Source organism: Marinobacter sp. C7 (genome assembly GCF_022343555.1).
GTDB lineage: Bacteria > Pseudomonadota > Gammaproteobacteria > Pseudomonadales > Oleiphilaceae > Marinobacter.
On the sequence record NZ_JAKQZH010000005.1, the window covers coordinates 115,344 to 156,063 of the forward strand.

Here is a 40,720-nt window from a genome sequence, read left to right on the forward strand (position 1 = left end):
TTCTGGAGCGGGCGGTGATCAACCTGATGACCAACGCCGTGCAGTACAGTCCACCCGGCTCGACCGTCAACGTGCAGGTATTCCGCGCGGGCCACCAGGCCTGCCTGACAGTCTCGGATGAAGGCAGTGGCATTGAACAGCAGGAACTGCCCTACCTGTTCGACCGTTTCATGCGCCAGAAGAGCAGCGAACTGGCCGGTGTGCACGGCGCAGGGCTGGGGCTGTCATTCGTAAAAACCGTTGTGGAAAAACACCGGGGGGAGATTTCGGTCGCTTCGGTCCCCGGAGAAGGGACTTCGTTCACCATGAAGCTTCCGATGGCCGATCCGCTGGCCTGAGACTGCACACTTCAGGCACGGTCGGTACGATTGGATCAGGACTGGATGGATTTGCTGACCACTTCGGAGGGCGGGCTTGTCAGGCCACTGCTGTCCTGCACCTGAATGGAGAAATACCAGGTGCCCTGCCCCAGCCCACCAACGGTGTAAGACATGGTGGCATCCTCGGCGGCATCACCAATCACTACCTGTTCGGTCAGATTATCGGCATCCTGACCATACCGAATGATGTACCGGTCCAGCTCACCCATAGAGAGACCATCACCGTTTACACGGGTAGACGGCGCAGTCCAGCTCAGCAGAGCCTTGCTGCCATCGACCGTCTTGCTGCCATTATCCCCGAATGCACCCTGGGAAGAAGTTTCAGAAGAGGAAGAACCCCCACCACAGCCCGTGAGCACTGCGCCCAAAAAAGCTGCGGCCAATACTGACCCTGACGTTTTAATGACGCTTTTCATAAATTTCTCACACCACTTTCTCGACGATTTGACAAAATTTCACAAAACGCCGGCATTATGGTGATTGGAAATGGCACTCCGCCAGTTACGAAATTGTCAATTTTTGGACAGGTTCAGGTAAGTAGAACGCGCAAGGTTGCGGGGTGGCAGGAAGTTACGGCTGAAAGTTGGAGGGATTTGCCAAGGAAAAGCGGGCAATTTATTGCCAAATCGTAAGGTTCATGAGGAATTTTCACCGGCAACAGATCCGTTGTACGATCTGACGCCATCCTGCCCTCTCCGGCGTCAATTACAGGCACTTCGGACAGGTCAGTCCCGGGTAAGGAAGTTTTTGCTTTCGATCGTCGAGTCTATGACGACTTCTTCCGTCCGGTCCTTGAGCGCCACTCCGGAGAGCTTTCTCCGGAAGGACTCACGAATGAGATAGAGAAGTCGCTGGCTGGCGTTGGCATAATCGAGTCCCGCGGGACGGATGTTCGAGACGCAGTTGCGATCAGCGTCCTTGCGGCCTATACAGGGTTTCCAGGTCAGATAGGCACCGAGGCTGTCCGGTGAGCTCAGGCCGGGCCGCTCGCCGATCAACACAAGGACCGCCCGTGCCCGCAACCGGGCCCCGATGTCATCGCCGATAGCGACACGCCCCTGCTCAACAACCGTCAATGGCGCCAGGCGCCACTCGCCATGCTCCGCATCCAGATCTGTTATCAGCCGGGCCACCATCGGAGCTGCATTGGACTGTACCGCCCGGGATGACAATCCATCGACAATCACAATGGCAAGGTCCGGCCCTTCGCCCACCGCCGGCGCATGGACCGAGAGCCGTTCTCCGGAGGATGGAGACAACGCCCGCCCCAGGTCGGGCCGTTGCAGATAAGTCGCACGGTCCGGGGCCGCGCTCGCTAAAGACAGGACATCCTCCGGCCGAGCGACCACGCCGGCGGCGGCGAGGTCCGCCTGCAGTTGCCCGACGTCCAGAGGGCAATGCACGGCATCAATTGCCTGCGCGTGAGCCAACTGGAACTTTAAAAGCTCCTGCGTCGGCAGGCTGATCCCGGCACGGCCCAGCCCGATACGGGCGTCCGTGAACTGCCTGAGTTTGCGCCAGGGGTTCTGGTGCACGATTGGACGTTTTTCAGTCATGGCCCGTCCTCCCGGGAATGCCTCTCAATGCCAGACCGAAGGCATCGGGCAACGCTGTATTGGGCTCGAACCGCTCTGCATCGTCAAAGATGCGCATGCGGGTCAGCCACTGCTCGAACTCCGGCGCCGGCCGGAGCCCCAGCACCCGGCGCGCGTAAAGGGCATCGTGGAAGGAGGTGGTCTGGTAGTTCAGCATGATGTCATCCGAGCCCGGAATGCCCATGATGAAGGTGCAGCCCGCCACGCCCAGAAGCGTCAGCAGGTTGTCCATGTCGTTCTGGTCCGCCTCGGCGTGGTTGGTGTAGCAGATGTCACAGCCCATGGGCAGGCCAAGCAACTTGCCGCAGAAGTGGTCCTCCAGGCCGGCACGGATGATTTCCTTGCCGTCGAACAGATATTCCGGCCCGATGAACCCGACAACCGTATTCACCAGCAGCGGAGCGAACGTGCGGGCCACCGCATACGCCCGGGCCTCGCACGTTTGCTGGTCAATCCCGTGGTGAGCATTGGCAGACAACGCACTGCCCTGCCCGGTCTCGAAATACATGACGTTATTGCCGACCGTGCGCCGGTTGAGAGACAACGCCGCCTCCCGGGCCTCGCTGAGGGTTGCCAGATCAAAGCCAAAGCTCCGGTTGGTGGCCTCGGTGCCGCCAATGGACTGGAACACCAGATCCACCGGCGCCCCCTGCTCGATGGCTTCCAGGGTGTTGGTAACGTGAGTGAGAACGCAGGACTGGGTGGGGATCTCGTATTTCCGGATGACCTCGTCCATCATCCGCAGCAGTTTGATGGTCTGGCTGACGTTGTCCGTGGCGGGATTGATTCCGATGACCGCATCGCCATTGCCATACAGCAGACCGTCGAGAATACTGGCCGCGATGCCGGCTACATCGTCAGTAGGATGATTCGGCTGCAGGCGGGTGGAGAGACGCCCCGGCAAGCCAATGGTGTTCCTGAAGCCCGTCACCACCTCGCACTTGCGGGCGACCAGGATCAGGTCCTGATTGCGCATCAGCTTTGATACCGCTGCCACCATCTCCGGTGTCAGTCCGGGGCGCAGTGCCTTGAGGACAGCCGGCGTGGCGTGGTCGCTCAACAACCAGTTCCGGAAACCGCCGACGGTCAGGTGAGAGACCGGCGCGAAGGCCTGAGCATCGTGCCCGTCCAGAATCAGACGGGTAACCTCATCGGACTCGTACGGCACGAGCGCTTCGTTCAAAAACCGTTTTAAGGGGATGTCGGCCAGACACATCTGGGCCACCACGCGCTCTTCAGCACTGGAGGCGGCCACGCCCGCTAGCCGATCACCGGATCGGGCGGGGGTCGCCTTGGCCAGAACGTCACCCAGGTTCCTGAACGACCAGGTCCGGGTCCCCAGCTGATAGCGGTATGGATGCGACATAGACTTCCCTGCCTCCTTCTTATCTCCCTAATGTACGGATGCAGGCGCGGTATGTCTCGTAAAAGTGGCAGCCACACTCCGGGCGGAGTGTGGCCGTGACTGGTTTCATCACTGGGTAGGCAGGGCAACCGTTTTATCGGCGGTTACGGCCGGATCCGACAGGGCACCTGTCAGGCCCGCGTCCAGGAACGGAGTGCCGGCGGCATCACAGGTCTCGTAGTACTCGACGGTGCTGTCATTCAGAATCACTTCCATCGCCGGGCCCGGTTGCAGCGTGCTGGCACCGTAGCGGACGTCAATCTTGCCATCACCGGCAACCCTCATATGGCCGGAGCTCGGGCAGGTCTCATACATGTTCGCGGTGATCTTCGTCGGGGTGGTGATGCTGAGGTAGCCGTCAATCGCCGATCCGACGAGCTGGCTGTTCATCGTCAGGGTCAGAACATCGCCCTTGATCACCATATTGATCTGGGAGTTCCGCAAGGCCACGTACTGATTGCCGTAAAGGTACTCCAGCGCAGGCGTGGTGATCGTTGCGTTCAGATCGGACTCACTGGTGCCGGAGACTGAGATGCTCTGGCGACCGACGATGCCCACGGGTATCTCATCAACGCCCAGTTTGCCCGAGATGTCGTAGGACTCGGTGAGCGTGATGCCGTTACCGCCATCGGTATACCTGGCTTCCGCCGACATGGTTCCGTCCAGCAGCAGGTACTCACCGTAATTGGGCACCACACAGTTATCAAACTGGTACTCGGAATAGTCGCGAGTAGCGGTGAACTCCTCGGTAATCGTCAGGTTACCGTTGGCCTCCGAGCAGTACTGATCCGCAGCAACGGCCATCGCGGTCATGCCCGTGGTGCCCAGTGCAAACTCAACGTCGGACATGAAACTCTCGATGGCGGCAACGTCGTCGTACATGACCGCTGCAGCATCCAGATCGCTCAACGTGCGGATGGATGCAGTTTGGTCACCGTAGCCGGAGGGATCCAGTTGCAACGTCGCGGTTGCGGAACCGCCGCCATCTCCTCCGCCGCCCCCACAGCCGGCCAGAACACCTGTGGCGGCAAAGGCCACGCCGGTCAAAACCCTGGAATTCATTTTCATTACTCGCTCCCTTTTGGTTTTTTTCGCAATATCCGTTAGACAGGAATGCCGGCTTTTCCGAGCGCCACGCTGAAAAACCACATTCAGTCTATGGGTATAATAATGCGTCAGTCTGATGCGCCACTGAAGCAGGAGTTTGTAACAGTTGGTATGTATTTTCTGTGTCCGAAGTCTGACAAAGCGACTTCGCCCGGTGCACTGGTCATCTGCGCCAATGGAGCGAGCCCCGAAAACCGGATAGCCTTCTGCCAGCCAAAATAAAAAAGGAGCGGAGAATGCGACGTAACATCCTGATTACCGGAGCCAGCAGCGGACTGGGCATGGGCATGGCCCGAGCGTGGGCGGCCAAAGGCTGCAACCTGGCGCTGTGCGCCCGGCGGGTTGAAAACCTGGAAGCGCTCCAGCACGAGCTGACCACGACCTACCCGAACATCCGCGTGGTCATCCAGGCGCTGGACGTGTGCGATTACGAGCAGGTGCCCAAGGTGTTTCAAAGCTTCAAAGAGGAACTGGGCGGTCTCGACCGTATCGTGGTCAACGCCGGCATGGCCAGCAGCCACGGCATCGGCCAGGGGCACTTCGCCTCCAACCGCCAGGCGGCGGAGACCAACTTCGTGGCCGCGATTGCCCAGTGCGAGGCGGCCATGGAGATCTTCCGGGCACAGAGCTCGGGCCACCTGGTGCTGATGTCCTCGGTCAGTGGCGTGCGGGGCTTCCGGGGCGCCATGAACGTCTATGCCGCCACCAAGGCCGCCGTGGCCTCCCTGGCCGAAGGCCTGCAACTGGACACCGAAGGCACGGCCATCCGGGTGACCAACATCATGCCCGGCTACATCCTCACCGACATCAACCGCAGCACCAAGAATGCGCCCTTCCGGGTGGACCTGGAGACTGGCGTGGCGGCCCTGGTGAGCGCCATCGATAAAGAGAAACGCCGCGCCTACGTGCCCTGGTGGCCGTGGACGCCGCTGAGCTACGTGCTCAAGGCACTGCCGTTCAAGGTCTTTGCGCGCGCTATGTAATAAGAGTAATCAGGTGCTGCGACGCCGGCGGGCCTTCTTCACCCGCCGGGCCCGACTGAGTTCATCTTTCAGATAGGCACCCACAGCCGTGAGCAGGCCCAGATCCGGATCGGCCTGCTCGTTGTCCGCCAGCCGGAAAATCTGCTGGTAATACCAGGCCTGACCGCCCAGTACGTTAATCACCTTGAACGGCATCAGCGGACTGGCCGGCGAGAAGACGCCGCTCTGGGCGAGCTTGAGGTGATCCTCGTGGCAGACCGTCTTGTCGATACGCCCCTCGAGCAGGTCTTTGGGCGTATCCGGATCGGTGCAGAGCGGACGGCCCAGGCCGATCACATCGGTCTCGCCGTTGGCGACCACCTCTTCCATAAACGCCCGAGTCCGGAAACCACCGGTCACCATCAGCGGGCAATCGCAGACTTCGCGAATCTTCTGGGCGTAATCCAGGAAATAGGCCTCCCGCTTGCGGGTACTCTCCCGCATGGCCGGCCCCTCGCTCGCGGTGTCCGCATCACCGCTGTAGCCAAGCAATCGCGGCTGCTCATAGGTGCCACCGGACACCTCCAGCAGATCGATCCCCTCCTCATTGAGCCAGCGCACCACGTTCACGCACTCGTCCAGGGTAAACCCGCCCTTGCGGAAATCGTCGGAATTGAGTTTGACCGCCACCGGGAAATCCGGCCCCACCGCCGCACGCGTCGCCCGAACCACTTCCAGCAGGAAACGGGCACGGTTCTCCAGTGACCCACCCCAACGGTCGGTCCGCTGGTTGGTGACCGGAGAGAGGAAGGACGATAGCAAATACCCGTGAGCCCCATGCACCTGAACACCGGTAAATCCAGCATCCTTGGCAATCTGGGCAACGTTGGCAAAACGCTGGATAAAATCGAGGATCTCCGGCTCCGTCAACGCCCGCGGGCGGGCATAGTTGCCCATCAGGGACAGCTGAACCGCCGAAGGCCCCATCGGCTGGGAGGTGACATAGCGTGGCGACTGCCGACCGGCATGGGAGATCTGCATCCACAGATGGTTGCCATTGCGGGTGCCGGCTTCGGCCCAGGCCCGCAATTGCGCCATACCCTCCGGCTCACCCTCCGCCGGCGCCGGATCGATGGCCACATTACCCGGCCGCTCCAGCACCCGGTGGTCGATCATTACGTTGCCGGTGATCTGCAACCCCGCACCGCCATCGGACCAGCGTCCGTAGAGAGTTCCGTGGCGGTGGGTGGCGTGTAAGTGGTCGTCTGACAGCCCCTCAGTCATGGCGGCCTTGGCGATTCGGTTGGGTAAGACTGCTCCGCAGGGGAGTTTCAGGGGTTGGGCCAGGGGGGATTGGGGCATAACATCTTCCTGATGCTTGTTGATTTTTAGGTTCCTGGATCATGTGTCACGCAAAAGAAGCAAACCATGGCCCGCCGGGCCTTTCGTGGGTGTTAGATCGATATTCATCATTAACATGAGAGTTCATCGATGATGCGAGGGTTTTACGATTAAATGATCTCCATGGCATCGTCGATCATGCGTGGCCCGACTACGTCCGAAGAGAACTATAGCAGCTGAACGACGAGAGGAGCCGTTGCTGAAAGGAAGTGAGATTTGAGGAGTAGATTGAAACGAAAAAAGCCGGTCAAAGACCGGCTTTTTTCTAATTGGTAGCGGGGGCTGGATTCGAACCAACGACCTTCGGGTTATGAGCCCGACGAGCTACCAGACTGCTCCACCCCGCATCAAAACTGGTTGTCTTTCGGGGCTGCCCCCGATCAACGTGGCGCGTATATTAAGGACCGGGAGCGGGCCTGTCAATTGTTAATTTTCAAACAAGTCCGTCGGGAAGTGAAGTTCCTCGGCGGGCGCTTCACTTGGGGCTTTAAAGAAACCCACCGTATCGATCACTTCCTGTACCGGACGGAACGAACGCCGGTGTTCCGGAGTGGCGCCGAGTCGTCTCAGGGCTTCGAGGTGCACGGGTGTGGGATAGCCTTTGTGCTTGCCCAGCTCGTAACCGGGGTACTGCTCTTCCAGTGTTTCCATCTCCCGGTCACGGGTGACCTTGGCGAGGATGGAGGCAGCGCTGATTTCGGCGACGCGGCTGTCACCCTTGATCACCGGCTCCGACGGCCAGTGCCACTTCGGGCAACGGTTGCCGTCCACCAGGACGTACTCGGGCGCGATGGCGAGGCCCGCGACGGCCCGTTCCATCGCTAGCATGGTGGCCTGATAGATGTTGAGCTCGTCGATCTCGCTGGCCTCGCAGCGGCCGAGGCTCCAGGCCGCGGCTTTTTCGATGATTTCATCGTACAGGGCCAGGCGCTTTTTCTCGGTGAGCTTTTTCGAATCCGCCAGGCCGGCAATGGGTTTTTCCGGATCGAGGATGACGGCAGCCGTGACCACCGCACCGATCAGGGGGCCGCGCCCGACTTCATCGACACCGGCCAGCAAGCGGCCCTCATACCGGCATTCGAACGGGGGCAAGGGTGCTTTGGCCATCAGGCTCTCTCCTCCAGCAGCCCGGAGACGGCCTCTGCCGCCTTTTCATCGGCATTCTGCCGCAGCGTCAGGTGCAACTCGGTAAATGCTCTCTGCAGGCGCTCCCGCTCTTCCAGGTTCTCCATTCGTTCAAGCACTGCCGCACCAAGGGACTCCGCGGTGGCATCATCCTGCAGTAGCTCCGGTACCAGCGCTTCCTTCGCGAGAAGGTTCGGCAGAGCCACATGGGGCACCTTCACCAGTCGGGAGAGCAGCGCATAGCTCATGTTGCTCAGGCGATAGCCCACCACCATGGGTTTCTTGAGCAGCATGGCTTCGAGCGTGGCAGTGCCGGAGGCCAGCAGGACCGCATCGGAGGCGGCCATCACTTCCCGGGACTGGCCGCGCACGATGGTGACCGGCAGTTTTACGTCGAGGGATTCCACTAGGGCCTGCACCTGCTTCTCACGATCCCGGTTTACACAGGGAATCACCAGCTGGATATCGGGGCGACGCTCCTGGATCCATCGGCACGCCTCCAGGAACAGGGTGCCAAGACGTTCCACCTCCCCTCCCCGACTGCCGGGCAAGACCGCCAGCAAGGGCGCGTCCGGACTCAAGCCCAGCTGTTCCCTCGCTTTGCCGGTGTCCGGTTCCAGGGGAATGCGGTCCGCGAGTGGGTGACCCACAAAGGCCACGGGCACGTTGTGCTCTTCGTAGAAGCGGGCCTCGAACGGGAACAGGGTGAGCATCAGATCGACGGATTTGGCGATCTTGAAGATGCGCTTCTGGCGCCAGGCCCAGACCGACGGGCTGACGTAGTGCACCGACGGAATGCCTGCCTCGCGGCAGCGGCGTTCAATGGCCAGGGTAAAATCCGGGGAATCGATGCCGATGATCACCTCGGGCCGGTTGGTAAAGAAGTAGTCCATCAACCGGGCACGGATACTGAACAGTTCCCGGATGCGGCCAAGCACTTCCACCAGCCCCATCACGGAAAGGCGTTCCATGGGCACAAGCGAGTGGAAGCCCTCAGCGATCATTTCTTCACCGCCGATACCGACGAAATGGGCCTTCGGATAGCGGCGTTTCAGGGAACGGATCAGGCCGGCACCGAGGATGTCCCCCGATGCCTCGCCGGCGATCATGGCTATGGTGAGCTTACGCTCGTTGAGACTGGATGGGTTGGCAGGTTCCGTCACCGGAAGCTCCGGCTGATCAGCGAATGATGCCGCGGTGTGCTCCGCGCAGGGATTCAATGAGCGGTCGAACTTCCGGAACGTCGCCGTAGTTGTTCTCCAGTTCCTCGACCGCCTGCTCGGTGGTCAGGCCCTGGCGATAGATAGTCTTGTACGCCCGGCGGAGTGTGAGCAAGGCCTCTTTGCTGAAGCCACGGCGCTTGAGGCCTTCCGCGTTCAGGCCATGAGGCTCGGCGGACTGGCCACTGGCCATCACGTAGGCCGGTATGTCCTTGAGCACGATGCTGCCACCGGCCGCCATGCTGTGGGGACCGATGTTGCAGAACTGGTGCACCATGGTGCCACCACCGAGGATGGCAAAATCACCCACGGACACGTGGCCGGCCAGGGTCGCACAGTTCGCCAGAATGGTGTTGTCGCCCACGATGCAGTCGTGTGCCACATGGACGTAGGCCATCAGCAGATTGCCGTTGCCAATGCGGGTCTCGCCGCGATCCTGGACGGTGCCCCGGTGAATGGTGCAGTTCTCCCGGATAACGTTGTCGTCGCCAATTACCAGGGTGGTCGGCTCGCCAGCGTATTTCTTGTCCTGGCACTCTTCGCCAACGCTGGAGAACTGGAAAATCCGGTTATTGCGCCCGATAACCGTGGGACCCTTGATCACCACGTGGGACAGGATTTCGGTGCCCTCACCGATTTCCACGCCCGGCCCGATATAGCTCCACGGGCCAACAGTCACGTTGTCCGCCAGCTTGGCTGATGGGTCTACAATCGCTTGAGGATGGACACCCGACCAGTCATTTGTCGCCATCAAACTTCTCTCTCAGCGGTCAAGATTTCTGCCACGCAGACGACTTCTCCGTCGACCAGCGCTCGGCATTCGAATTTATAGATGCCGCGCTTGCCTGAAATGAACTCCGACTCCATATCGAGACGGTCACCCGGCAGTACGGGGCGCTTGAACCGGGCCTTGCTCGACCCGGCGAGGTATTGTACCACGCCGTCGGCGGGTTTCCGGCCTACCGTCACAAAACCGAGAATGCCTGACAATTGTGCCATGGCTTCGATGATGAGCACGCCGGGCATGATCGGATTGTTCGGGAAATGGCCCTGAAAGAAAGGCTCATTGAAGGAAATGTTCTTGTAACCCTTGATTGATGTTCCCTTTTCAACCTCGGTGACCCGGTCCACCAGCAAGAACGGGTACCGATGTGGCAGGTATTCAAGAATTTCGTCAATTTGCATCATGTTGGTCGGCCTCAGCCCTCTAATTTCTTTTCCAGTTCCTTGACCCGCCGTGCAAGCACATCGAGCTGGCGGAAGCGCACGGCGTTCTTACGCCATTGCCGGTTGGTATCCGCGCTGGTGCCCGAGGAGTAGACTCCCGGTTCGCGGATATCGCCGGTGACCAGGGTCATGCCCGTAAGGTGCACCTGGTCGGCGATTTCGAGATGGCCCGCCACGCCGGAGGCGCCACCGAAGACACAATGGCGACCGATTCGGGTGCTGCCGGCAATTCCGACCATGGCCGCCATGGCGCTGTGTTCACCTATATGGACGTTGTGGGCAATCTGGATGAGGTTATCGAGCTTCACGCCATCGCCGATAATGGTGTCATCCAGGGCACCGCGGTCGATGGTGGTGTTGGCGCCCACTTCGACGTCGTCTCCGAGTACCACGCTACCGAGTTGGGCAATGCGGTGCCAGACTCCCTTCTCATTGGCGAAGCCGAAGCCGTCCGAGCCGATCACCGCACCACTGAGAATATGGCAGCGCTGCCCCACGACGACATCGTGAGCCAGGGTTGCCCGAGGCCTGATCACCGTGTCTCTTCCTACCCGGCACCGGGCACCAATGACACTTCCGGCACCAACCACAACGTTGTCCGCAATCTCGGCATCGGCCTCGATCACGGCGTTCGGGCCGATGCTGGCGCTTTCCGCGACCCGGGCAGAAGGATCTACAACCGCGCTGGCGTGAACCCCGGCGGCCGGAACCGGCGCCGGATCAAACCAGTGGCTGAGGCGAGCATAGCCCAGATAAGGATTGTCCAGCAGCAGGACATTGGTCGGAGAATCCTTGGCGGCCGCAGGTGAGAGGATCACTGCGGAGGCACGGGTTTCCGCCAGGTACTTGCCGTAGGCCGGGTTGGCGAGAAAACTGATCTGGCCGGGGCCGGCCGCCGAGAGGGTCGCCAGCCCGGTGATCTGCACCTCGGGGTCTCCCTTCAGCTCTGCCCCCAATGCCTTGGCGATATCGCCAAGCCGGTAGGACTTTTCTGTCATGACATACTCCAGAGCATCACCCGGGGCCGAGGTGCCCCAAGAGGTTAACGGTTCAGCTTGTCCAGCAGTTGGGAAGTGAGGTTCATTTCCGGCTTCACGTAGACCACCGCCTCGCTCGGGAGGATCAGGTCCAGCTCATTCTCTTCCATCAGTTCCTTCACCGCCGCGTCCACTTCCGGGCGGGCATTCTCGAGAAACGCCTGCTTGCGCTGGGCCACGGTGTTGTCCAGGCGCTGCTTGAGCATGTTGAATTCCTGGACCTTCTGCTGGAACTGCCCGGTCAGCTCGTTGCGCTCGGTTTCATTCATCATGGCGCCGTCTTTTTGCAGACGCTCCTGCAGCTTGCGCGCTTCTTCCTGGGCTTGCCTGACCTTGGCTTCCTCACCGGCGAAGTCCTTCTGCAGGGTCTCGCTGAAGGCCTTGGCTTCGTCCGAGGAAAACAGTGCCTGGCGAAGGTCAACGACGCCAATACGGGTCTCGGCAAATGCAGGCAGGCTGACGGCCATCAGGGCCGCTGCAAGCAGGGTGATCATTCGGGACATGGTGCTTCTCCTGTGTTTCATCCTTTACTGTTGTTATACGTGGCCATCAGAAGGTCTGGCCGAGGGAGAACTGGAACACCTGGGTGTCGTCCCCCTTCTTGTCATTCAGCGGCTGGGCAAGGCTGAAGGCCAGCGGGCCGACCGCTGTGATCCACTGGAAGCCGACACCGGCAGCCAGCCGCACTTCACTCAGCTCCGGATCGAAGCCACGCTCGGTATCGAAGACCTGGCCGGCATCCAGGAATACCGAGGTACGCATGGAACGGCTGTCGCCCGCAAACGGGGTCGGCGTGATCAGTTCCAGGCCACCTTCGGTGAGCAGGTTACCGCCGAACGGATCAGGCTCGGACAGATCGAACTCGCTGTTGGTTGCCCGCAGGCCCAGGGAGTTGGCTTCGTAGCCCCGGACCGAACCATAGCCACCGGAGTAGAAGTGCTCGTAGAACGGCATCTGGGTGCGATCCCCGTAACCGTCACCATACCCGATCTCGGAACGGGCGCGGAATACCCAGCGATTGTCCTCGGTAATCGGGAAGTAGAAGTCGGTCTTGTGGGTGGCCTTGTAGAAGGTCAGGTCACTGCCCGGCACCGCCACGTCGAGGGAGAGCGAGTGGCTGTAACCGTCGGTCGGCAGCACGCCCCGGTTCAGGGTGCTCCGGCGCCAGCTGCCGAACAGGAAGTAGTTATCGAAGGAATCCCCCTCCTCGACAATGAAGTCCCGGACTTCCTGGGAGGTGAATAGCCCTTCCTTGATATTGGAACGGGTGTAACCCAGGCCGAAGTTCAGGCGCGTGATCTGGTCGGTCGGGTAACCGAACGTCACACGGCCACCATACTCGTCCAGCAGGTAGGAGGAGATGTCCTCTTCCTCGTAGTCCGTCTCCCGGGCAAACAGGCTGAAGCCACGGCTCACGCCATCCACGGTGTAGTACGGGTCCAGATAGGAGATGTTGGCACTCTTGACCGAATCACTGACGTTGACGCCGAAGGAGACCCGCTTGCCCGAACCGAAGAAGTTGTTTTCGGAGACGTTGGCGCCAAGGATGACACCGGAGTCCTGGGAGAAACCGATGGATGCTGACAGGCTGCCGGTCGGTTGCTCTTCCACGGAGTAGTTCACATCGACGAGATCATCGGTACCCGGCACCGGGACCGTCTCGACATTGACCGTGCTGAAGAAACCAAGGCGCTCGAGTTTGGTCTTGGAGAACTCGATCCGGTCGGAAGACGCAACGCCCCCTTCCATCTGGGTCATTTCCTGGCGCAGCACGTCGTCACGGGTCGACACGTTGCCGTCGAAATTAACCCGGCGAACATAGGCACGCTTGCCGGGCTCGACATAGAAGGTAACCGAAGCGGTGTTGTCGTCCGCCGGCTCGGGCACGGCGTTCACGTTGGCAAAGGCATAGCCTTCCTTGCCCAGCCGGAACGACAGGGCCTCGGAAATGGAGGTCATGCGGGCGCGGGAGAAGACGTCGCCCTCCTTGACCGGGATCAGCTTGCGCAGCTCTTCCTCGCCGACGATCAGATCGCCCCTCAGATTGACTTCGGAGATGGTGTACTGGGGGCCTTCATTGATGGCGATGGCGATGAAGACTTTCTGCTTGTCCGGGGAGATGGAAACCTGGCTGGATTCAACGGTGAAATCGAGATAGCCCCGGTTCAGGTAGAACGAACGGAGGCTCTCCAGGTCGCCGCTGAGACGCTCCCGGGCGTATTTGTCAGAGTTGGTGATGGAGTTCCACCAGCTGGTGGTTTCCAGCTCGAACAGGCCCAGCAGTTCTTCTTCGCTGAAATCCTTGTTACCCACGATGTTGATGTGGTGGATGGCGGCGACGGTGCCTTCGTTGATTTCCAGGCTGATGTCGACCCGGTTACGCGGCAGTTCCTCGGCGGTTGCTTTCACCCGTGCGTTATAGCGGCCCTGGGCAATGTAGGAGCGCAGGATCTCCAGCTCCAGGCGTTCGAGGGTAGCACGGCGAAAGACCTGCCCTTCCTGCAGGCCGGCACCGGCCAGGGCATCCATCAGCATGTCGGTTTCGATGTTCTTGTTACCCTCGATCTCGATAGAGCTGATGGAGGGGCGCTCACGCACGGTGATGATCAGGACGCCCCCATCGCGGCTGGCCTCGATATCGGTGAACAGCCCGGTGCCAAACAGGGATTTGATGGCAGCGGCGAGTTCCGCCTCATCCACCTGTTCGCCAATATTCACCGGAAAGGCGGCAAACACAGTACCTGCCGAGACCCGCTGGAGGCCTTCGACTTCAATATCCGCTACTGTAAATTCATCCGCCAGCGCTGGCTTCATGCCCATAGAGGCCACAGCTAGGCCAACGGCTACACCTAGAAGAGAACGTCTCATTCAAATATTTCGCCTGGTTAATGCGCGTAAGGAGCTCGCAATTCTCACAACCGCATCAGGTCGTTGTAAAGAGCAAACACCATTAAAGTGAGGATCAATGCCATACCGATCCGTAATCCGACGGCCTGGGCCTGCTCGGAAACCGGCTTCCGGCGGATGGCCTCGATGGTGTAATACACAATGTGGCCACCGTCCAGAACCGGAATCGGCAGCAGGTTCAACACGCCCAGACTGACACTCAGATAGGCGAGGAACCGGACAAAATCCTCAAAGCCGGAGCTCACACTCGCCTCGGCCACCCGGGCGATTGTGATGGGGCCGCTCAGGTTGGTGGGCGACAACAGCCCGGTAATCATTTTCTTGATGGCCACCAGAGTCAGGCGCGTGTCCGCCCAGGTTTCACCGATGGCCTGGGGAATCGCCGCCAGCGGGCCGTAGCTGATCTCACGTAGCGCTTCGTCGGGCCAGGATACTTGCTGCACACCGACGCCCACAAATCCGACAACCTCTCCGGTCTCCAGGGTACGCTCCGCGGGAGTAACCTGCAGGGTTCTTTCGGCGCCGTCCCGCAGCACGGTGAACTCCAGTGTCTGCTCCGGTGCGTTGCGGACATGGTCCACCAGATCGCGCCAGCCGGACACCGGTTCGCCGTCAACGCTCACCACCCGGTCTCCGCCCTGGAGGCCGGCAGCATCTCCGCGGCCACCGGCAGCAATCTCGCCCAGTACGGCGGGAATCTCCGGGCGCCAGGGCGTTATGCCAAACTCGCCGATCGGGTCAGGCGTCTCCTTGCTGAGGGACCATCCGCCCAGCTCGCCGCCGATCGTGCCTCGAGCGCCATCGCCGGAAACCTCAAGCGTTACCGTGCCCTGCTCGCCGGCCCGCTCCAGCAGGCGCATGTTGATATCGCGCCAGGAGGTGACCCTGTGGCCGTCCACCGCATGGATTTCCATGCCTTCCCGGAGGCCCGCCCGTTCGGCAACGCTGCCCTGGGCTACGTCACCGACGATAGGCGCGACGGCGGTTACCCCCACTACACTGATCACCCAGTAGGCGAGGATGGCGAAGAGGAAGTTGGCAATGGGACCGGCCGAGGCAATGGCGATACGCTGCCCCGGCGACTTGGACATGAACTCCTGGTCCTTGAACTCTTCGGGAACCGGGCCCTCCCGCTGGTCGAGCATCTTGACATAGCCGCCCAGGGGAATGGCGGCTATAGCAAACTCGGTGCCATGGCGGTCGTACCAGGAGAACATGGGCCTGCCGAAGCCAACCGAGAACCGCAGCACCTTGACCCCGCAACGCCTGGCGACCCAGAAATGGCCGTACTCGTGCAGGGTGACAAGGATGCCCAGGGTCAGCGCCAGGGCCAGAATGGTTTCAATGATCTGCATAGCGTTCCCGGTTAATGACTGTGGCCAGGCAGCAAAACCGCCAACGATGTCAGACAGCCAGCAGGCCGATCTGTTCCCTGGCCCGGCGGCGGGCCTCGGCGTCCTTGGCGAAGATGGTCTCGAAGCTGTCTGCCGGCACCACCTCCGTGGCCGCCAGTGTCCGCTCTATAATAACGGGGATATCGGCAAAACACAGTGTTCCTTCCAGAAATGCCGCCACCGCGATCTCATTGGCGGCATTCAGCGCGGCCGGGGCGGTGCCGCCGGCCACGAAGGCTTCCGCCGCCAGCCGCAGGCAGGGAAAGCGCACCAGATCCGGCCGCTCGAAGTGGAAACGGCCAATCGCGAACAGATCCAGGGGCGCGACACCGGCATCGATCCGCTCCGGCCACGCCAGGCCGTTGGCAATGGGTGTGCGCATATCCGGGCTACCCATCTGGGCGAGCACCGAACCGTCGGCGTACTCCACCATGGAGTGGATGATGCTCTCCGGGTGCACGTGCACCTCAATGCTGGCTGGCGTGGTATTGAACAGCCAGCAGGCCTCGATCAGTTCCAGGCCCTTGTTCATGAGCGTGGCCGAGTCCACCGAGATCTTCTGGCCCATGGACCAGTTCGGATGGGCGCAGGCCTCCGCCGGAGACACACAGCGCAGTTGCTCCACGGTATGGGTCCGGAACGGACCCCCGGAGGCCGTCAGCAGGATACGGGTAATGCCCGCCCCGCTGGGATCGCGCACCTTGTCCGCCGGCATGCACTGGAAAATGGCGTTGTGCTCGGAATCGATGGGCAGAAGCTCCGCACCCGAGTCGGCTACCGCATCCATGAACAGCTGGCCCGACATCACCAGCGCTTCCTTGTTGGCCAGCAGCACGCGCTTGCCGGCACGGACTGCGGCGAGGGTCGGCGGCAGGCCGGCGGCACCAACGATGGCGGCCATCACCGTGTCTGCATCCCGAGCGGCGGCGACCTCACACAGGCCCTCTTCTCCCGCCAGCACACGGATATCCGGCAGGTCGGCGAGCAACTCTTTCAGTGTCGCCGCCGCCTCTGTGCTGGCCATGACCGCCACAGCCGGCCGGAACTCCCGGCACAAAACCGCCAGTTCCTCGGCCCGGGTGCTGGCCGTCAGCGCGTAAACGGAGAACCGTTCGGGATGGCGCCGGATGACATCCAGGGTACTCAGTCCGATGGAACCGGTGGCTCCGAGAAGCGTGACGGTGCGGTGTGCCATGGTTACCAGTGCCCGGTGGTCAACCAGCCAAGCTGGGTGATGATCAGTGCGAAGACGGGAATGGCGGCAGTCAGGCTGTCGATCCGATCCATGATGCCACCGTGGCCAGGCAGCAACTGGCTGCTGTCCTTGATCCCGCGGAAGCGCTTGAGCATGCTTTCCAGCAGGTCACCGAGCACGGAGACGAATCCGGTGAACAGGCTGGCAATGACCAACATAAGCGTTTCCGCGAGGCTGGCTGACGCCAGACTGCTGACAATCACGGCGAAGATACCAACGGCCGCCAGACCACCCCAGACACCCGCCCAGGACTTGCCCGGGCTGACCCGGGGCGCGAGCTTGGCCTTGCCGAAGGCACGGCCCGCAAAATAGGCACCGATGTCTGCCACCCAGACCACACAGAACACGTAGAGAATAACCCACAGGTTGTTGGCCACCTCGCCATACTGGAAGCCACCGGTACGCAGGTGGTTCAGGCCCACCCAGGCGGGCACCAGCACGAACAGGCCCATCAGTGCCCGCATGGGCAGGCTGCCCCAGCGGTCGGAACCCTGGGGGTAACTACGAACCAGCAGGAAACAGATAAACCACCAGGCCAACGCCAGCCAGAGCACCAGCACAGCCGGTACGTTCAGCAGGGCGTACAGAATGGCAGCGGTCACCGCGGCATAGGCCACGCGACCACCCTGCCCCTCGATGCCGGACATATTCGCCCACTCCCAGGCGCCAAGGGTGATGATGGCGCCGGTGAACAGGGCAAATCCCAGGGGAGGAAGGAAGAAGATACCGCCAATGGCGATAGGAGCCAGGATCAGGGCTGTGATAATTCGGGTCTTGAGCACGGTCGGAATCGCTTATGCATCATTATTGTTGTGCGGCCTTGGCCGCGATCTGGTCGTCGGTCTGACCAAATCGGCGCTGCCGTCCGGCGTAGGCCTCTAATGCCTTCCCCATCTCTTCCTGCTTGAAATCGGGCCAGAAGACCGGGGAGAAGTAGAATTCGGTGTAGGCAAGATGCCAGAGCAGGAAGTTGCTGATCCGCTGCTCACCGGCGGTGCGGATCATCAGGTCAGGCATGGGCAGATCGCCAATGCTCAGGTGCTGCTGGATCAGGTCATCGGTAATGTCCGAGGGCGACAGCTCACCGGTGCAGACCTTTTCCGCAACCTGTCGGGTTGCCTGGGTGATATCCCAGTGCCCACCGTAGTTGGCGGCAATGACCAGGGTCATTTGCGTGTTGTTGCGGGTGAGCTCCTCGGCCTTGTCCATGTGCTCCTGGAGCAACGGGCTGAAGGCAGAGCGATCACCGATAATCCTCAACCGGATGTTGTTCCGGTGCAATTTCCGGACTTCCCGCTCCAGAGCAATGAGGAACAACCGCATCAGTGCGGAGACCTCGTCTTTGGGCCGGCGCCAGTTCTCGCTCGAGAAGGCGAACAGCGTGAGCACCTCGACACCCTCACGGGCGCAGGTCTCGACCACGGCCTTGACTGCGTCTACGCCAGCCTTGTGACCCGCCACTCCTGTCAGCCGATGTGCCTTGGCCCACCGGTTATTGCCGTCCATGATAATGGCCACATGCCGGGGCCGGCTGTCAGCCGACACCGGAATTTCCGCGGTAACATTTCCCGTCATGAAATCCCCTGCGCGGCCCGGAGCATCCCTCCGGACCGTCTGTGCTACTTTTGAGAGCCGTGACGGATCAGACCGCCATCAGGTCCTCTTCTTTTTTCTTGAGCATTTTCTCGACTTCGGCGATGTACTTGTCCGTCAGCTTCTGGATTTCGTCCTCGCCACGACGCTCGTCATCTTCGGTGATTTCCTTTTCCTTCAGCAGGTCCTTGATCATGCTGTTGGCATCACGACGGGCGTTGCGGATAGAAACCCGGCCGTGCTCTGCGTCTGCCTTGGCCTGCTTGACCATCTCGCGCCGGGTTTCCTCGGTGAGCATGGGCATGGGCACCCGGATGATATCGCCACTGGTGGTCGGATTGAGGCCCAGGTCGGAGCTCATGATCGCCTTTTCAATGGTCGGCACCAGATTCTTCTCCCAGGGGGAGACCGTCAGCGTGCGGTTATCTTCCACGTTGACGCTGGCCACCTGCTTGAGCGGCGTCTCCTGGCCGTAGTAGTTAACGGTCACGCTGTCCAGGATTGACGGGTGCGCGCGGCCAGTCCGGATCTTGTTGAAGGCCGAGTGGAGAGCATCGATGCTCTTGTTCATTTTCTTCTCGGCTTCTGCTTTGATGTCGTTAATCACTTCAGCATCCTCGATTCGTCAGGTCATTCCGTGAGCCGGCCCTTTCCGACAGGCCGGCTTACCATGTTATTCGATCAGTGTACCTTCTTTCTCGCCGGTCACGATGCGAGTCAGCACACCCGGGCGATTCATGTCGAATACCCGCAGCGGCATGCCGTGATCCCGTGCCAGACAGATAGCGGTCAGATCCATCACGCCCAGTTTCTTGTCGAGCACTTCATCATAGGTGAGGTGGTCGTATTTTTCGGCGGTCGGATCCAGATTCGGGTCCGCCGAGTAGACACCATCCACCTTGGTTGCCTTCAGTACCGCATCCGCCTCGATCTCGATTCCGCGCAGGCAGGCTGCCGAATCGGTGGTGAAGAACGGATTGCCGGTGCCGGCGCTGAAGATCACCACATCGCCTTCCTTGAGATCACGCACCGCACGGCGGCGGTCATAATGCTCCACGATACCACTCATGGGGATGGCCGACATGACGCGGGTGCGGATGTTCGAACGCTCGAGGGCATCCCGCATGGCCAGGCCGTTCATGACGGTGGCCAGCATGCCCATGTGGTCGCCGGTGACCCGGTCCAGTCCGGCAGCGTTCAGGGCTGCGCCGCGAAACAGGTTACCACCGCCGATGACCAGGCCTACCTGGACGCCGATGCCGATCAGGGCACCGATTTCCAGGGCCATGCGGTCGAGGACTTTGGGATCAATACCGAAATCGTGCTCCCCCATCAGGGCTTCGCCACTGAGCTTGAGCAGAACACGCTTGTATCTGGGCTGGTTTTTCGATGATGTCGGCATGGTGATCCCCTTTTCGTCTGATGGCTATCCGCGTAAACGGTTTCAGGCTTGTATCTGACATACTCCTCGCAAAAGGGGTATCTCAGATACAAGCCCGCCACGAGAGCCGGGTTTCCCCAACTAACGTGGCAGACTCAGGTTGGTGCCGGGGACCAGCCCCGACACCGTCAGGAAGGATCAGGCCTTGCCAGTACCGGCTGCAGCAGCAACCTCGGCAGCAAAGTCGACTTCTTCCTTCTCGATGCCCTCACCTACTTCCAGGCGAACGAAGCCAACCAGCTCACCGCCGACAGACTTGATCAGCTCGCCTACAGTCTGGTCCGGGTTCTTGACGAACGGCTGCTCAACCAGGCTGTTTTCCTTGAGGAACTTCTTGATACGGCCGCCCATCATCTTCTCGACGATTTCAGCGGGCTTGCCTTCCATATCCGGCTGGGCCTTGATGATTTCCTTCTCTTTTTCCAGCTCTTCTTCCGGCATATCTTCCGGCTTGCCTACACGCGGGTTTACAGCAGCAGCGTGCATGGCAACGTCGCGGGCCACTTCCGGATCACCGGCAGACAGGGCCACAACGGAGGCAATCTTGTTGTTGCTGTGAACGTAGCCACCCACAACCGGGCCCTCTACTTTCACGATGCGACGAACGGTGATGTTCTCACCGATCTTCTGGACCAGCGCCTCGCGCTTGGCTTCCAGATCGCCGTCCATCAGCTTGGCAACATCGGTTTCGCCCTTCTCGAAGGCAACGTCCAGAACGTCGTTGGCAAACGCCATGAAGTTGTCGTCACGAGCAACGAAGTCGGTCTCGGAGTTGACTTCCAGGATGTAGGCGACGGTGTTGTCGTCAGAAATCTTAATCAGGGAAACACCTTCAGCGGCGGTGCGACCGGCCTTCTTGGCGGCCTTCAGACCGGAAGACTTGCGCAGCTCTTCGATTGCAGCCTCGACACTGCCTTCAGCCTCAACCAGCGCCTTCTTGCACTCCATCATGCCAAGACCGGTACGCTCGCGCAGCTCTTTGACCATTGCAGCGGTAATTGCAGCCATGTTCAATCCTCTTAACTTGTCCGAATTCGGTGGGGAGGTATGCCCGGATAACACGCGGGCATACCTTACAACTCAAACGTGAAACTGACGCGTCACTCGGCGGCCGGAGCGGCGCCTTCTGCGTCTTCGCTGACTTCTACGAACTCGTCAGCGCCTGCGCCGGCAGACTGGGCCGCTTCGAGGCAGGTGTCGGCAACAGCCTTCACGTAGATCTGGATGGCGCGGATGGCGTCATCGTTACCCGGGATCACGTAATCAACGCCGTCCGGATCGCTGTTGGTATCAACCACACCGATAACAGGGATGCCCAGCTTGTTGGCTTCCTTGATAGCGATACGCTCGTGGTCCACGTCGATCACGAACATGGCGTCCGGCAGGCCGCCCATGTCCTTGATACCACCGATGGAACGCTCCAGGCGGTCCATTTCACGGGTGCGGTCCAGGGCTTCTTTCTTGGTCAGCTTGTCGAAAGTACCGTCCTGGCTCTGGGTTTCCAGATCACGGTAGCGACGGATGGACTGACGGATGGTCTTGTAGTTGGTCAGCATACCACCCAACCAGCGGTGGTTTACGTACGGCTGACCGGCACGCTGGGCCTCTTCCTTGATGATCTTGGCGGCGGAACGCTTGGTACCGACGAACAGGATCTTGTTCTTGTTCTCTGCCAGCTGCTGAACGACTTTCAGCGCTTCTTCCATGGCAGGAACAGTCTGCTCCAGGTTGATGATATGAATCTTGTTGCGTGCACCGAAGATGTACTTGGACATTTTCGGGTTCCAGTAACGGGTCTGGTGACCGAAGTGAGCACCTGCCTTGAGCAGGTCACGCATATTTACCTGAGCCATGATAGTTACCTTTTAGCTTCGGGTTAGTCCTCCACGCGTCCGATTGACCCAACCAGCTCCTGTCAAAACAGAAGAAGGCACCCTGGGACAACGTGCCGACGCGTGTGTGAATTTGCCGGATTCGTTTCCGGCGGGCGCGTTTATACCATAAACCGGGCCGACGACGCCATTAATTTTGCGCAGAACCTTCCTTGTACGTAGCTTCCCGCGCCCTTAAAATGCGGGTTTGATCCAAATCAACAGGAAGCCCGATGCAGGTATCGATAAAGACCCCGGAAGAAATCGAGAAAATGCGCGTAGCCGGTCGTCTGGCGGCCGAAGTTCTGGAAATGATCGACGAGCACGTCAAGCCCGGCGTTTCCACCGAGGAGCTCGATCGCATTTGCCACGACTATATTGTGAACGTTCAGAAGGCCATTCCCGCACCCCTCAATTATAAGGGGTTTCCGAAGTCTATCTGCACCTCGGTCAACCATGTGATCTGTCACGGCATTCCTTCCGAAAAGAAAGTCCTGAAGGACGGCGACATCCTCAACATCGATGTTACCGTCATCAAGGACGAATACCATGGCGACACCAGCAAGATGTGGATCGTCGGCAAGCCCAAGCCCGGCACCGAGCGCCTGATACGCATTACCCAGGAGTGCCTGTATAAAGGTATAGAGCTGGTAAAACCCGGGGCCCGGCTCGGCGACATCGGGCACGTGATCCAGCGTCACGCAGAGAAGCACCATTATTCTGTGGTCCGGGATTACTGCGGTCATGGTATCGGCAAGGTCTTCCACGAGGAGCCTCAGGTGATGCACTACGGCAAGCCCGGCACCGGACTCGAGCTGAAAGAAGGCATGACCTTCACCATCGAGCCGATGATCAACCAGGGCAAGTACCTGACCAAGCTGCTGCCCGACGGCTGGACCGTGGTCACCAAGGACCACAAGCTGTCCGCCCAGTGGGAACACACCATCCTTGTGACCGCCGATGGCCACGAGATTCTGACCAAACGATCGGAAGAGTCCTTCTAAGTGGACCAAAACGACCTGGAACACCGCATCAGCAATGACCCTTCTCCGGTTTCCGCGGCGAGGGAACTATTAAAGGAACGGTACACCGCTGATGCCAAGGCGTTTCGGCAGGGCGCGGATGTCCGGGCCCTGGTGCATTCCAGGTCGGATACGGTCGATACGGTCCTCCGGCTGATCTGGAACCGTTACCCCTTCGCCAGCTCAGAGGACATCGCGCTCATTGCCGTTGGCGGCTACGGGCGCGGCGAGCTCCATCCTCATTCAGACATCGACCTGCTGATCCTGACCCGGGACGGCATCCGGGAGGAATGGCAGGACGATCTCGGCGCCTTTGTAACCCTGCTCTGGGACCTGAAGCTGGACATCGGCCACAGCGTGCGCAGCATCGAGGAATGCAAGGCCGCCGCCCGGGAGGATGTCACCATCCTCACCAACCTGCTGGAGACCCGCACCATTGCCGGCCCGGACGGCCTACGGCAGTACCTGAGCGAACAGGTCTACTCGGATGATGTCAGTACCGACCGCGACTACTTCATTGCCAAGCGCGAGGAACAGCAGGAACGCCACAAGAAATACGGTGATACCGAATACAACCTTGAACCCAATGTAAAGGGCTCACCCGGCGCGCTGCGCGACATCCAGACCATTGGTTGGATCACCAAGCGTCACTTTGGCCTGCAGAACATCGCTGACCTGACCCGTTTCAGCATCCTGACCGAGGAGGAGCACCAGATCCTGTACCAGGGCGAGACCCTGCTCTGGCAGCTCCGCTACGGCCTGCAGCTTTTGGCGGACCGGAACGAGAACCGGCTGCTGTTCGATCACCAGCGCGCCCTGGCCGAGATGCTCGGTTTCCGGGACGAAGGCAAGCGTCTGGGCGTGGAACTGATGATGCAGTCCTACTACCGTACCGTTCTGGCCCTGGCCGAGCTCACCGACGTGATCCTGCAGTACTACGACGAGGCCATTCTCGGGGCTGGCGACGAAGATGACATCCAGCCGCTGAACAAGCGCTTCCAGATCCGCAACCGGTACATCGAAGCGGTCAACAACCAGGTCTTCGCCTACGCACCCTACGCCATCCTCGAGATCTTCGTGCTCATGGCCCAGCATCCCGATATCAAGGGCATCCGGGCGACGACCATCCGCTCCCTGCGGGCACACCGGCACCTGATCGACGATGCCTTCCGCTCGGATCTGGCAGTGACCACCCTGTTCATGGAATTGCTGCGGACACCCCACAATCTGGACCAGACCCTGGGCGCGATGAAGAAGTACAACGTGCTGGGGCGTTACCTTCCCGAGTTCGGCCAGATCATCGGGCAGATGCAGCACGACCTGTTTCATATCTACACCGTCGACGCCCACACCATGCGGGTCATCCGTAACATGGTGCGACTGAACGGGGCCGAAGCCCGTTCGGAATACCCCCTGGCATCGCGGCTGATTCACCACCTGCCGAAGCTAGAAACCCTCTACATCGCCGGCCTCTACCACGACATAGCCAAGGGCCGGGGCGGTGACCATTCCGAACTGGGCGCCGAGGATGCAGCGGCGTTCTGCCAACGGCACCACCTGAGCGAGCGGGATACCCAGTTGGTGTCCTGGTTGGTGGAGAACCACCTGTTAATGTCCATGACGGCACAGCGCAAGGACATTTCCGACCCGGAGATCATCCATGCTTTCGCCAAGGCGGTGCCCAGCCAGGCGCACCTGGACTACCTGTACATAATGACGGTGTGCGACATCAGCGCCACCAACCCGAAACTGTGGAATACCTGGCGGGCCTCCCTGCTCAGGCAGCTGTATATCGAAGCCAAGCGGGCCCTGCGCCGCGGCACGGAAACGCCAGTGGACCGCCAGGAGTGGGTGCGGGCCACCCAGTCCGAAGCCCGGGAAATCCTGCACGCCCAGAACATGACGGACGAGCAGATCGACAGTGTCTGGGACACGGTGGATGAGGACTATTTCCTGCAGGACTCCACGGTGGATATCGCCTGGCAGACCGCCGCCATCATTCGCCACGGCGACAACCCCGACCCGCTGATCCTGATCCGGGACACCCGGGGCGGCCCCACCGAGGGGTATTCCCAGATCATCATCTACATGAAAGACCGGGTGGCGCTGTTCGCGGCCACCACGGCGGTGCTGGAGCAACTGAACCTCAACATCGTGGATGCCCGCATCAGCTCCGGCGAGGGGCCGTTCTCGATCAGCTCCTATGTGGTCCTGGATGAACAGGGCAAGCCTTTGGGCGTGGATCCGGCCCGTAAGGAACGGGTCCGCAAACGCCTGATCGAGGAACTGGACGACCCCGAGGACTATCCGGAGATCATCCACCGCCGGACTCCGCGGCAACTGAAGCACTTTGCCTTCCCCACCGAGGTGACCTTTTCCAATGATACGGTCAACCAGCGTACGGTGATGGAAGTGATCACCCCGGACCGTCCGGGCCTGTTGGCGCGCATTGGCCAGGTACTGCTGGAACACCGGGTCCGCCTCACAAACGCCAAGATTGCTACCCTGGGCGAGCGCGTAGAGGACGTGTTCTTTGTAACCGACGAACACGGCGGCCCGCTGAGCGATCCCTCGAAATGCCAGGCCCTTCAGGATGCCCTCTGTAAAATGCTGGACGATATTCAATGAACCAGAATCTTGACCGATTGCACCCCTACCCCTTTGAAAAACTGGCCAAACTCAAGGCCGGCATCCGTGTGCCCGAGCACCTGACGCCCATTTCCCTGGGGATTGGTGAGCCCAAGCATCCTTCGCCCGAATTCGTGAAACAGGTCATCGCGGACAACCTGGACAAGCTGGCGAATTACCCGACCACCAAGGGCACGGATGAACTGAGACACGCCATTGCCGACTGGGCCACCCGGCGCTTCAGGCTTTCCGTGGGCTCGCTCGACCCGGCGGCCAACGTGGTGCCGGTGAACGGCACCCGTGAAGCAATCTTTGCGCTGGTCCAGGCTGTCATTGACACCCGCAAGCCGGCCAAGGTGGTCAGCCCCAACCCGTTCTATCAGATTTACGAAGGCGCAGCCTTTCTCGCCGGCGCAGACCCCGTCTACCTGCCCTGCGATGCAGATAACGGGTTCATTCCCGATTTTGACGCAGTACCGGAGAGCGTTTGGGAAGACTGCCAGCTGCTGTTCCTGTGCTCCCCCGGCAACCCCAGCGGTGCCGTTATCCCGCGGGACACCCTGGCCAGGGTGATCGAGCTTGCCGACCGGCACGATTTCATCATCGCCTCGGATGAGTGTTACTCCGAGCTGTATCCGGACGAAAGCAATCCTCCCGAGGGCCTGCTGCAGACCTGTGCCGCACTGGGCCGGGATGACTTCAAACGCTGCATCGTATTCCACAGCCTGTCCAAACGCAGCAACCTCCCGGGCCTGCGGTCCGGTTTCGTCGCCGGAGATGCGGACGTGCTCAGCGGCTACCTCAAATACCGCACCTATCACGGCTGCGCCATGCCCATCCACAACCAGCTGGCCAGCATCGCCGCCTGGAAAGACGAAGACCACGTGCGCGAGAACCGCGCCGCCTATCGGGCCAAGTTCGAGGCCGTAGTGCCCATCCTGCGGGAAGTGATGAATGTCGACTTCCCCGACGCCGGCTTCTACCTCTGGCCGGAAACCCCGATGGACGACGAGACCTTCGCCCGCGAACTCTCCGCCCGGCAGAACGTACACGTCCTGCCCGGCCGCTACCTCTCCCGCACCGTGGATGGCCATAATCCCGGTGAAAACCGGGTACGCATGGCGCTCGTCGCGCCGCTGGATGAGTGTGTTGAGGCGGCCCGGCGGATTGTGGAGTTTGTTAAGGCGAGTGGCTGAGCTGGGGGCGAAGGTGAAGTTGGGGTCAGATGAACGAGTTCATCAGACCCCTGAGGTTAAGGCTTGGGGGCGAGGTGAAGATGGGGTCAGATGAACAAGTTCATCAGACCCCTGGGGCACCGGGGTCTGAAGAACGCTTTCTTCTGACCCCATTTTCAAGTTTAAGGCACTAAAGATGAAACTCTACGGCATCAAAAACTGCGACACCGTCAAGAAAGCCCGCAAGTGGCTTGACGACCAGGGCATCTCCTACGAGTTCCACGACTTCAAGAAAGATGGCCTGAGCGGCGAAAAGCTCAACGAATGGGAACAGGCCATCGGCTGGGAAACCCTGCTCAACCGTCGCGGCACCACCTGGCGCAAACTTCCCGACGAGGTTCGTGATACCATTAGCGCCCAATCCGCCCACGACATCATGCTCGAGAACCCGTCCATTATTAAGCGGCCGGTAGTGGAGCATGACGGCGATGTGTTTGTGGGGTTCAAGGCTGACGACTGGGCCGCGAAAGGGATTGGCTAGATTTGATGAGGGCGGGGTCTGATGAAAGTGTTCTGCAGACCCCGTTTTCAGGGCAGACTCGGGAGTTTTGGTGAAGGTAAAGTTGGGGTCAGAAGAAAGCTTTCTTCTGACCCCGTTTTCAGGCCCACTCCCTGGATAGGATTTTAAGAGAGGGGTCAGATGAACGCTTTCATCTGACCCCAATTTCAGATTTCAAAGTTCAACTCAGGGGTCAGAAGAAGGCGTTCTTCAGACCCCATGATCAAATTGAAAAACAGGAGCAACCACCAGATGAGTTTTGCATTCGGCATCGGCATCGGCACCCAGAACAATCAGGGCGAGTGGCTGGAGGTTTACTACCAGCAGCCGATCATGACCCCCGACAAGGCGCTGATCGATGTGGTTGAGAGCGCGCTCGATTATCAGGGCGGAAACCAGGCCATCGAGGCGACCGCGGAGCAACTGCACCAGTTCGCCAACGCCTTGCGCCAGGTCGGCCAGACTGATCAGGCCACCCTCGCCGAGAAAGCAGCGCAGAGCAAGCGGCCAGTAGTGGTCACGGTTCTGGCCAGCGACGACACCGCCTCCAGCACGCCCGAGGTGTACCTCAAGCTGCACCTGATCTCCCACCGCCTGGCCAAGCCTCATGGCGTAAAGCTGGACGGCATTTTCGGCCTGTTGCCAAACCTGGCCTGGACCAACGAGGGCGCCATCGACCTGAATGAACTGGCCGATCGTCAGCTGCAGGCTCGTATTGAAGGCCGCACCCTGGAAGTGAAGTCCGTCGACAAGTTCCCGCAGATGACCGACTACGTGGTACCGAAAGGCGTCCGGATTGCCGACACCGCCCGCGTACGCCTCGGCGCCTATGTGGGCGAAGGCACCACCGTGATGCACGAGGGCTTCATCAACTTCAACGCCGGCACCGAAGGCACCTCCATGATCGAAGGCCGGATCTCCGCCGGCGTGATGATCGGCAAGGGTTCCGACCTCGGCGGCGGATGCTCAACCATGGGCACCCTCTCCGGCGGCGGTAACATCATCATCTCTGTAGGCGAAAACTGCCTGCTCGGCGCCAACGCCGGCATCGGTATTCCGCTCGGCGATCGCTGCACCGTGGAAGCCGGCCTGTACATCACCTCCGGCACCAAGGTCGCCCTGCTGGACGACAACAACAAGCTGGTGGAAGTGGTCAAAGCCCGCGACCTGGCCAGCAAGCCGGACCTTCTGTTCCGCCGAAACAGCCAGACTGGCGCGGTTGAGTGCAAGACCAACAAGACCGCCATCGAGCTGAACGAAGAGCTGCACGCGAACAACTGATACCGCGAAGAATGCCGCCAAGCAGGGGTCAGAAGAAGGCTTTCTTCAGACCCCGGAGTTGGACCGCATCTCAGGGGTCTGATGAACTTGTTCATCTGACCCCAGGTTAAGTTGAAAATGGGGTCAGAAGAAGGTTTTCTTCAGACCCCGGAGTTGAACCACACCCCAGGGGTCTGATGAACCTGTTCATCTGACCCCAACCTGGAACCTGCCCCATTCAAACCAGACAAGGCCAAGCAATGAGCACATCTCCAACCCTGGAACTCGCCATGGACCTGATTCGCCGGCAATCGGTTACTCCGGATGACGCCGGGTGCCAGGAGCTTATGATGTCCCGGCTGGCCCCGCTGGGATTTGATGGAGAAAACCTGCGCTTTGGCGATACCGACAACCTCTGGGCTCGCAAAGGCTCGGAAGGTCCCGTTCTGGCCTTTGCCGGTCACACGGACGTCGTCCCGACCGGTCCGGAGAAGAACTGGGCGCACCCGCCGTTTGAGCCGGTCATCCAGGAAGGCTACCTCTATGGCCGTGGTGCTGCGGACATGAAAGGCAGCCTGGCAGCGTTCATCACTGCCTGCGAGCGGTTCGTGAAGGCACACCCTGACCACCGCGGCTCCATCGCCCTGCTTATCACCAGCGATGAAGAGGGCCCGGCGAAAGACGGCACGGTGAAAGTGGTGGAAACGCTGGAAGCCCGCAAGGAGAAGATCGATTGGTGCCTGATCGGTGAGCCCTCCAGTACCCACGAAGTCGGCGACGTGATCAAGAACGGCCGCCGAGGTTCGCTCCACGGCTACCTGACCGTGCATGGCATCCAGGGCCACGTCGCCTACCCGCACCTGGCAGAGAACCCCGTGCATTCAGTTGCCCCGGCTCTGGATGCCCTGGCGAACGAATTCTGGGACAACGGCAACGACTTCTTTCCGCCCACCACCTTCCAGATCACCAGGATTGAGGCGGGAACCGGCAGCAACATCATTCCCGGCGAATGCCTCGTGCACTTCAACTTCCGCTATTGCACAGAAAACACCGCGGAGAGCCTGGAAGAGCGCGTGGTCGCCATCCTCGACCGGCACAAGCTGAAATACGACCTTCAATGGCACCTCAGCGGCCGTCCCTTCCTGACCGACCGGGGCGCACTGGTGTCCGCCAGCCAGGATGCCATCCGCACCGTGACCGGCCGCGAAACCGAACTCTCCACCTCCGGTGGCACCTCCGACGGCCGCTTCATTGCACCCACCGGTGCCCAGGTTGTGGAACTCGGCCCCATCAACGCGACCATCCACAAGGTGGATGAGTGTGTGAAGGCGGAAGACCTGGATACCCTGTCTGAAATCTATGAGCAGATTCTGGTGGAATTGCTGGCTTAGGGGCGAAAGACGGGGTCAGATCTGGCTCCGAGATTGGCGCTAAGATGGGGTCAGATGAATACTTTCATCTGACCCCGGTTTTCAGATCTGACTTCGGAGTTCGCGCTAAGATGGGGTCAGATGAATGCTTTCATCTGACCCCGTTTTCAAGCCTGACTCCGTGATTGGCGCCAAGTCGGGGTCAGAAGAACGCTTTCTTCTGACCCCGGTTTCAAATCCACCCCCATTCAGTAATGCGGAGGTGGAGTCTCCTCATCCTCCCGTCTGATATTCGAAGGCGACACATCCTTCAGCTGCTTGTGCAACAATCGCTTCGCCTCCCACAGCTCACGGAGATCCATTTCCTGCTTGGCTACCTGTTCACTCAGGGTGTTGATCACCTCGTCCTGAAAGGCGATCCGCATTTCCAGTTCGTCGAGTCGGGCTTCGAGGTCTTTCTGTGTCATCGGTTTGGTCAGCGCTCGGGATAATCTGGTAATATGCCGCTTTTCTCCGCCAGCCTCCCCTTATTTTCGGGATCTGGCGGTTTTCACCGGCCGGATGCGTGAGTTTACCTGATATCCGGTTCTTTATCGTTAGCGTTACAAAAATGGAGAAGTTACCTTCAATGCGTAATCCAGCCAAAGCGATCCTTGTCGCTGTTCTGATCGCGATTCCCGCACCATTGATCCTGGCCTTTATACTGACTGCCACCCCTGAGCCACTCCGCCTGATTGCTGCCGGCGAAGTGATCGAAGCTCTCGGAAGCACCCGGGGTATTGCCGCCTACATCATCACTCTGGTTCTGTTTGGTATCGCTGGCTTTCTGGCCGTCGCGCTCTCTGCCAAGCAGCAGGCAGCACAGAACAACGCCCGCCGCGCCCCTTCCCGTCCCCAGCGTAATGACGACGAAGATGAGGGCGATTACGACGACAGCACTCCGGAAGGCGACGAAGAAGGCACCGTGAAGTGGTTCAACGTCAAGAAAGGGTTCGGATTTATTGTCCGGGACAGCGGCGATGAGGTGTTCGTGCATTTCCGCGCTATCCGCGGTCGCGGCCGCCGTGTTCTGCGTCAGGGCCAGCTGGTTCGCTTCAACGTGGTTGAAGCCGACAAGGGTCTTCAGGCCGACAACGTGTCCATCCTGAGCGACTGAAGACCAGTCCCCCTTCAACGAAAAAGGCAGCCTTTCCGGCTGCCTTTTTCAATTCCAGACCACCTTGTGCTCACCGCGCCTGTCCAGGCGCCACCACTTTTCATCTTCCACCGGCTCGCCCTCCTTCCAGTCGCCGGGGCTGCAACGGATCTCCGTGTCCATGGCCCTCCAGGCACTCCGGGCGCAGTCGAGGTCACTGCCCCAGGGCAGCGCCTCCCCTTCAAGCACCAGGGAGGTGAAGCGCTTGCCGAAAGCTCCGGGGTAAAGCGTAATGCGCAGTGACGCTCCCTCGTAGGAAGCCTTGCCCTTGATGACCGACGTCACATCGGTGTCATCGAGGGCGAGGTTGTCAACGTTGGCCTCAAGCCACTGCGACACCTGATTCGGTTCCAGGTCACGAATGTAGATTTCCAGATCCTGCACTCACGGAATCTCCATGCTGTTGATCACAATGCAGCACATAGTGAACCGGCCCGGGACGCGCTGCAACCCACTGTTCAAGTTCATGGCGCATATCCTCTTCGGAGAGTCGGTGCAGGGTGCCGTCTGCCTTACGCTCGCGCCAGATTACTTCGGCGGCCGCCTGCTGGAGTTCGAGCTCACGCAGGGACTGCTCCAGCTCTTCAACCGACTCCTGTCGGGCCATCGCGACCAGCCCCTGACGCCTTAGCGTGTCTGCCTGTCCGGCCAACGCGGCCGCCTCCGCCGGGCCCCTCCTCGCAAACAGACTCAACCTCGCCGCGGCACGTCCGACCCACTCGAGCATACCACCGGGGGTAGTCACACAGCGGCTTCGGCCGGACGCCACGTAATCAATCACCGCATTCGGGAGATGAATGTTCCACTGTTTTTCGATGACCGCCTGGTGGGCAGTCAGGATGGCTCGTCGCTGGGTCTCACTGGGCGACGGCAGATCGAAGACATCGAGGCAGCGCCCGAGCCTACGTTCCGTAGCCTCAACCGCCGTGGCGTCATCCGGGCCTTCGGGACCCAGCAGCAACACGGGTCCGGACCAGCCGGCAAGCAGCTCCGACGCCACGCGCCCCGGTGTATCCATCAATGCCAGAAGATCCACCGGAGATACATTATCGAGCACCAGCAATGGCCAGCTCGCGGCACAATCCTTCTCACCATTCCCGGTTTCGGCTGCCGGCACGACAGGAAGATCGCTCGCCATCAGTTCGGCTTCCTGTCGCAGATCGATTTCGACGTAGTCGTGTTCCAGTAGGGGTAACAGGTATTGCAGCCAGCAGGATTTACCGGCTCCGCGGGGGCCACGTATCCAGACCAGGGCCCCGGAACAGGCCATCACGGTAACGGCAACATCGTCCGCCAACTCAATCCACTCGGGATCGGTTATGGCAAGGGGGACCCGCCTTTCGATTTCGATGTCCCGGGAAGGCTTGCTCTCCGCCAGCTCCGGCCAATTAGGCACCTGTTCCAGAAGTGAGACATAGGCCTTGCCCTCGAGCCGGTCCGCGTGACGTGCCAGCGTGCCCAGCAGATGGGGCCAGCTGAGCCAGGTCCGGGCGCAGACTTCCCGGGCGCTCGCCAGCCAGTATATCAACTGGGAGGACAGCAGCCCTTCCCCGCCAACCTCGGTCACAATGGGCTGTTCACATTGGATCGTGCGAGTGAGCTCGTCGAGATCAACACCGCAGCCACGAAGATACCGTGTGATCGAAGGGTCGGTGTCCAGCAGCGCGAGCAGGAAATCTTCGGCGGTGATGGCGGCGCCGCCGCGGCCGCTAACGTTGTCCCTGGCCCGCAACAGCGCGGCCTGACACTGGGGATCAAGGCATCCTTGCCAGTCTTCCATGCAACTTCTCCCTGTTGTGTTCGCATCATCCTGATGCGGGTCAATTGTGATACCGGCCACTCACCAGGTGCCGGTGTTCTCCATGCTGGCCCAGGGTTCCTTCGGGGGCAGTGCCTCGCCTTTCTGGAGCAGTTCGATGGAGATGTTGTCCGGAGTCCGGATAAACGCCATGTAGCCATCCCGGGGCGGGCGATTGATGGTCACGCCGTTGGCCTGGAGCTTCTCGCACAGGGCGTAGATATCATCCACACGGTAGGCCAGGTGACCAAAGTTGCGGCCTCCGGTGTATTCCTCCGGATCCCAGTTGTAGGTCAGTTCGATCATCGGTGCCCGGTCTTCCCGGGCACGGGCCTCATCTTCCGGGGCGGCCAGGAACACCAGGGTGAACCGGCCTTTCTCGCTGCTCTTTCGATTGATCTCGACCATGCCGAGCAGGTCACAGAAAAAATGCAGAGTCTTGTCCAGGTCGCTCACCCGGATCATGGTATGGAGGTATTGCATACGCACTCCTTGTCCAGTCGTAGTCGTCTTACCGCTTTGAACACAGTTTACGGTATCCTTGGCCAATGGACGAAATCACCACCGGCGATATTCCCTATACCCTGCACACGCCCGCCGTCAGGCATCTGGCATGGCTGTGTCACACTCCCCAACTGCTGAGATCACCACTCTCGTTTGAGCCCACTCGCTACCTGCCCCCCAATCATCTGGAAACCCTCAGGGCGTGGGATCGTGATCTGCAATCCGCACCGGCATTGCTCCGGGAACCACCCCAACGGCGACTGGGGTTCTATTTCGAACGACTGTACCAGGTCCTGCTGGAGGAACTGCTTGGCTGGAAAATCCTACTGAAAAACCAGCAAATACAGTCCAACGGGCGCACCATCGGTGAGTTGGATTTTGTGGTGCATAACCGAACCGAAGACCGGGTCGAACACCACGAGATCGCGGTAAAATATTACCTCGGGGTCGCAACGGTTGGTCATCCAACGCTCTGGTATGGCCCGAATGCCCGTGATCGCCTCGATCTCAAATCGGACAACCTGATCCGGCACCAGAGCCGCAGGACCCTCCACCCGGAAACACAGGCCCTGCTGGAGAAACACGACATCGCCAGCCCCCTGACCGCGCGCATCTTCATGCCGGGCTATCTCTTCTATCCCTCTGAGGCGTCAATATCGGCCCCGGACTACGTGCCGGCCAACCACCTGAGAGGTCGCTGGCTATACCTCTCGAGGGCCAGGGCCGGCGACACCTCGCACTGGGTACCGCTCCATAAGCCCCACTGGATCGGCCCCTGGCTCCAGGACGAGCCACCCCTCCCTGAGACCACCCACGAAGCGTTTGAACGAATCGAACACCACGCCACCCCCGTACTTTTTGCCGTGCTTGAGAGCGACGCAAACACCGGCACCTGGCGGGAAACCGACCGAATCTTTGTGGTACCCGAAAACTGGCCGTAGCTCTGGACCTCAGGAGTCGATCAGGCTCCTGGCCCAGGGTGGCAGCTCATCTTTAAAGACCCGCCATTCCCCGTTTTCCCAGGCTGCCACGCGCACGAACGGCCGATCGAGGCTGGAGTTGTCCACCAGATGCAGCTCATCCGCAAGGCCAACGCATTGGCGCAGATTGTCCAGGGTTCGGGGAATCCGTCTCTCTATCTTTGTCTCCGGCACGTTGTGGCCGCCGGTTTGCACTCGGGAGGCGACACGCGCCTTGTTGAGAGTCACCTGGTCCAGGTGGAAATAGAACAGGCGGATGCGAAAGCCCGCGGCCTTGGCGGTGCCGACGAAATCCACCTTGGACGGGTGGGAAAACACCGTTTCAAAACAGAAGCTCTGGCGCTCCTCCAGCAGCCGGAACCGCTCTTTTTCGGCAATCAGCGCCGCTTCGTAACTGTGCTTCTCCGGATAATCCGGCCATAGGGTACGGGCGATCCTGTCGGCATTGACGAACGGGATATTGCGACGGGCCAGAAACCGCTCGTAGAAGGTGGATTTACCGGCCCCGTTGCCCCCCACCAGCAGCCATAGTTCAGGCGGCGTCGTCACGGTCACTCAGTGCTTCAAAGCGTCCATTTCGGAACTGGCCAACTTCCCGGGTACCGTCCGGGCGAATGGCTTCCAGGTAGCCCGGCTTTTCTGTAGAAGCCTGGTAAACCGTGCGACCGCGGGCAATAGATCGGCCAAGCTCACCGCTCTCCCGCGCCTCATCGACCTCGGCCCAGAGTTCATCGCTGTTTACCGATTCCGCAACAACGGGCTCCACGGACACCTTCCGGATGCCCTGCAAAATGGCAATCAGATCCTCCGCACTCACCTCCCCGGCAACTGCGCGACCAATCTCGGCCCAGTATTCAATCTGTTTCGGCGTGGAACGCCGATGAACCTGCCCCTCCGCAGCAGCATGGCGAACCAGGTTGTCATCAAGGCGAACGGCGGTGGTCATGGTCGACTCCCGATTTGTGCATATATCAACCAGACTATCATGCTCGTTGCGTTTTGCAACAGGTGTTGCAGCTTGAAATTCAAGCACCGGTTGAATCCCTCCCGCGGTGTCTGATGCCCCCTCGGGGGTCAGAAGAAAGCATTCTTCTGACCCCATTTTCAGACCTGGCACCAAAAACCAGACCAAAGCTGCAAACGCCGGGGTCTGAAGAGAACCTTCTTCTGACCCCATCTTCACGCCATACCCCCAGCCCCATCAAATCGGCCACGCACCCTCCGGCCGCATTTCCCGGTACTCCTGCAAAGATATCTTGCCCAGTTGCGGCGTAAGCTTGCATACCCGGCTCCCCCAGGGGTAGCTGCGCAAACGATTCAACAGCGCCACCCCTGCCCCTTGCTTCCAGGCCTCAATATCCAGATCCCGCCAATAGCGTGGATCACGCCCCGTCTTCTCATCATGCTCGCGGGTTACCGGATCCAGGTGACGGAATGGTTCGAGGCGGGGCACATCCGGCAGGGGCTGGGTTACGTCCATATAGCGTTGAAGCATGTCCCAGAGAGCGAGGACTTCGCTCTTGTTCGCCTCGATGTTACTCAGGGACGTTTGATTGAACGTTTTTCCCGTGTAGCGGTGCACTAACATCAACCGGTAGAAGATGCCCCCCTGCTGCACTACCCGCTCTACGTAGGCATCGAACTCCACAAGCGGAGCCGCGAAGAAGCGTCCGCGTCCCAGAGCGAAGCGGACCTGGCCGGTAAGTCGGTTGAATTCGCTGCAACCATCTTCGAAGGTTTTATCGAGTTTCTTGTTGATGGATTTTTCAAAGGGCTTTAAGAAAAAACCTATCCCGGTACTCATCAGCCAGTTTGTGGTTACAGGTGTTACCCATATGGCGAAGGCATACCAACCCAACGCAAGCAACAGTAATCCGATGACTACGACCAAGCTGTGCAGAGACCTGTAAAGCCCAAATTCTCCGATCCCCCATATCAATAGCCCGGGCCCTCCAAACCACAACAGCATTATCCAGGTGAATGGCAAAATCAGGATCAGAAACTTCAATCCAAGCTTTCCATTCAAGAAGCCAATTCGTCGATGGTCCCACCACCAATCTTTGCTCTCAAACTCCGGATCTTGTTTTTCCTGTTCCTGAACAGCCTCGATATCCTGGATCGTTCGATGATAGGGGTTTACGTTCGCGTAGTAGCCCACTGGCTGAAGCTCTTCTCCAATCCGGAACCTCTGCTTCGGGCTTTCAGGCAGCGGTTCGATAAAGGCTCCTCTGTGTGCCGTGACGGCGAATTTCGACAACTCCCTTGCCTCGCTCATGCGTCTACCTCAGTGAAGTACCAATAGGGTGAATCTGGTTGTTCAAATGGATCGAATACTGCTCTCTCTTTAGGTGGAGGCGTGCTATGCAAGGCAATGTCAAAACTCTGATAGTCATCAAGGAGTGGCGTTGGAAAGACCAGCGGACCAACCTCCGTTTCAATTACGGCCTGAAGACCTACTCTCAGGCGCGTGAAAGTGGCTTCCTGGTATAAATAGCTGTCGAACTCTGCGTTCTGGATTTCTCTCTTTACCAAAAATCTAACGGCAGACTGCGCTGGCAACGACTGTCTCGCAACAACTTTTCTCAAAGGCCGAATCGCCCTTAGCTGCACATCCGATACATTCGCGCCCGAATGCGGGATGTACGTGGATGAACGCGTATAAGCGAGCTCCTGAACAACCAGTTTGAATGGCTCGGTTGGTAATCCTGCTTGCTCTCCCCGAAATAGTCTAAGTCGACTGTTCAACAGCATCTGCACAGTCACAACATAGTCATCCGGAGCTGGCTTGGAGTCGGCAGCAAACTCCGGATCAGATTGCACTTTCGAGTACTTCTCAACTGTAACCCGGATAGGAGAGAGCAATGAAATGAGCTGACCATAGAACTCCTTCTCGCTGGTTTCACCCAGGGTTCTATCCGGCGAAACACCCCAAGGCCCACGTTTCAACAATTGCTCCAAAGAATCGTCCGTAGCGCTTCCCGCGTATAAACTTCCTCCGACCACCATACCCATGCCCAAGACCGCCCATCCCCACCCTGGAACGAACAAAAGGGACGACATCAAGGGGGAAGCCAGAAAAACAAGACCGCCGGTCATAGCAATAGCGTGTCCTGCGGCCGCATCAAGATCTTTGTTCATGAGGCTCAGTCTCATCTCCCAAAAGCTCAGCCCCACAGCGGCTGCGCCGGAAAGAAAACTGGCCAACCCCACTGTCCGCACTAGTGTTTGGGCTCCCACTGTCTGCAGACGATTCCCGATGAGAATCCAGCTTTTCATGTCAAAAAGTGGACGAGTTGCAACCCTGTACAAGCGGGTGCCACCTTTTGTCGCCGAGCGGCGATCACCCAAAACCTGACTAAGCTTCAACGAGGCTGCCGTAACATCTATGAGCGCACTGGTAGCAAGTTTTACCGCCGATAATGACCAATTTCCGCTATGCGAACTTAGAGCTGAGTTCAGGTTTTTCGCTTCCAAGAATACATTGAAAGCTGCCAATGCGACCAAGCTGCGGGAGATAGCCGGTCCATCTACGATCTCTCCCAAACGCCTCGCGTAATCAATTTTGATGAGGCTAAGCTTTCGAACCTCGGGATGGTCTACCGGGGCAAAGAAGACGAGGGTATGGCCCGCAACCTTTTTAACAGCCTCCTCAAGTTGGCCAACGGCTCGCCTGGCGCTCGTCGAGGCAAATCCGGTACCTGAAGTATCGATTAAATCGGCATAGAGGTAATCTTTGGCGCGGGTAAGAACACCTTTTGTGCGATCAAAGTCCGTCAATCCCCGATTCAAGCCATTGCCTGACACCCCCAGAATGGTTCCACTCGAAACAGCCCCCGCCCTGTCCATCACTTCTATGCCTTTCAGATCCGGATCAGCCAGTACAAAGTTTGAGGAGGCAGCCTGCATAATGCGCTGAACCTCAATTTGCTGAATCGCATCCTCTTCAACCAAACGCTTGCATACTGCCAGAAGCGCCGAGCTCCATTCTTCCAGGGAGCGAGAGACTAATGCGCCCATCTTGCCGCCATCGGAAACGTTTTTAACCAGGTTGTTCTCACCCTTGCTCTGTTCATCGAGCTGCTTTTCCAGGTAGGCAAGAGACTGCAAATTCAGCCGGTCCAGAAGCATTTCGTCGATCTCGCGCTGATCGAGGGCAAGCTGTTGGAGTCGATCAAAGGCAGAAGTGATACCTGAATCTGTATCGACCTCTTCACCCCGCTCTGGCTGAGGTGCCCAGGCGTTCAGGAATTCATCTTTTAGCACCCAATCCTTCAGTCTGCGCAGAATGTCATGATCGACAACCATTCCATGAGCCTTCACGACTCCCGGTATCTGCTGCAAAACATTCAGTTGATCCGCCAGCAGCAGATAGGCTTCGCAGACCGCAACGTCGGAACAGACCTGGTAGTCACCAAGAACGGATCCGAAAACATTTTCCTCCAACAGTGACTCAAGTTTCTGTACATGAGCTTCGATAATGCGGAGCGCGTGTTGTTTTTCCGTTGTTTTCAGCGTTTCATCCAGCTTAGCCCTGTCTATAGCGCCGGCATATCGGGCCAGGGCACCGGGCTCTCCGCTCGGTAAAGGGTCAAAAACTGCCTGGCGAATGAGCATGGCAGAGTGCGCCACAGGGCTTTCCTGAATGGAGGCATCAATTGCATCCAGATAATGCAGAGCAAGATGTAGTTGGGCCAGGGAATGCCGCATCCGAAATAACGGGTCGGGGATAGCCAGGCCAACCAGACCTTTATTGGGCCGGATATCGGCCAGAAGATCCTCTCCCGACTCGCAGGTCAGGTCCATGAGTGCTGCAGTTTCGGAGCCAGCAGCTGCATTCACATTTTCCCTGAGCACTCGGTTCAGTCTGATACAGAGTTCAGCCTCACCAGGCCCCTCGAACCCCTCCTTGAAATCACTGGGATTCTCCAACATCAACTCAATGCCAAGATCCCTTGCCCGAAGCCCTTCTACCTGCTGAATCGGCGACGCGGGGTAGCCCCGGGCAAAGTTGATATCATCGACAAAGGCTGCGGGCCAGGCATGATCGATGTTGGTTGCCCTGGTCTTTAGAGCCTCCGAATCCTGCTCCAGCGTGCGGACATACCGCCAGTGCCACTGGATTTCACTGTAGGCGACCCGGATGTCCTGTATCACGGATTGCCCCTGCAACATCGCCGGAACCAGGATGTCGTGCTGCCATTCCCCCACAGCGGGCCGGGCACGAAAGCTCTCGTAGGGCTCCGCCTCCCATTCAGTGCGCGCCGATCCCACATCGACATCACTCATCCTGCCCCGAACGTTGATCTCGAGTTCCCGCCACAGGGTGTTGCCACGAAATACGTACAGGTAACCAGGCCTGAGCAGCGCTACGCTTCGTCCGGTATGGAAGGTCAGGCCCCCGGATTTGACGGGCAGATTGTTCTGGATTTCGGCCAGGGGTTTGACTCTCAGCAGGGTGTTTTCCTGATAGTCCTCCCTCTCAATGTTGGAATGGGCACGCTCCAGCAGCGGCAGGGTCAGATGGCCGCCGGCGCGGGTGGGGACTTTCAGAACCAGATTGCCTGGTTCGTTGTCATCATACTCGGCGCGCCGGCGCAGGGACTGGTCGAGGCTCTCATCGGTGAAATTCGCAAGATCGGTCATTCCTTTGACCCCTTATCCGAAATGGTTTCAACGGTTACTTCTTCCGGTGTCGATTGCCCACCTACGATGTCCACGATCAACATCCTTTGCGGCGTTTTATATCCTTCATGCGAGACGTTATCCGGGCCAGCCCATTGGCGCTGATCTACTACAGCAAGTTCCGGAGGACTTACCGTTTCCGCTGGAACACCGTCAAGCAGCCGGGGCAACTCGGGGAGGCTTGCAGACTGGCTGGAGCCCTTTCCAGGAGCGCCGCCGGAATTGATCCTTATTCCCGGCCCACTGAGCGTTACACCACTGGCGTCGAGCCTGATGAAACTTCCTCCGCCGGCGATGGTGAGTTCCGCTCCTGCATCCAGTACGACCTTGGCACCGGCCTTGTGGTGCACTTCGGTACGGGCTTCGGAGGCCATGGTCTGGCCGGTTTTCTGGTGGAAAGTGCCGGTTATGGTCTGGCTGCAGTCGGCCCCGACGGACACCCGTTTTTCTCCGCGGGTGGTGCAATGTTCGTTGCCTTTCACATGGCTGTAGTCCTGCCCCTCCACGGTTCGGTGACTGTCGTTGCGGATGACTTCGGTTCGGTTGTGCTCGGTGAGCAGGTCCAGGTCCTTCTGGGCATGGAGGTAGATCTGTTCCTGGTCGGCTTCGTCCTCAAAGCGCAGTTCG

General features: G+C 59.5%; 39 protein-coding genes and 1 tRNA gene (1 of these 40 running past the window's edge). 10 read left to right on the forward strand and 30 right to left on the reverse strand.

Going from position 1 to position 40,720, the window contains the following annotated elements; genetic code table 11:
- Nucleotides 1-338, forward strand: partial view of a sensor histidine kinase gene (locus MD273_RS17445; protein WP_239039072.1) — the 3' portion only. The gene continues 1,543 nt to the left of window position 1, outside the view; 338 of the gene's 1,881 nt are visible here — the last part of the coding sequence; the start codon falls outside the window, past its left edge; the stop codon is at nt 336-338.
- Between the two features lie 35 nt (nt 339-373).
- Here the strand turns inward: MD273_RS17445 and MD273_RS17450 are convergent, their stop codons facing one another.
- The 4 genes from MD273_RS17450 to MD273_RS17465 all read right to left on the reverse strand — a co-directional run bounded on the left by MD273_RS17450 (nt 374) and on the right by MD273_RS17465 (nt 4,448).
- A complete protein-coding gene (locus MD273_RS17450) occupies nt 374-763 on the reverse strand; it encodes a fibronectin type III domain-containing protein (RefSeq protein WP_239039073.1) in 390 nt (129 codons plus the stop codon).
- Nucleotides 764-1,105: 342 nt separating this feature from the next.
- Nucleotides 1,106-1,936: an ethanolamine ammonia-lyase subunit EutC gene (gene eutC / locus MD273_RS17455; RefSeq protein WP_239039074.1), complete on the reverse strand. Its 831-nt coding sequence runs from the start codon at nt 1,934-1,936 to the stop codon at nt 1,106-1,108.
- Complete coding sequence (locus tag MD273_RS17460) at nt 1,929-3,341, reverse strand: ethanolamine ammonia-lyase subunit EutB (protein WP_239039075.1); 1,413 nt, start codon at nt 3,339-3,341, stop codon at nt 1,929-1,931. The genes eutC and MD273_RS17460 overlap by 8 nt, the downstream gene beginning before the upstream one ends.
- A 108-nt stretch (nt 3,342-3,449) precedes the next feature.
- Nucleotides 3,450-4,448: a hypothetical protein gene (locus MD273_RS17465; protein WP_239039076.1), complete on the reverse strand. Its 999-nt coding sequence runs from the start codon at nt 4,446-4,448 to the stop codon at nt 3,450-3,452.
- Between the two features lie 275 nt (nt 4,449-4,723).
- On the opposite strand from MD273_RS17465, the gene MD273_RS17470 reads away from it, so the two are divergent.
- On the forward strand, nt 4,724-5,470 hold the full coding sequence (locus MD273_RS17470; RefSeq protein ID WP_239039077.1) for an SDR family oxidoreductase: 747 nt from the start codon (nt 4,724-4,726) through the stop codon (nt 5,468-5,470).
- A gap of 9 nt (nt 5,471-5,479) precedes the next feature.
- Here MD273_RS17470 and MD273_RS17475 read toward each other — a convergent pair whose 3' ends face one another.
- The 17 genes from MD273_RS17475 to rpsB form a co-directional block, all read right to left on the reverse strand.
- A complete protein-coding gene (locus tag MD273_RS17475; RefSeq protein ID WP_239039078.1) occupies nt 5,480-6,811 on the reverse strand; it encodes an NADH:flavin oxidoreductase/NADH oxidase family protein in 1,332 nt (443 codons plus the stop codon).
- A 309-nt stretch (nt 6,812-7,120) separates the two neighbouring features.
- A tRNA-Met gene (locus MD273_RS17480) sits at nt 7,121-7,197 on the reverse strand.
- A 79-nt stretch (nt 7,198-7,276) separates the two neighbouring features.
- Complete coding sequence (gene rnhB, locus MD273_RS17485; protein ID WP_239039079.1) at nt 7,277-7,957, reverse strand: ribonuclease HII; 681 nt, start codon at nt 7,955-7,957, stop codon at nt 7,277-7,279.
- Nucleotides 7,957-9,138: a lipid-A-disaccharide synthase gene (gene lpxB, locus MD273_RS17490; protein ID WP_239039080.1), complete on the reverse strand. Its 1,182-nt coding sequence runs from the start codon at nt 9,136-9,138 to the stop codon at nt 7,957-7,959. Before lpxB ends, rnhB begins: the two co-directional genes overlap by 1 nt.
- Before the next feature lie 16 nt (nt 9,139-9,154).
- Nucleotides 9,155-9,946, reverse strand: coding sequence for an acyl-ACP--UDP-N-acetylglucosamine O-acyltransferase (lpxA, locus tag MD273_RS17495; protein ID WP_239039081.1), 792 nt, complete (start codon nt 9,944-9,946; stop codon nt 9,155-9,157).
- Entirely contained in the window at nt 9,946-10,383 is a 438-nt protein-coding gene (fabZ, locus tag MD273_RS17500; protein WP_239039082.1) for a 3-hydroxyacyl-ACP dehydratase FabZ, read from the reverse strand. Before fabZ ends, lpxA begins: the two co-directional genes overlap by 1 nt.
- A gap of 11 nt (nt 10,384-10,394) precedes the next feature.
- Entirely contained in the window at nt 10,395-11,420 is a 1,026-nt protein-coding gene (lpxD, locus tag MD273_RS17505; protein WP_239039083.1) for a UDP-3-O-(3-hydroxymyristoyl)glucosamine N-acyltransferase, read from the reverse strand.
- A gap of 44 nt (nt 11,421-11,464) precedes the next feature.
- A complete protein-coding gene (locus MD273_RS17510; RefSeq protein WP_239039084.1) occupies nt 11,465-11,962 on the reverse strand; it encodes an OmpH/Skp family outer membrane protein in 498 nt (165 codons plus the stop codon).
- Between the two features lie 46 nt (nt 11,963-12,008).
- Complete coding sequence (gene bamA, locus MD273_RS17515; RefSeq protein ID WP_239039085.1) at nt 12,009-14,327, reverse strand: outer membrane protein assembly factor BamA; 2,319 nt, start codon at nt 14,325-14,327, stop codon at nt 12,009-12,011.
- Between the two features lie 44 nt (nt 14,328-14,371).
- Nucleotides 14,372-15,721 carry an RIP metalloprotease RseP gene (rseP, locus tag MD273_RS17520; protein ID WP_239039086.1) on the reverse strand — a complete coding sequence of 450 codons (1,350 nt, stop codon included), beginning with the start codon at nt 15,719-15,721 and terminating at the stop codon, nt 14,372-14,374.
- A 49-nt stretch (nt 15,722-15,770) separates the two neighbouring features.
- Nucleotides 15,771-16,955, reverse strand: a complete 1,185-nt coding sequence (gene ispC, locus MD273_RS17525) for a 1-deoxy-D-xylulose-5-phosphate reductoisomerase (protein WP_239039087.1) — start codon at nt 16,953-16,955, stop codon at nt 15,771-15,773.
- A 2-nt stretch (nt 16,956-16,957) separates the two neighbouring features.
- On the reverse strand, nt 16,958-17,797 hold the full coding sequence (locus MD273_RS17530) for a phosphatidate cytidylyltransferase (RefSeq protein ID WP_239039088.1): 840 nt from the start codon (nt 17,795-17,797) through the stop codon (nt 16,958-16,960).
- 22 nt (nt 17,798-17,819) lie between these two features.
- Nucleotides 17,820-18,590: a polyprenyl diphosphate synthase gene (gene uppS / locus MD273_RS17535; protein WP_239039089.1), complete on the reverse strand. Its 771-nt coding sequence runs from the start codon at nt 18,588-18,590 to the stop codon at nt 17,820-17,822.
- Nucleotides 18,591-18,657: 67 nt separating this feature from the next.
- Nucleotides 18,658-19,215 (reverse strand): ribosome recycling factor, encoded by a 558-nt coding sequence (gene frr, locus MD273_RS17540; protein WP_239039090.1) that lies wholly within the window; start codon nt 19,213-19,215, stop codon nt 18,658-18,660.
- A gap of 66 nt (nt 19,216-19,281) precedes the next feature.
- Nucleotides 19,282-20,010, reverse strand: a complete 729-nt coding sequence (gene pyrH, locus MD273_RS17545) for a UMP kinase (RefSeq protein ID WP_239039091.1) — start codon at nt 20,008-20,010, stop codon at nt 19,282-19,284.
- 177 nt (nt 20,011-20,187) lie between these two features.
- Entirely contained in the window at nt 20,188-21,057 is an 870-nt protein-coding gene (gene tsf / locus MD273_RS17550; RefSeq protein WP_239039092.1) for a translation elongation factor Ts, read from the reverse strand.
- 92 nt (nt 21,058-21,149) lie between these two features.
- Nucleotides 21,150-21,902 (reverse strand): 30S ribosomal protein S2, encoded by a 753-nt coding sequence (gene rpsB / locus MD273_RS17555; RefSeq protein WP_113863501.1) that lies wholly within the window; start codon nt 21,900-21,902, stop codon nt 21,150-21,152.
- 251 nt (nt 21,903-22,153) lie between these two features.
- Here rpsB and map point away from each other — a divergent pair, with 251 nt between their 5' ends.
- The 6 genes from map to dapE all read left to right on the forward strand — a co-directional run bounded on the left by map (nt 22,154) and on the right by dapE (nt 29,955).
- Nucleotides 22,154-22,924 (forward strand): type I methionyl aminopeptidase, encoded by a 771-nt coding sequence (map, locus tag MD273_RS17560; protein WP_239039093.1) that lies wholly within the window; start codon nt 22,154-22,156, stop codon nt 22,922-22,924.
- On the forward strand, nt 22,925-25,570 hold the full coding sequence (locus MD273_RS17565) for a [protein-PII] uridylyltransferase (RefSeq protein WP_239039094.1): 2,646 nt from the start codon (nt 22,925-22,927) through the stop codon (nt 25,568-25,570). It abuts the gene before it with no gap.
- Entirely contained in the window at nt 25,567-26,766 is a 1,200-nt protein-coding gene (gene dapC, locus MD273_RS17570) for a succinyldiaminopimelate transaminase (protein WP_239039095.1), read from the forward strand. Before MD273_RS17565 ends, dapC begins: the two co-directional genes overlap by 4 nt.
- A 175-nt stretch (nt 26,767-26,941) precedes the next feature.
- On the forward strand, nt 26,942-27,286 hold the full coding sequence (locus tag MD273_RS17575) for an ArsC family reductase (protein ID WP_239039096.1): 345 nt from the start codon (nt 26,942-26,944) through the stop codon (nt 27,284-27,286).
- Between the two features lie 270 nt (nt 27,287-27,556).
- Nucleotides 27,557-28,585, forward strand: coding sequence for a 2,3,4,5-tetrahydropyridine-2,6-dicarboxylate N-succinyltransferase (dapD, locus tag MD273_RS17580; protein WP_239039097.1), 1,029 nt, complete (start codon nt 27,557-27,559; stop codon nt 28,583-28,585).
- Between the two features lie 239 nt (nt 28,586-28,824).
- Nucleotides 28,825-29,955, forward strand: coding sequence for a succinyl-diaminopimelate desuccinylase (gene dapE, locus MD273_RS17585; RefSeq protein WP_239039098.1), 1,131 nt, complete (start codon nt 28,825-28,827; stop codon nt 29,953-29,955).
- 227 nt (nt 29,956-30,182) lie between these two features.
- On the opposite strand, the gene MD273_RS17590 is transcribed toward dapE, so the two are convergent.
- Nucleotides 30,183-30,401: a SlyX family protein gene (locus MD273_RS17590; RefSeq protein ID WP_239039099.1), complete on the reverse strand. Its 219-nt coding sequence runs from the start codon at nt 30,399-30,401 to the stop codon at nt 30,183-30,185.
- A 161-nt stretch (nt 30,402-30,562) separates the two neighbouring features.
- On the opposite strand from MD273_RS17590, the gene MD273_RS19105 reads away from it, so the two are divergent.
- Nucleotides 30,563-31,090: a cold-shock protein gene (locus tag MD273_RS19105; RefSeq protein ID WP_285229179.1), complete on the forward strand. Its 528-nt coding sequence runs from the start codon at nt 30,563-30,565 to the stop codon at nt 31,088-31,090.
- A 48-nt stretch (nt 31,091-31,138) separates the two neighbouring features.
- Here the strand turns inward: MD273_RS19105 and MD273_RS17600 are convergent, their stop codons facing one another.
- From MD273_RS17600 to MD273_RS17610, 3 genes are read right to left on the reverse strand one after another with little or no spacing between them, the layout of a single operon-like run.
- Entirely contained in the window at nt 31,139-31,513 is a 375-nt protein-coding gene (locus MD273_RS17600; RefSeq protein ID WP_239039100.1) for a hypothetical protein, read from the reverse strand.
- Nucleotides 31,485-32,909 (reverse strand): Clp protease N-terminal domain-containing protein, encoded by a 1,425-nt coding sequence (locus MD273_RS17605; RefSeq protein WP_239039101.1) that lies wholly within the window; start codon nt 32,907-32,909, stop codon nt 31,485-31,487. Before MD273_RS17605 ends, MD273_RS17600 begins: the two co-directional genes overlap by 29 nt.
- 60 nt (nt 32,910-32,969) lie before the next feature.
- Nucleotides 32,970-33,410: a VOC family protein gene (locus MD273_RS17610; protein ID WP_239039102.1), complete on the reverse strand. Its 441-nt coding sequence runs from the start codon at nt 33,408-33,410 to the stop codon at nt 32,970-32,972.
- Between the two features lie 65 nt (nt 33,411-33,475).
- Between MD273_RS17610 and MD273_RS17615 the strand changes: the two genes are divergently transcribed.
- Nucleotides 33,476-34,372, forward strand: coding sequence for a DUF1853 family protein (locus MD273_RS17615; protein WP_239039103.1), 897 nt, complete (start codon nt 33,476-33,478; stop codon nt 34,370-34,372).
- Nucleotides 34,373-34,381: 9 nt separating this feature from the next.
- Here MD273_RS17615 and MD273_RS17620 read toward each other — a convergent pair whose 3' ends face one another.
- The 5 genes from MD273_RS17620 to MD273_RS17640 form a co-directional block, all read right to left on the reverse strand.
- A complete protein-coding gene (locus tag MD273_RS17620; RefSeq protein ID WP_239039104.1) occupies nt 34,382-34,960 on the reverse strand; it encodes an ATPase in 579 nt (192 codons plus the stop codon).
- On the reverse strand, nt 34,944-35,357 hold the full coding sequence (locus tag MD273_RS17625) for a TA system antitoxin ParD family protein (RefSeq protein ID WP_239039105.1): 414 nt from the start codon (nt 35,355-35,357) through the stop codon (nt 34,944-34,946). Before MD273_RS17625 ends, MD273_RS17620 begins: the two co-directional genes overlap by 17 nt.
- Nucleotides 35,358-35,612: 255 nt before the next feature.
- Nucleotides 35,613-36,686 carry a hypothetical protein gene (locus MD273_RS17630; protein WP_239039106.1) on the reverse strand — a complete coding sequence of 358 codons (1,074 nt, stop codon included), beginning with the start codon at nt 36,684-36,686 and terminating at the stop codon, nt 35,613-35,615.
- The gene (locus MD273_RS17635) at nt 36,683-40,054 is read right to left on the reverse strand and encodes a toxin VasX (RefSeq protein ID WP_239039107.1); all 3,372 of its coding nucleotides are present in this window, start codon (nt 40,052-40,054) and stop codon (nt 36,683-36,685) included. Before MD273_RS17635 ends, MD273_RS17630 begins: the two co-directional genes overlap by 4 nt.
- Nucleotides 40,051-40,720: bacteriophage T4 gp5 trimerization domain-containing protein (locus MD273_RS17640; RefSeq protein WP_502846074.1), on the reverse strand; the 670-nt coding region annotated here is incomplete at its 5' end. The genes MD273_RS17635 and MD273_RS17640, both read right to left, overlap by 4 nt.

What these genes read in the sequence shown, in the direction of transcription:
- eutC (WP_239039074.1), bottom strand. Translation starts at nt 1,936, where the DNA reads ATGACTGAAAAACGTCCAATCGTGCACCAGAACCCCTGGCGCAAACTC.
- MD273_RS17460 (WP_239039075.1), bottom strand. Translation starts at nt 3,341, where the DNA reads ATGTCGCATCCATACCGCTATCAGCTGGGGACCCGGACCTGGTCGTTC.
- MD273_RS17465 (WP_239039076.1), bottom strand. Translation starts at nt 4,448, where the DNA reads ATGAAAATGAATTCCAGGGTTTTGACCGGCGTGGCCTTTGCCGCCACA.
- MD273_RS17470 (WP_239039077.1), top strand. Translation starts at nt 4,724, where the DNA reads ATGCGACGTAACATCCTGATTACCGGAGCCAGCAGCGGACTGGGCATG.
- MD273_RS17475 (WP_239039078.1), bottom strand. Translation starts at nt 6,811, where the DNA reads ATGCCCCAATCCCCCCTGGCCCAACCCCTGAAACTCCCCTGCGGAGCA.
- rnhB (WP_239039079.1), bottom strand. Translation starts at nt 7,957, where the DNA reads ATGGCCAAAGCACCCTTGCCCCCGTTCGAATGCCGGTATGAGGGCCGC.
- lpxA (WP_239039081.1), bottom strand. Translation starts at nt 9,946, where the DNA reads ATGGCGACAAATGACTGGTCGGGTGTCCATCCTCAAGCGATTGTAGAC.
- fabZ (WP_239039082.1), bottom strand. Translation starts at nt 10,383, where the DNA reads ATGATGCAAATTGACGAAATTCTTGAATACCTGCCACATCGGTACCCG.
- lpxD (WP_239039083.1), bottom strand. Translation starts at nt 11,420, where the DNA reads ATGACAGAAAAGTCCTACCGGCTTGGCGATATCGCCAAGGCATTGGGG.
- MD273_RS17510 (WP_239039084.1), bottom strand. Translation starts at nt 11,962, where the DNA reads ATGTCCCGAATGATCACCCTGCTTGCAGCGGCCCTGATGGCCGTCAGC.
- bamA (WP_239039085.1), bottom strand. Translation starts at nt 14,327, where the DNA reads ATGAGACGTTCTCTTCTAGGTGTAGCCGTTGGCCTAGCTGTGGCCTCT.
- rseP (WP_239039086.1), bottom strand. Translation starts at nt 15,721, where the DNA reads ATGCAGATCATTGAAACCATTCTGGCCCTGGCGCTGACCCTGGGCATC.
- ispC (WP_239039087.1), bottom strand. Translation starts at nt 16,955, where the DNA reads ATGGCACACCGCACCGTCACGCTTCTCGGAGCCACCGGTTCCATCGGA.
- uppS (WP_239039089.1), bottom strand. Translation starts at nt 18,590, where the DNA reads ATGACGGGAAATGTTACCGCGGAAATTCCGGTGTCGGCTGACAGCCGG.
- pyrH (WP_239039091.1), bottom strand. Translation starts at nt 20,010, where the DNA reads ATGCCGACATCATCGAAAAACCAGCCCAGATACAAGCGTGTTCTGCTC.
- tsf (WP_239039092.1), bottom strand. Translation starts at nt 21,057, where the DNA reads ATGGCTGCAATTACCGCTGCAATGGTCAAAGAGCTGCGCGAGCGTACC.
- rpsB (WP_113863501.1), bottom strand. Translation starts at nt 21,902, where the DNA reads ATGGCTCAGGTAAATATGCGTGACCTGCTCAAGGCAGGTGCTCACTTC.
- map (WP_239039093.1), top strand. Translation starts at nt 22,154, where the DNA reads ATGCAGGTATCGATAAAGACCCCGGAAGAAATCGAGAAAATGCGCGTA.
- dapC (WP_239039095.1), top strand. Translation starts at nt 25,567, where the DNA reads ATGAACCAGAATCTTGACCGATTGCACCCCTACCCCTTTGAAAAACTG.
- MD273_RS17575 (WP_239039096.1), top strand. Translation starts at nt 26,942, where the DNA reads ATGAAACTCTACGGCATCAAAAACTGCGACACCGTCAAGAAAGCCCGC.
- dapD (WP_239039097.1), top strand. Translation starts at nt 27,557, where the DNA reads ATGAGTTTTGCATTCGGCATCGGCATCGGCACCCAGAACAATCAGGGC.
- dapE (WP_239039098.1), top strand. Translation starts at nt 28,825, where the DNA reads ATGAGCACATCTCCAACCCTGGAACTCGCCATGGACCTGATTCGCCGG.
- MD273_RS17590 (WP_239039099.1), bottom strand. Translation starts at nt 30,401, where the DNA reads ATGACACAGAAAGACCTCGAAGCCCGACTCGACGAACTGGAAATGCGG.
- MD273_RS19105 (WP_285229179.1), top strand. Translation starts at nt 30,563, where the DNA reads ATGCGTAATCCAGCCAAAGCGATCCTTGTCGCTGTTCTGATCGCGATT.
- MD273_RS17605 (WP_239039101.1), bottom strand. Translation starts at nt 32,909, where the DNA reads ATGGAAGACTGGCAAGGATGCCTTGATCCCCAGTGTCAGGCCGCGCTG.
- MD273_RS17610 (WP_239039102.1), bottom strand. Translation starts at nt 33,410, where the DNA reads ATGCAATACCTCCATACCATGATCCGGGTGAGCGACCTGGACAAGACT.
- MD273_RS17615 (WP_239039103.1), top strand. Translation starts at nt 33,476, where the DNA reads ATGGACGAAATCACCACCGGCGATATTCCCTATACCCTGCACACGCCC.
- MD273_RS17625 (WP_239039105.1), bottom strand. Translation starts at nt 35,357, where the DNA reads ATGACCACCGCCGTTCGCCTTGATGACAACCTGGTTCGCCATGCTGCT.
- MD273_RS17630 (WP_239039106.1), bottom strand. Translation starts at nt 36,686, where the DNA reads ATGAGCGAGGCAAGGGAGTTGTCGAAATTCGCCGTCACGGCACACAGA.
- MD273_RS17635 (WP_239039107.1), bottom strand. Translation starts at nt 40,054, where the DNA reads ATGACCGATCTTGCGAATTTCACCGATGAGAGCCTCGACCAGTCCCTG.